Here is a 57,671-nt window from a genome sequence, read left to right as displayed (position 1 = left end):
GGAGGTGGATCCGGCGGGTGGCCGCCAAACTTTGCACTACAGCTTGGAGGTACTGGAACCGGTACAATAGGGGCCCCGCTATCCGGGGCGGCCGGAACAGGTAAGATTATCCTGAACGGCGGGGCACTGATGAATAATGGCTTCGGCACTATCTTCAACGATGTAATTGTTAAAGATTCGGTAAAAAGCTACATGTATATTGATGGGGGAGGCCTTGCACTTGCCGGCCGGCTGCTTGGCAAGGGAACCCTTGAACACGATGGCAATAACACCCAGGGTTTGCAGTTAAACGGAGATAACACCGGTTTTGAAGGAACTTTCATCTCGATAAACAGGAGCTCCAATTCGCGCATCCGTTTCAACACGGCTACATCCGGGAGTGCAAAGGCTAGCTGGGTGTTAAACAGTGGTTTTACCGATGCCCATGGATTTACCTTTACCGGTGTACTTCAATTTGGCGCATTATCAGGAAACGGACAGATGAGGAGGGACAATGGCAGCCCGGTTATCAGTATCGGTGCTTTAAATAAAAACACCACCTTCGGCGGCATCATATCCGGCGCAATTGCCATTATTAAAGAGGGAACGGGCACTTTGCGGTTTACCGGCACCAATAATTATACCGGTGGTACAACTGTAAATGCAGGCGCCTTCCTTATTGATAGCGTTGGGCAGGTAACCAGCCCGGTACTGGTAAATGCCGGTGCTGTTGGTGGTATAGGCACTTGCGCTGCACCGCTCACAGTTGGTTCGGGCAGCGGGGCAGGGGCGTTTTTGTCGCCGGGTAGCAACGCTATTGGCACAATGACGGTAACGGGATTATTAACCATGAATACTGATGCTACACTAAAAGCCGAGATTAAAGTAGCAAAAGATAGTGCCGACCTGGTGAAAGCCGGCTCCGTTACGCTGAACTCTCCTTTGTTATCTATTCAAAGCCTGTCGGCCGATTCGGTTCCCAGGGGGGCTATTTTTACTATTATAAACAATACCGGTACTTCGGCAGTGTCAGGAACCTTTAAAAATCTGCCCGAATTGTCGATGGTCAACATCAACGGTACCAATTTTCGCATCAGTTACAAGGGCGGTACCGGCAACGATGTGATTTTAAGGGATAACCGCACAACACCGCCGCTAATAACCAGCGCCGATTCGGCTAAAGCCATCGTCGGGTCTGCTTTCAGTTACCAGGTTACGGCAATAAACTCGCCCAAAAGCTTTAATGCAACCGGCTTGCCTCCCGGTTTGGCTATAAATACCAGCACGGGAATTATTTCAGGAACGCCGGTACAGGTTGGCACTTTCCAGGTATCGGTAAGTGCCGCTAATGATACTTTAGCCGCTACTGCCATCATCACTTTTATTATTAAAAGCAATGTTGTCGACGGGCTTAATGTGGCAAGCGGCGATAAAAAAAACATCCTTGAATGGGATGCCCTGAACGGTGCGGCTTATAATGTAAAACGTTCTGCCAGCCAGGCGGGACCATTCACGGTATTAGCTAATGTAACAACAAACAGGTTTGCCGATACTACCGTGGTTAACGGCACCACCTATTATTACGTGGTTTCGGCTGTTATCAATAATGCCGATAATCCCAACAGCGCCGTAGCCGTTGCTACCCCAAATGTTGGCCAGGTTCATTATTACAGATTTAATGAAGCCGGCGGAACCAAAATCCTCGATTCCTGGAGCGCCGTTCATGGCAGTATGGCATCCGCGGCTATAAGGCAGCCCGGGTATATCGATCAGTCGCTTTATTTAAATGGCACATCAACCGCCTACGCTACACTGCCCGCAGGGTTTGTGAGTACACTGAACGACTTTACTATAGCTGCATGGGTAAAAATGGATGCCATTTCAAACTGGATGCGGGTATTTGACTTTGGTTCAAGTACCACCAATTATATGTTTTTAACCGTGCAAACAGGCGTTACCGGTGGCAAATCAATTGTAGGGTACGGTATAAAAAACGGCGCGCCCGCCGAATTGTTCCTGAGGTATAACTATACTTTCCCGTTAAACACCTGGACTCACCTTGCCCTTACGCAATCCGGCAATACGCTTAACATGTTTATTAACGGCGCGCTTGTAGCAACAAGTACCACCATCACCATTAAACCCGCCAACCTGGGCAACACAACCCAAAACTACCTGGGTAAATCGCAGTTTAACGACCCCATGTTTAAAGGCGCCATTGACGATTTCAGGATTTATGGCCGGGCTTTAAGTACAGCCGAAATAGCCGGTTTAACCGGAAAAGATCAGTCCATTACCTTTGCCGCCATGCCTGCCAAATTTGTTGGCGATGCGGATTTTGACCCTGCCGCGTCGGCCTCTTCCGGCCTGCCGGTTTTGTATACCAGTTCTGATACTTCGGTGGTTTCGGTTGTTAACGGAAAGTTACATATCATCAAGGCCGATACTGTTAGCATAACAGCTTCCCAGGCTGGTTTTGATCTTTTCCGTCCGGCAGTACCGGTTTCCCAAACGTTAATCGTTAGTAAAAAAACGCAGCAGATTACTTTTAATCCAATCAGCGTTAAGCGCCTTGGCGACGCTGATTTTACCGTGACAGCATCCTCCACCTCTTCGCTTCCGGTTACGTTTATCAGCTCAAATCCTGGTGTGGCTGCCGTTAACAATGGGCTGGTACACCTTGTGGGGCCCGGTACTGTTACTATTACCGCCATACAGCAGGGTAATTTTCAATATGATTCGGCTGCGGTAAGTCAGCAGTTTAGGGTATTGCCGGTTCAGTTAAAAGTATTGTATAAAGACGGCGACAACGGACAACTAACAAATAACACCATCAAGCCCTATTTGATGATAGCCAGCACAGATAGTCTTGGTGTCGCTTACAGCGAGCTAACTGCCCGCTACTGGATAACGGCCGAAAACTACGCGGGAATAAATTTTTATGTGGATTACGCGCAAATGGGCGCCGGCAAAATTAAAGGCAGGTACGTTCCGCTTACCCAGCCAAGGAATAACGCTTTTGGGTATATTGAATATTCTTTTGATAACGGTACCGCAATGCTTGCGCCGCAAACCAATACGGGGGCTATCCAAACACGGGTGGGTAATTCAGATTGGTCGGTGTTTGATGAAAGCAACGATTATTCATATCAGCCGGGCACCGCTTATGCCGAGAATAGCAAGTTTACCCTGTACCGAAACAATGTTTTAGTTTGGGGCACCGAACCTTCGCTCATTCAGCCTTCAACAACGGTTACCGCTTTTACACAAAGCATAGCAGCCGGCAGCAACACCATAAGTACTTACCTGAGGATTGATAATACCGGCAACACCGCTTTAAGCTACAAGGATATAAAAATCCGCTATTTTTTTACAAAGGATTCTAATGCAGGCCTTAATTATTTTATTGATTACGCTAAACTGGGCACCACGAAAATTAGCGGACAGTTTTACGCCCTCAGCCCATCTTATAGCACTGCCGATTCGGAACTGGAGCTAAAGATAGACTCGACTGCCGGGCAGCTGTACCCGCTCACCAGTTCGGGAAATATCCAGTACCGGATAGCAAAGGCAGATTGGTCGGCGCTAAACCAGGCTAATGATTACTCGTACCAAACAGGCGCAATGAGCGCCAATAACCACGTTTGCGTTTACTATAAAGGCAGCCTGATATATGGAACCGAACCGGGTAGCTACCAGGCGGCATCATTTGCCAGTTTGGCCGGGAATAATGCTTTGGAATTTCAAAAGCCGGCTTTGGAGAATCCAGGTTTTGTAACCTATCCAAACCCGGTGGTAAACGGACATTTCACCGTACGTACAACGCCAATTATTCCGGATGGTAATGTGCAGCTTACCATCACCGATTTTTATGGTAAGGTGGTATACCGGAAATCTGCAACAAAATCAGGGAATACATTGCCGGTGCAGTTGGATACAAACATACCTTCGGGTAATTATATTTTGCAACTAAATAACCAGTACGCCGTAAAAATTATTATCAACTGATTTTGATAATGGCTTTTATCCGGAAACACGGCTGTTACATAAAAATAAGGTATTAACCCGGATGGGGTGCAGGTTTGCGCCCCATTTTTACTTTAAGACGGATAGCGAGCGGGTGAAATAAGTGTTAAAAAAACAATCATTTATTGGAGATAAAAAAATTAATAATTGCTAAATTAGTACACCAATTAATAAATCGCCTTAAACAGGTAAGTTCTGTCGCTAAAAATAGCACTATAGCCTGCAGCATTTTATGAAGAAATTGCTTTTTATAACCGCGTTTTTACTGTTAAAGTATAATGCAGATTCGTCCCCGTTCCCGATGTCGTACCTGGGGATTGAGCAGGGCCTGTCAAACAATACCGTAACCACTATCTTTAAAGATAAATTTGGATTTATGTGGTTTGGCACCCTCGACGGCCTTAACCGGTTTGACGGCTACACCTTTAAAAAATTCAGGAACAAAATAAATGACCCGGCAAGTTTGCCCGAAAATACCATCACAGCCCTGGAGCAGGACCAGCTGGACCAGATTTGGGTTGGCACCCGCCTGGGTGTTGGTATCCTGGATAGTAAAACGCTTCATTTTTCGCGGATAACCTACCAGTCCGGCCCGGCGGGCGCTTTGGCCCCGGTACCGGTTGATAAGGTGATTAACGTGTTGAAAAAGGATTCGTCGGGCAATATGATGATCGGGTCGACAGATGCCGGTTTAATGATCTACTATAAAAGTGCGTCTTTTGCTGTTGAGGTACCCTTGTTAAATGCCCAAAAAAAACAGCAATGGAAATATACCGTAACCGCGCTTGCAATTCTTAACAACCGCAGTGTTTGGCTGGTTGTTGATAATATTGGTTTATGCAGGTTTTTACCCGGCAAAAATATAGTGGTGCCGGTTAGCGGCCCGCTTCCGCTGGCTACCCGCATGAAGCAGGGGCCCGATGGTAACCTTTGGATAAGCACAAACGGGGGTATGTTTTCCTTTAATACTGCAACCAGCCAGCTTAAGCACCAGGTTTTTACTAATAAGGCGCTCGATAATATCAAAGTATTTGATTTTTACTTTGATAAAACTAAAACCCTATGGCTGGCAACCGATGGTTTGGGTGTAGGCACTGTAAATATTTTTGGTGGCGGCCAGTGCACCCTTATCCAGCAGCAGGATGCCGGTACACTTTCAAGTAACTCGGTTTATGCCATTTACGAGGATAGCCAAAGCCGTAAATGGATTGGTACATTAAGGGGAGGGATCAGCGTTATCGACCCAAATAAAAATCAGTTCAGGACTATCGTACATCAGCCTTATAATAAAATCAGCCTGGTATCCAATTTTACATTTTCGTTTGGTGAGGATGCCGGCCATAACATCTGGATTGGCACAGATGGTTCGGGCATTAGTGTATGGAACAGGGCCCAAAATACATTCACTACTTTCCAGCACGATGATAGTAATCAGCAATCGTTAAGCAGTAACCGGGTTTCATCAATTATTAAAGACAAGCAAAACCAGGTATGGGTAGCCACATTTGGGGGCGGGGTTGATATTTATGATCCGGGCACGCATTTGTTTAAAAACGTACCGTTTCAAAAAAATGCGAGCAGCAGGAAATCCGTTTGGAAAATTTACCAGGATGCCGGTGACAAAATTTGGGCCACGCTTTTAAGAGGCGAAAAGGCCGGGGTTGAGCGCGGAAGGCTTTTTTATTTTGATAAGGCAGCCGGAGAATTTGTTTCGGCCGGTTTTGATGTTAAAGATGATGTGCTGTCGATGACGGATGATGGCAGGGGTAATTTGTGGCTGGGTAGTTTTAAAAACCTGGTGCGGGTTAATAAACAAACTGGGCAGTCGGCGGTAATACAGTCGAATATTGCCGTACGCAGCTTGCTTGTTGCCCATGGCACCTTATTTATTGGTACCCACGGCAAAGGCCTGATGACTTATGAACTGGCTACCGGAAAAATTGCATTCTACAACGAAAATAATGGCCTGCCCAATAACACGATATTAAACATCGAAAACGACACAAAGGGAAATATATGGATGAGCACCTTCAACGGCCTATCCAAGTTAAAGTTCGCGACAAAAAAATTTGAAAACTATTACGCCTCAGATGGTCTGCAATCCAACCAGTTTTATTTTAACGCGGCCGGGAAATTATCATCCGGCGAGTTGCTTTTTGGCGGGATAAAGGGTTTTAACATCTTTCACCCGGATAGCATCAGGCGTTTTTACAGCTTTCCGGATTTGCTGATAACGCAGGTTAGTATTGAAAATGAGGATGTTAATGCCAATAATGCCTATATAAAAAACGCGGTTAATATTTACGATATCGATAAAATACGTTTGCCTTATGATAAGGCCGTACTATCTATGGAGTATGTTGCCCTGGAGTATTCGCTTCCCGAAAAAATACAGTATGCCTATTACCTGCAGGGCTGGGATAAAAGCTGGAACTACGTTAATAACGCGCGGGTTTTAAATTATTCAAGATTAAGCGAAGGCAATTACACGCTGCATATTAAAGCCACCAATGGCTATGGCGTATGGAATACAAAAGAAAAAATAGTATCTATTACCGTACTGCCGCCATGGTTCAGGAGCTGGTGGGCTTATTTGCTTTATATGGGTATTATATCCGCATCGGTTTACGGGTACATTTATTACCATAAAAAGGAAAACCAGCTGCACTATGAAGTTAAACTGGCCAACCTGAAGGTAGAACAGGAAAAGGAACTTAACGAAAAGAAGATAGCCTTTTTTACCAATATTTCGCATGAATTCCGCACCCCGCTTACACTCATTGCCAACCCGATAAAGGAACTACTGCAAAATAACGGCAAAAATATCGACCTGATAGACCTGAGTTCGGTATATCGGAATGCCCGGAGGCTGCTGGGCCTGGTAGACAGGTTGTTGCTTTTCCGGTCGACAGATAATGAACTAACCGAATTGAAAAAAGAATGGGTAAGCCTATCCGACATTGCCCGCGAAGTTTTTTCGTGCTTTAACAACCAGGCTAAAGCAAAGCAACTGGATTATCAGTTGCATATAGACCAGGAGATACTGGCCTGCATCGACAGGGAAAAAATGGAGATTGTGCTATTTAACTTACTTTCCAACGCCCTGAAATTCACGCCCGATCATGGCAAAGTGGCCATGTATATGCGGGAGGTAAACGATAAGGTTGAAATAGAGGTACATGATAGCGGACACGGAATTTCTGCAGAAACAGGCGACCGCCTTTTTGAAAAGTTTTACCGCGAGGAAGCAACCGACAGGGCTAACCAAAGTGGATTTGGCATCGGTTTATTCCTCGCCAAAAAATATGTTGATATCCATAACGGTCATTTATCTTACACCAGCGCGCCTGGAGAGGGTACGGTTTTCAAAATAGAGTTGCCTGGGGCTGATGCGATAACAAAACCCCTGGAGGTAACTAAACCGGTTTTTCATTCGTCGGCATTTGAGATCCTAAACGAAGCCATCATAGATCATGAACCCGGACTGTTGAAAGAACCGGAAAAACCTGATCATGTAAGCGAATTGATGGATAGCATTGTTAAAGACAAGCCATCGGTGCTGGTTATTGATGATGACGGCGATATCCGCCAGTATCTTCGCAAGCTGCTGAAAGATTCCTATAACGTTTATGAAGCAAAAGATACTGTTGAAGGACTTGAGATTGTAATGCAAACAGACCCCGACATTATTGTTTGCGATGTAGTGATCAAGGAATTCAGCGGGATTGAGTTTTGTTCGAAATTAAAAGATTCACCCTCGTTCAGCCATATCCCGGTGATCCTTTTAACCGGCAGTTCTTCGCCCGAAATAAAATTAAAGGGTGTTGAATGCGGCGCCGATGATTATATAACCAAGCCCTTTGAAAACGACCTGCTGGTAGCCCGTATCAAAAGTATTTTAAAAGGCCGGAATACACTTAAACAGTTTTTCCTGAACGAAGTGACGCTGAAGAGCAACAACCTGAGAATTCCGGAGGAGTACAGCCAGTTTTTGGCAAGATGTATTGCTTTGATTGAAAAACACCTGGATGATGAAAATTTTTCGGTATCTGTGTTCACCAGGGAAATGGGGATGAGCAGGTCTAATTTGTTCAGGAAGGTAAAAGCGATTTCGGGTTTAAATATTTCCGAATTTATAAGGCATATCAAGCTCAGGAAAGCGGCCGAGCTGATGATCCAAAGCGATTTGCAGATTAAAGAGGTGGCCTACAAAATCGGTTTCCAGGATGTAAGGTATTTCAGGGAACAATTTTGCAAGCTTTTTGAAATGAACCCGTCAGATTTTATCCGAAAATACCGGAAAACCTTTGTAAAAAGTTACAACCTGGGCGCCGGAATGGCACCCGAAAATACCCGGTAGGCGGGCAGGCGGTGCCAGTGCCCAAAGCGCCTGTATATGAATCTAACCCGGTTTAGGAACTGCTTCCTGGCCGGGTTTTTATTTAAAATGTTTTTTTACCGCGCCCGGTAAAACGGCGGCAATCCGACCAATTGCTTTAATTGGCGTTTTATAGCCTTTTTGGGGCTTAAATATGCAAATCTACCACCGTTGTTTGGCCGTTTAGCCGCCTCCAAAAGAGCGGTTTTCAATCGAGATTAGCACTCGAAATCCTGTCAGCACCCAATTTGGCCGGGTTAAAATCCAATTATTTAAACTTTTAAATCCAAAATTATGAGAGATTTTACTTTCCGTATCCGATGGCTGCTAACCATCATTTTTTTGTGTTTTTTTGCCGCGCTCGCCGGCGCCCAGGATAAGCCGGTTTCCGGTAAAGTTGTCGACGCCGGGAACGGAACCCCACTGGTTGGCGTATCGGTAATGGTTACAGGTACATCAAATGGTGTTGCTACAGACGCCGATGGCAAGTTTACCATTAACGTACCCCAGAAGGCAATTTTACGGTTCCAGAGCATGGGTTATGCCGCTGTTAATGTGGCGGCCGATTTTAGCGGCCCTATGGTGGTTAAAATGGCATCGGCCGGTAAAACCCTTGATGAAGTTGTTGTGGTAGGGTACGGCGTTCAGCGCAAATCAGATCTTACCGGCTCGGTAACCAGCATTAAGGCGGCCGATATTACCAAAATTGGCGGCAGCAACGCGGCCGAAGCTTTACAAGGCAAGGCGCCGGGTGTGCAAATACTAAACCAGGGCGGCCCCGGCACAGCCCCATCCGTATTTATCAGGGGCTTGGGTACCAACGGCGATGCAAGCCCGCTTTATGTTGTTGACGGTATGATGGTGGCCAACATTACTTTCCTGGCTCCGGGTGACATAGAATCGATGGAAATATTAAAGGATGCCTCGTCTACGGCCATCTATGGCTCGCGCGGTGCAAACGGTGTTATCCTGGTTACTACCAAAAAGGGCAAAGCCGGTAAGCCGGTCATCAACTTTACTACTTCTCACGGCTTCCAGTTTCTGACACGTAAATACGATGTTGCCAACGGCAAAGAGTACGCGCAGCTGGTAAACCTGTTTAAAACCAATGCTGGCGCATCCCCGGTTTATAATAACCTGGATACCATTGGCGAAGGTACCGATTGGATTAAAGAAGTAACCCAAAAAGGAATGGTGAGTGACTATGGCCTTTCGGTAGGCGGGGGCAACGAAAATGTAAATTATAATATCAGCGCCAGTTACCACAAAGAAGAGGGTGTTTTAAAATATACCGATTACAACCGCCTCACCCTGCGGGCTGATAACGGGTATAAGTTGAGCAACAAATTATCTATCGGGCACAACCTTTCATTGGCCAGCAGCAACTATAATGGCGATGGTGTTTCCAACACTGGCCGCGGTATAAACTCTATATCCCGCATTTCGCCATTATTACCGGTTTATAACCGCGATGGGTCTTTTTCAAAAGGCCAGGATATTGATATTGTAAACCCTTTTGCCGAGTTGTATTATCATAAAGATAATAAAGTACATCCCCTGCAATTTGTGGGCAACGGTTACCTGAACTACAATTTGCTTGATGGTTTGGTGTTCCGCAGCAGTTACGGGGTAGATTACACACAGAACAAAATAAACAAGTATACCCCATCTTACAATTTGGGAGCAAATCAAGCCAACCAAACCACTATCGAAAACGGGTATACAACCGTATCATCGTGGTTATGGGAAAACACGCTTACCTACAACAAACAAATAGGCAAACACCATATTAATTTATTGGGTGGCTACACTGCACAAAATACCAATTATGGCGGTGTTGACGTAACCGCCAGCGGGCCGCTAACCACAACCGACCCCAATTATCGCTACATCCAGGTGTATCCAACCACCAGCATCAATTCATTAGGTGCATTGCCTTCAAGCGAATCAATCCTGTCCTATCTTTTCAGGGCAAATTATAGCTACATGGACCGTTACCTGCTAACGGCTTCGTTCCGGAGTGATGGCTCGTCAAAATTTGCCGATGGCAACAGGTGGGGATATTTTCCTTCGGTGGCATTGGGCTGGCGGGTATCCCAGGAAAAATTCATGGAAAATGTAACGTGGATCAACAACCTTAAACTACGCGGCAGCTGGGGCCAAACAGGAAGCAACAAAATTGCCAATTATCAAACCTACAGCACACTTAACCAGGAAACAACCTATGATGGCGTTTTTAATGGTGTATTTTACCCAATGGCAACCATCATTGCGGCTGCCAACCGCGATATTACCTGGGAAGTTTCGCAACAATCCGACCTGGGTTTGGAGTTTACCACGTTTAACGACCGCCTGCGGATTGAAGCCGATTACTACAGGCGCGATACTAAAAACCTGCTCCTGGTGTTACCCATCCCCGGCGGATCTACAGGGACAAGCGCGGCTTACTCAAATGCCGGAACAGTACGCAACAGCGGCTTTGAGTTCCAGGCAAGCTGGAACGATAAGGTTGGCCAATTTAAATATGGTGTAACAGTTACCGGAAGCGCCAACAAAAATAAAATCCTCGATTTTAAAGGATTAACATCCTACGCTTCAGATTTTATGGTGCCATCTACCCACATATCTAAACAGGGTTTTCCGATTGGCGATTTTTACGGATATAAGTCGGCAGGGATAGTTCAAAGCCAGGCGCAAATTGACCAGTTAAATGCCGATGCAGCTACCAAAAGCGGTATCGCCGGCAAGCAATACTGGTCGGGCCTTAAACCGGGCGACCTGCTATTTAAAGATATTAATGGCGATGGTTTTATTGATGGCAACGACAAAACAGATATAGGTTCGCCTTATGCAAAATTTGTTGGCGGTATTTCAATAACCGCTGCCTACAAAGGGTTTGATATCGCCATAGATATGATGGGCAGTTTTGGCGGAAAAATTTATAACGATTCGCGTAACCAGTTTGTAAGCTCGGGCCTTTCCAACCTTAACGTGGAGTGGCTTGACTCCTGGACCCCAACACATACCAATACCAGCATTCCCCGTTATGCCGTAAATACTTCAACAACACAATCGTCTGATTTCAATATTTTTGATGGCACTTACATTAAAGCGCGGTACATGGAATTAGGGTATACGTTTGGCAAAGGGGTGGTAAGCAAGCTGGGAATTTCGAGCCTGCGGGTATACGTTAATGCCACCAATCCTTTTTATATCACAAAATACAAAGGGTTTTCGCCCGAGGTATCCAATGCTTACGGAGTATCAACCATTGGCGACGATTTCCGCACGTATCCTGTTTCGGGAACGGCAAGGCTGGGTATAAACTTAAATTTTTAAAAGCTTTCAGAATTTGAATTATGAAAAATATAGTAAAGATATTAATGCTGCTCAACCTGCTTGTTTTATGGTCGTGCAAAAAAAGCTTTCTTGATAAGCAGCCTTTAGGAGTGCTTTCCAGCGCTACGTTCTCTTCGGATACAACTACGCTTGGTTTGGCTGTAAACCGGCTGTATGGCTCAATTGCCTGGCGCGAATTCAGGATAGGCCAGCACCAGTATTCAACCAAAGAGATGTGCGGTGATGATTTTATAGTGGGCACCAACGCCGATTTTAGCGTATTCCAGAACTATAGTTTCTTAGCCGATAACTATATGATTGAAAGGTATTGGGGCAGGGCGTACGAAAATATTCACTATTGCAATGTGGTTATCGACCGTACACCTACATTTGCCGCCCGTTACTCGGCCGAGTTGTATGAGGCGCAGGCTAAATATTTCCGCGCATATTACAATTTTGATTTAACCAATGTTTTTGGCGATGCACCTTTACGTGATCATGATCCGGTAACCCCTGCGGAGTATAACATTCCAAAAAGCTCGCATGCCGATATCATTAAACTGGTGATATCCGATTTAAAATATGCCATAGCTCATTTGCCTACCCGCTCACAATGGGGAACTGCCAACCTGGGCCGTGTTACCAAAGGTACAGCGCAAGGTTTATTGGCCAAGGTGTACCTGTACGATCAGGACTACGCCAATGCCAAAACTTACGCTGATATGGTTATAAACGGCGGCGAGTACAGCCTGTATAACGATTACCGGAATTTATTCAGCCCCGACCACTTGTATTCATCTGAAAACATGATGCCGGGCGGACTGATTTATAACGCATCGTTACCGGCGGGCCGCCAGTATGCCCCTTACCTGCAATACCAGGGTTTGCCTTCGTTGGGTGCAAATGGTGCCATATATCCATCGCCAAACCTGGCCGGCAATTACGAAAGCGGTGATCCGCGTTTTGCTGCCACGTTTTTTACCCGGACAGATATTATCCCCGGCTACAATAACAACCAGCCCGTGGTTTTCCCGTCAAATACTGATTACGCTAATAAAAAAGTAATATGGCCTTTTGCCTATTGGAATGCCGGCAACTTTAATTTTCAAAGTGTTAACCCGATGTACCTGCGCTATGCCGATATTATTTTAATGGCTGCAGAGGCAAATAACGAATTGGGCAACACCGCCGATGCACTCAAATATTTAGAGATGATAAGGTACCGGGCCCGTGGCAATAAAACCTTTGCCGCATCGGTGCTTGCCGGCGAAAACGGTGGCGCCGGGGTACTGCCTCAAATTATAACAGCCGATAAAACAGCCCTGCGTTTAGCTATCTGGCATGAACGGCGTATTGAGCTGGCGCTTGAATTTAACAGGTGGTATGATTTGGTACGTTACAATAAAGTAGCTGCCGCAAACGGAAGCAGCGGCACAGGATACACCGAAAACCTGTTGAAGAACGTTTATGGAAGAACAAACTTTAACTATACTAAGTTTAGCCACTTCCCTATACCGCAAACTTTTATAACTTCATCAAACGGTGTGCTTAAGCAAAATAGCGCATGGTAAAAGTTAGGATGTAAAAACAGGTATTAATTTAATTTGAAAAGCGAGGCTACCTTTATTGGTAGCCTCGCTTTTTTATTATGGCGTGTAGTAACTACCCATGACAAGTTGAAAATCCCAGACTTACGAAGTTTTAAAAACTTCGTAAGTCTTTCGCCGGCTTGTCACTCTACCTTCAGAATTTCCCGAAATTTACCACTACCCATGACATGTTGAAAAACGGAAGTCATCCCGAACTTGTTTCGGGATCCCACAGGACAGGTGGCCCGCATGAGGTACACTTAGCATGTGGGGTGCCGAAACAAGTTCGGCATGACATTGGGGATTAACCGATGTCATTTCCTCCTTTAGAATTTCGCGAAATTTTACCACTCAGCATGACGTGTTTCGGCTCAAATGAACATCGGCTTTGAACGCCGGCTAAGACTCAGCCGGTCGAGGCTGCGCCCGACCACCCTCTCTCCGGCTGAAGCCGCAAAGAGGGTTGAAGCTCATTTTTTATTCTTTTGCCCCTCTATGCGACGCAGTCGGAGAGAGGGGCAACGTCCGTTAGCTAACGGATCGTCGGGGTGAGTCGTCTCTACCACGTTATAAACGCCATTTTACCGGGGCGATTACCTCTTGAAAATTGCACTAAAACAATTCCCAATATTAACTATGGCCGGTAATAATGCACTGGCCAGATCCGCTGCTGGGCAAGTAGAAATAATAATTTACCCCGGCAATGTTCATTGTATAAGTTTGATTGGGCAGCAAGGTATATGCGGGGCCAATCCACAAAATATATGAACTTACATGGGGGTTTACATATTGGGTATTGCCTTTAAATGTAAACGGCACATTCCCAAGGTAAGGGTTGTCAACCAGCGACCAGTTGAGTGATACCCATGGATTACTCATGTCATAACCAATGGTCCAGCTATAACCTGTCGGAAAAGTTGCGTAAGGTTTTTTAAAAGCGACTTTCGTTTTGTGCGGTTTATGTGCTTTAGGCACAACGGTGGTAGCATGCAATGATGTTGCAATTGATAAACAAAGTACTGCTGCGACGGCAGTAAGCGTGAAGAATTTTTTCATAGCGTTGTTTTTTTAAATTTCAACTAAATTAAATAAGGAAGTTGTTGTTGCATCCATTGCTCAAAAATGGCGCAAACGATTGTTTTATAGAAAGTTATTAACAATGTAGCTGCAGGGGCAGGCTACTCCCTGATAGGCCTGATTTTTCAACTATGGATCTGTCGGTCTGAGCCTGTCGAAGATGTGTGCGGAGAGGCCTTCCGCAATACTTCGGCTATCCATTACAACTAAAAAAAACGGAAGTCATCCTGTCCGTTAGCTAACGGATCAGGATCCCACAGTACGGTAGCCGCCATGCTGTACACCTTGCACGTGGGGTGCTGAAACAAGTTCAGCATGACTTTGGGGTTAAATCGTCATCATTTCCAGTTAAGAATTTCGCGCAATCCTTCCCTGTCCATGCAATGTGTTCCGGTTCAAAGGATTTTAAGTGTAGTTTTTTCTGCTGATGCCCGCGCAATTTCAACGCCCCGGCGCTCCAATGAAATTTATGGTGTAATTGAAAAAAACTGGTGATAAAATGAGTATCCAACCGGTATTTCAATGTCTTTACTATACTAATTAATAGCCCGGGCAATAAAAATAAACCAATGAATTAAATGGCCGAAAGCCAGCATTAAATCAAAAATTATGAACAATAAAATCAATACTTTATGAATGTTTTTTACGAAACAAGACACCGGATACTACGGCTGTTTGCTGTACTTGTGTTAATTGCCTGCTGGGCAACAGCATCGGCCCAGAACAAACCCGTTACCGGTAAAATTATTGACGCCAGTACCGGCGAACCGGTTATAGGCGCCACCGTACTGGCTGTAGGCACATCAAACGGGGTAGCGGCTGATTTGAACGGTACTTTTAAAATCATAGTGCCCGCTAATGCATCACTGCAGTTCAAGAGCATTGGCTATACATCAGTTACCGTGGCGGCCGATTTTGATAAGCCAATGGTGATCAAACTGGAGCCATCAAACAAAGGCCTGGAAGAGGTGGTTGTGGTAGCCTATGGTCAGCAAAAACGTGCTACCGTTTCCGGCGCTGTTGCCACCGTATCCGCGAAGGCTTTCCAGGACAGGGGGCCGATCAATAACCCGCTTGAATCATTACAGGGGCAGGTTCCCGGCGTTGTGGTTACCCGCACATCTGCCCAGCCCGGCCGCGAAAACTGGAACTTCCAGATCCGCGGGGCCACATCTGTCAACAATCAGGATCCGCTTATTGTGCTGGATGGTGTAGCGCTGGTTAACAATGCCGAACTGAACTCCATCAATCCGAATGATATTGACAATATATCTTTCCTGAAAGATGCAGCTGCATCTATTTACGGAGCACGCGCGGCCTTTGGTGTAGTGCTTATCACCACCAAAAAAGCCAAATCAGGTAAAATGGATGTACAATATCTTTCCACTATATCGCAAAAGCGGCTTGGCCTTCAGCCTATCCTGATCAATAACCGGCAATGGGGCCAAAGTTTAAAAGAGGCATTAACCAACGATAACTATGGCGTGGCCCCTACCAACTATCTTTGGTACCAACTGGCCGACCTGGCCACCCATCCACCTGATTCCCTTTATATCGATATCACCAAATTACCAGGTTATGCCGGTTCGGCCAATGGCGTTTTATATAACGGTACACCGCTGCCATCATTTGGCGATGTTAAGGACTTTACCTTTTTTGATACCAACATGCAAAAAATGTTATGGGGAAATGCCACATCAACCCAGCAGGACCTAAGCTTTTCGGGCTCGGGCGATCGTGGCGGCTACAGGGTATCGTTAGGCTACCTTAACGATGGAAGCCAGTTAAAATGGGGTCTTAACGGAAACCAGCGTTATAACCTCCGTTTAAATCATAGCTATAAGTTTAGCGATAGGGTAAACCTGGAAACCAATATATCCCTTGAAAGGAATAATATACAGCAGCCTACGCTATATAGCTACGGCGGTTATAGTGCGCTAAGCAATTACGGCCAGCCTGGCTTGCCCGCTTTTACTTCAAAAGGACAACCCTACGCCTGGGGAACCGTTTACAGTGCCCCGGCACTGCTTAAATATGGCGGTGATAATAAAGAATCGAACAGCAGGGCCCTGTTAAATTCAACGTTTACCTACAATTTTGCCAAACACCTTACATTTACAGCTGTAACCGGTTATCATGTGTGGTACCAGGACAGCAGGATACAGCAAAAGCAGGTTCAGTTTTATAACTATGCCGGTAACCTGTTAATACAAACAAACCCTATAGCAGGCGGAAGCGGCGGAAGCAATACCTTTTATAACCGTAGTAATATTACCGAACCGTTTTATAACCTGGCAGGTCGGGTATCGTACGATAACGTGTTTAACAAGGTTCATGCGGTTGGGCTAATGCTCGGAAGTTCGTATGAACGCGATGAGTACAATTATTTTACCACGCGTACCTATAACCTGGGCAGTGACGACATCCCGTCGTTAGGAACGGGCGTTACCAGTGGCACCGCGGGTTTTGTAACCAATGGCGAAATCCAGAACCATCTTGCACTGGGCTCTTACTACGGTCGGGCAACTTATACCTACAATAGCAAATATAACCTGGAGGTGCAGGGCCGGTACGATGGCTCATCAAAATTTATTGACTACAAAAGGTGGAAATTATTTGGGTCGGTACTAGCCTCATGGCTGATATCCGAAGAATCATTTGTCAAAAACCTTAACATATTCTCAAGCCTTAAACTGCGGGCAAGTTATGGAACCACTGGTGCCCAGAGCGTGATTGGGAATTATGATTACCTGCAATCGCTTAACGTGAATACCGGCGGCGCGTTACTTGGCTCAAATCTGGCGACCTCTGTAACTACTACCGGAGACCTGGTTTCCCTCAACAGGACCTGGGAAACGGTAATTAAAAAGAACCTGGCATTGGATTTTGGCATTTTAAACGACCACCTTTCGGGCTCTTTTGACATTTACAGAAATGAAAACAATAACATGCTGCTTAACCAGCTGTATCCGGGCGTACTTGGTGCTAACGCGCCAAAACAAAACATCGGAACGTTACATACCTGGGGTTATGAGGGCAGTCTTACCTGGCGGTCAAACATTGGCAAACTAACCTACTCGGTTAGCGGTACAATTACCGATAACCGAAATAAGGTTGTTCATTATGGCGGGGCAAATGTTATTGGGCCAGGGTATAATAATGTTGTGGAAGGGTATCCCCTGGGATCGTATTTCGGCCTAAAATATGGTGGCAAACTCCAAACCCAGGCAGAAGTTGATGCTTATAACGCCCAATACGCGCCTACCGGAAGCACTAATAACGTAGGTCTTCCCATACCGTCGGCACTTGCCAACCCTGCCGGCCAGGTGAGCGGCCTACGCCCCGGCGATAATAAGTTTGTGGATGTTAATGGCGATGGTAAATTGAGTATAGGCGGCACCGCAGCCGATAAGGGCGACCTTGTTTACCTTGGATCGGATAACCCGAGGTACAGTTTCGGGTTTAACCTTGGTTTGCAGTGGAACGGTTTTGATTTTTACTCCATTTTCCAGGGAGTTGGTAAGCGGGCCGTGCTCCGCACCGGGTCATCAGCTAACTTCAGCGTGCCTTTCCTGTCCATTTTCCAGGGCCAGACAACTTCATACCTGGGCAATGTATGGTCGCCAGAAAACCCGGATGCTTATTATCCAAACCTGCATTCGGCGCAAAACAATGGTATCAACAACTATAATTATCAGCCATCAACCTGGCGTGTGCAAAACGGCGCTTATGTACGGCTTAAAAACGTGGTGCTTGGCTATACCATACCTAAAAGCCTGCTTGCCCATACCCATGCCATAAAAGGCCTGCGGATTTACTTTTCGGGCAGCGACCTGTGGGAGAAAACCTATATACATGACGGCTGGGACCCTGAAGTTACCCGGACAGTATCCGGTAACGAAAGGTACCCCTTTTACCGTTACATCACCCTTGGCGCAAACGTGACTTTTTAATTTAAAAAAAGATATCAAATGAAGACGAAATATATCAAGTTCATGTCGGTTATAGGGTTCGCCTTTGGCTTTACTGTAATGTCATGTAATAAAACACTGAATTTAAAGCCGCTTGACCAATTATCAGATGCGGCCTACTTCAAAACTCCTACAGATTATAAAACTTTTGCCAACCAGTATTACGGCTATCTTAAAAACTTCAGTACCGTTAACGGCTTGTCTGACAACCCACATTCCGACGGGCGTTCAGACCTGTTTGGGGGCGGCGGCGCTTACGGCTCGGGTACCAACATAGTACCCGTTACCGAGCCGGGCTTTGGTAACGCCGGAAACTGGAATGTTGATTATGGCAGGATCAGGGCTGCCAATTACCTGCTGGATAAGGCCGCATCTTACCCAAGGCCGGCTGAAATAGCCCAATATGTGGCCGAAGCAAAATTCTTCCGCGCCTATACCTATTTTGATCTTTTGCAGCAATATGGTGGTGTTCCCTTAATTACCAAACCCCTTGATCTTACTTCTCCCGAGTTGTTTGGCACCAGGGCCACCCGCGGCGAAATAGCCGATTTTATTATAACCGACCTGCAGGAAGCCATACCGGCCCTGCCAGTTTCGCTGGCCGCCAGCTCGGCAGATTTTGGCCGTGTAACCCAGATGGCTGCGCAGGCGTTTTTAGGCCGTGTTGCGCTTTACGAAGGTACATGGCAAAAATTCAGGTCGGGCGATGCGGCGCGGTATAATGCCTTGCTCGATAAATCTATAGCGGCAAGCGCTGCCGTTATGGCCAGTAACCAGTATGCATTGTTTGGCACAGTGGCTTCAAACGCGCTGGGCGGCAACAGTACCTTACTGGGCGACTCCTGCCTGAAATATTTATTCATACTTGAAAACATCAAATCAAATCCGGCGGGTATCACCAAAACTGCCAATCATGAATACATCCTTTCTACCCGGTACGATGACGTATTGAAGCCGATTAATGCATTTGTGAGCCGGAGCACCATGGCAACCGGTGTGGGGCAAAAATTTGTAAATATGTTTTTATGCACTGATGGGCTGCCGGTTGAAAAATCGCCGCAGTTTGGCGGCTTTCAAACCTATTTGTCGGAATTCCAGAATCGGGATAACCGGTTAAAATACAGCATTAAAATTACCTACCAGTATTACTGGTACAGCATAAATGGCCGTGTTAACTGGACCGGAGACGCCGCAGACAGGGCAAATTCCCTGGGGCCGGCAAAACCTTACGGCTATGGTAACCAAAAATGGATATCCGAAAGGCAAATGGTTGATGGCAAGGAATCGGAAGACTACCCGGTAATCCGCTACGCCGAAGTGCTTCTTAATTATGCCGAAGCGGTATATGAAAGAAACGGAATAATTTCGGATGGTGACCTTAATAAATCTGTAAACCTTGTCCGCCTGCGCTGCAACGCTACCAATGGCATGCCGGGGCTTACCAACGCACTGGTGAGTACCAACAACCTGGATATGCGCACCGAGATAAGAAGAGAGCGTACGATAGAACTTTATGACGAAGATTTTAGATTTGACGACATCAAACGCTGGCACAGCGGTACAACAGACCTGGTAACTAATATAGGCGGTACCGCTTATGACAATGCTGCCGGTTTTGTAAGCCCATGGCCGGTATCATATAAATATACCGGTACCCAGGCCGAATTAGGCCCGGATGCTGTAAAGCCTGTGCCAACGAACGCCAAAGATGCCAATGGCAACCTGATCATCGATCAAACTGCCAGGTTATTTGCCGAAAAAAATTATTTATACCCCCTTCCATCCCAACAACTAACGTTAAACCCAAAACTAACCCAAAATCCGGGTTGGTAACTGAGTTGCGGGGGCCATGCCCCCGCAACCTTTTAATGACAACTAATGCAGATTTACGGTGATTATATAAAACCGGTTGATTAATTTTACATATAATGCCATTTATTCAACAGCATAACGTGATGAATAGATACAAAAGAATGATAAGGGTTAAACCAATTGCCGGATAAGCCTTTCCGGTCCCTAAACAGATTTTAAGATGGAGAAAAAGAAACCGGACGAATTTGAACCAGCTTTCCACATCAGGAAACCCGAGGTTAACCAGCTCCGGATTAAGCGGCACTGGGAATCAATTTTACCCTTGCTTAAACAAAAAAAGGATCCGCCTGCTCCTAAAGGAAAGCCTTGAGCTGCTCCTGATTTCATACACAATCTGCTGCCCGTATTCCCAGTCCCTCCATACCCGTTTCCCCAATAGTTTGATACTTCGCCAGCCATCATAACAAGCTTGCTGAGTGCCTTGTGCGCTAAGTTAGGGCTGAATTGCCCCTGTATATCCAAAAAACGCTACTAAACCGGTTTTTAAGGCCTTTTTGGCTGGTTTACGTCTGTTAGTTGGTTGTTTTATAGCCTTTCTGTCGCCCAAAATCCACCCATATTAGCTGCTGTAAACCAATTATCCGGCAACCGAAAATGGCCCGGGCCGATTTTTTTCAGCCTGAATTTTTTCAGCCGTTTTTCGGGAGTGGTGGTAACTAATATCAATTATAACCAAGCATTTTTTATGAACAAGAATGACCAGTTAGCTATACGTTGGGAAAAAACCCGGCAGGGCGATGTCAGTGAATTCGGGGCTATTCACCATGAGCTGTACCCGCTGCTTTATCATTACCTGCTGAAAATTACCCGCGACGAAATTGTATCAGAAGACCTCCTTCAGGAACTGTTTATAAAAATGTGGGAACGTAAGGAAAGGCTTGGCCCCATACATAATGTGAAGGTGTACTTTTTTAAGGCGGCACGGTCCCTTGCGCTCAATTATTTTAAGCGCCAAAAAAATCATTTACCAATAACCGACGACCAACGCGAAATTGACCTTGCTTTTTCGCAGGAAGAAATTTGGGTGAACAGCGAAAATGACCTGGAATTTAACAGGCTGCTCACCGTTGCCCTTAATGCATTGCCCAAAAGGCAAAAAGAAATGGTTTTTTTGAAATATTTTGACGGATGGACCTACGAACAGATAGCCGAAGTAACCGGTATAAATTACCAATCGGTAGTAAACCACATACATCGGGCTATGCAGCAATTGCGCAATAACCTGGTGTATGATAAACGGGTACAATCCTGCCGTGTGGCGGTTTAAACGCGGTCTTTAGATATAATATCTGCCAGTGTCTGAAGGAGAGGAGAACGCTTATTCTTTTGCTTTTTCATTTCCGCCGGAAATCATAGGTGTATTCAGAGCGTCCCCGCAGGGTCTCTTTGAAAAAGGACCCAGCGGTTACAAAGCCGGTCATAATCCCGAAGCCACGTTGATGCGAGATGATCGGGTACCTTCTGTCCCCGCGGGGTCTCTTTGAAAAAGGACCCAGCGGTTACAAAACCGGTCATAATCCCGAAGCCACGTTGATGCGAGATGATCGGGTACCTCAGGGTCCTCTACCGAGAGACCCTGAGGGGACGGTGTGATGCTATGCACCTTGACTTTTCAAATATCCCCGTCCCGTCCCGCGGGGTCTCTTTGAAAAAGGACCCAGCGGTTACAAAGCCGGTTCTGTCCCTGCGGGGTCTCTTTGAAAAAGGACCCAGCGGTTACAAAACCGGTCATAATCCCGAAGCCGCGTTGATGCGAGATGATCGGGTACCTCAGGGTCCTCTACCGAGAGACCCCGAGGGAACGGTGTGATGCTATGCACCTTGATCCTTCAAATATACCCGTTAGAGACACTAAGATAACTTCTTTATTTTCCCGTCCCCGCGGGGTCTCTTTGAAAAAGGACCCAGCGGTTACAAAGCCGGTCATAATTCCGAAGCCACGTTGATGCGAGATGATCGGGTACCTCATGGTCCTCTACCGAGAGACCCTGAGGGGACGATGTGATGCTATGCACCTTGATTCTTCAAATATCCCCGTTAGGGACACTAAGATAACTTCTTTATTTTCCCGTCCCCGCGGGGTCTCTTTGAAAAAGGACCCAGCGGTTACAAAGCCGGTCATAATCCCGAAGCCACGTTGATGCGAGATGATCGGGTACCTCAGGGTCCTCTACCGAGAGACCCTGAGGGAACGGAAACGGGTGCAGTCATGCCGTGTGGCGGTTTAAACGCGGTCTGTAGATACAATATCTGCCAGTGTCTGAAAGGAGAGGAGAGCGCTTATTCTTTTGCTTTTTCATTTCCGCCGGAAATCATTTATCCGCAGCACTACGTTTTTTTTCTCCCAAACTTAACTATTGATTAATCTGTAACCTCTTTTTGGTTAATCATCCCCCTTCCGCAGAAGTTTATATAACAGAGATTTGTACTCAGTTACTAACCATCTGCCATTATAAACCCAATGCTGCCCTGTTTGGGGAAGCCTTTAATTGTGATACAACCTCACGGTTACTGCTGTGCTATCGCGGCTGATGCTTACATGCAATTAATTAAACCAATAATACTTAATCATTTATTATGAAATCAAAATTGCTATTACTGTTTTGTTTTTTTTGCCTGCTTCCTTTCTGGAGCTGCAGGAAATCAGCAAGCCCGGCCGCAACTATTGCAGACAGTGTTAAAACGGGAAAATCGTCAAAATTAAAGGTTGCCGCCATCAGCCCTTTTGTTCATCCGGGCCTGCTGCACACCGAGGCCGATTTTATCCGCATGCAAACCATGGTATCGGCAGGTACCGAACCCTGGCTTTCGGGCTGGAACAAGCTTACCGCAAACTCCCACTCCTCATCAACTTATGTGATGAAAGGACCGGTAGATACCGTATACAGGGGTTCCGGCTCGCCCGAAAATTATTCTAAACTATACAACGATGTGGCGGCAGCGTATCAAAACGCCCTGCGTTGGAAAATTAATGGCGATGTGGCCTGCGGCAATAATGCCGTGGCTATTATGAACGCCTGGTCGGCCACGCTTAAAGCGGTATCGGGCAGTGCCGACAGGTGGCTGGCCGCCGGTATTTATGGTTATGAGTTTGCCAATGCCGCCGAAATTATGCGCTCATACAGCGGTTGGGCGCCGGCCGACTTTGCCAGGTTTCAAACCATGATGCTCACTGTATTTTATCCCATGAACCACGATTTCCTGGTAAGGCATAACGGTGCCTGTATTACCAATTACTGGGCAAACTGGGACCTTTGCAGCATGGCTTCCATCCTGTCTATCGGCATCCTGTGCGACGATGCCGCCAAGTACAACGAGGCCGTTACTTATTTTAAAACCGGCGCGGGCAACGGCGCTATCGATCATGCCGTACCTTTCTTATACACAGGCGGCCTTGGCCAGGGCCAGGAAAGCGGCCGCGACCAGGGCCACCAGTGCCTTGATATTGCCCTGCTTGGCCCGTTTTGCCAAATGGCCTTTAACCAGGGCGACGACCTGTTTGGTTACGAAAGCAACAAAGCACTGGCCGTAAGCGAGTATACAGCCAGCTATAACCTGGGCAATACTGTACCGTTTACAACTTACAACTGGGGCAGCGGCACTACCTGCGCGGCAAATTCGCAAACGGTAATTTCAGAGTCGGGTAGGGGCAATATCCGTCCGTCGTGGGAGTTGATCTATAACCATTTTGCTAACGTGACCGGGGTTACTGCCACCTATAGCGCCCAGTATGCCGGCAACATGAGGCCCGAAGGCGGTGGTGGTGACTATGGCAGCACAAGCGGTGGGTACGATCAGCTGGGCTTTGGCACCCTCACGTTTACAACACCTACACAGCCTATCGCCAATGGTACCTATCACCTCCTGAACCGGGCAAGCGGCAAATACCTGGATAACCTGGGCGCCACCACCAACGCCGCAAATGTAGGGCAATGGGCCAGCAGTACTTCCGGCAATCAAAAATGGGCGCTATCCTATAGCGGCGGGTATTACAAGTTAACCTGCATATCCAGTAGTAAATGTTTGGATAGCAATGCCAATACTGCCGATGGCTCCAATGTTACCCAATGGTCAAGCGGAACATCGCCAAACCAGCAGTGGGTAATTGTGCCGGTGGGCTCATATTACAAAGTAGTAAACCGTACCAACGGTAAATGCCTTGATACCGGCGGTGGTACCGCCAATGGCTCCATTATGCAATTTTGGGGCAGCAACAGCAGCCTTAATCAGCAATGGTCTATTGTGCCGTGAGTGGTTAGTAGTGAGTGGTGAGTAGTGAGTAGTAATGAGTGGTGAGTTGTGAGTGGGATTGTGGGGGTGAGCTGGAGAACTGACGGTCTAAGTATCAAGCCTTTTTTTGTCTTTGACTTCAGATTTCCGGCTCGAGCCCACTTCTGCCCTCGATACTCGGCCCCCCGAACCTCGAACCCCAACCCTCGAACCTCAGAATTATTGAGTATAAAAACCGTGGTTGGTTGTCATTGCATCAGGTAGTTTAACTTTTAAACTGATTAACCATTGTAACCTGCTGTTAAACCTGATGAAAAAATTAGTTATAAAAGATATTGCCGAACAATTACAGGTGTCGAAGTCCACTATTTCATTTGTTTTGAACGGTAAAGCCCGGCAGCATGGCATTAGTATTAAGCTGGAGAATAAAATATTAAAATATGTTGAAAAGGTAGGTTACCAGCCAAGCCGGATTGCCGTGGGGCTTAGTACCGGCAAAAGCAAAACAATCGGGATGCTTGTTGAGGATATTTCTGACCCGTTTTTCTCTTCAATCGCCCGCATTGTTGAGCGGTCGGCCCTCTCATCGGGTTACCGGGTTATTTATGGCAGTACCGAAAATGACACCGTACAGGCCATCGACCTGTTGCAGGCTTTCCGCAACCATAATGTAGATGGCTATATTATTGCGCCGCCGCCCGGGATAGAAAATCATATCCAGGAACTGATAACCGACGGCTTTCCCGTTGTTGTATTTGACCGCGACCTGCCCGGCCTTAACTGCGATAAGGTGCTGATTGATAACTTCAGCGGCGCTTTGCAGGCTGTAGAGCACCTGGTGGCCCGGCAGTTTAAAAATATTGCCATGGTTACCCTGTTATCAAGGCAAAACCAGATGGAAGAGCGTACCAACGGCTATTTAAAGGCGATAGATGATGCGGGACTGGCTAAAAAGATTAAACAAATTCCCTACGACCTGGAAAAGGCAAAATGTGTCGAGGTGATCAGGAAGTTTTTAGCAGGCCAAAAAACTATCGATGCCATATTTTTTTCGACCAACTATCTTGCCCTGAGCGGCATAGAAGCCATCAGGCAACTTGGGCTGCGGGTTGCCAAAGATATAGGCATTATTGTTTTTGATGATAACACCAATTTCGAATTATTCAGCCCCTCCATTTCCGCCGTTGCCCAGCCTGTAAAACAAATAGGCGAGCAGGTAACCCAAATAATGCTGAACCGCCTGCAATCAAACATCCCGGCCGGTTTTGAGCGTGTAGTTTTAAAAACCAGGCTAATAGCCAGGGAATCGACAGTAAACCAGGTACCAGCGCTCGTTAAATAGCACCGGCACAGGAAAATGCCCATCGTTACCAAATCCCTTACCCGCGTTAACAGACATTTTTTTTGACTTTTGAATTTTGACTTTTAACTTAAATCATGGCGTACGCCGCCGATAGAAGCGGCGCCAGGCTTTTTGTTCATACTGCACAGGCCTTATCCACATTGGCCGGTATCCACGTCAATCCTTTACGCGGGCTGCGGGTATACAAAAACTCCCCGATGCAATTAAACATCCGGGAGTTTTGTAGCCATGGCAAGCAGCGGCAAAAAAATAGTTATAAACTTTAGGCATAGCCGTTAGGAATTTGCTTTTTAACCTGATTTCTGTTAGCTTTAAACAGAGCTTAAACCTACTGCCTGAACTATCATAAAAAAAGTATCATGAAAAAAATTTTAATGAGCGCGGTTGCCTTAACGGTTTTCTCGCTGTCGATCATCTTATTTCAAATAAGTTGTAAAAAAGACGTCCTTGCCGATGTAACGCCAGGTCCATCGTCTATCAAGGGACTGTGGATTGGCACTTATACCACTGATACGCATCCCGACCTTGGCGAGCAGTATTTCAGTTTGATTATTAAGCCGGACGGCACCATGATTGCCGACACCAAGGGCGATGCGCAGCAGCATTTGGCCCCCGGTACCTGGACGTTAAAAGCCGACACCCTTACCTGTACCTTTACCTGTGTTTATGGAATTGCATCCAATATCGGGGTAACCGAAACTGCCGTTGCCGTTTGGGATAAAACTACCAAATTACACGGTATATGGAAAAATTCACCTACCCCTATCGGATCAGGAACTATTACTTTGACAAAAGTTAACTGAGGTTAGGTTTGAGATTCTTTGATCTTGTTTAAAAATGGTGTTAGTCCGCAACCAAGTTAATTCTTTGTCCGGTGGTTCTTCTTAAATACGTAAAACTACCTGCGTAAATACCGTATTTTAACGGGCATTATAAGCAAATGCGTTATCGATATTTATTAAAAATATCATCATAACCTTAAAGCGAATTAACATGCCCGCATTACCTCTTATCAAACTGAACAGCAAAGGCCAGGCTGTAGAAAACTGGCAGGACTTTTTAATCGGACAGGATTTATTAGATGAACCTTCTGACGGAGATTTCGGCCCTTTAACTTTAGCTGCCACCATCGAGTTTCAAAAAAACGCGGGCCTGCAGCCCGACGGCGTAGTTGGCAATAAAACCTATGGCGCCGCCATGCAAATTGGTTTTAACGGCGTACACGACGACCGCACAGGCAAAGAAGGCGCCGACTGGCCGCCAAAGCCCGATTTTAGTCCATTAGTAAGCAACGCCCAGCGCCAGGCTATTTTTGGCGAATTTAAATTTGTGGCCGATCCGCGGCCGGGCGATAAAGAACACATCAGGGTAACTGATAACTGGGCAAAGGATAATATTATTATGGTACCGGTACCGCAATTAAGAAACATTAGCGGCGATACACATATTCAGTTTCATAAACTGGGGGCCAGCCAGCTCATTAAACTCTGGGCCGATTGGGAGGCAGCAGGTTTGCTCCACCTGATCCTTATTTGGGACGGATCATACAATCCAAGGTTTGTGAGGGGCAGCACTAAAACTTTAAGTAACCATGCCTTTGGGTCGGCATTTGATATCAACGCAAAATGGAACGCCTTCGGTTCGCAACCTGCATTGGTAGGCCAAAAAGGATGTGTGCGGGAACTGGTGACCATAGCCAACGCCAACGGTTTTTATTGGGGAGGACATTTTACCAAACCGGACGGAATGCACTTTGAAGTGGCCCGTATCCTGTAGTGATTGTTTTTGAGTAGTAAGTATTTAGTATCAAGTATTTAGTATCAAGTATCAAGACAAAAAACTATGTCGGTTGTCCATCAGATAAATCTAAAAAAAAGGGAGAAGACTCGCGACTTAATATAGTTAAATCAACGTACTAAACTACCGTCATTGCGAGGCACGAAGCAATCCCCAACTATGTGGGACTTAACATGTAGGGGATTGCGTCGTGCCTTATGATGATACAGTTGTAAGGTATTGATTATCAGGTAGTTTTTTTAATGTATAGACGCATAATTGCGTCTCTCCCATGCAAATCACACTTGCAAATCACGAACGCAAATCGGCCTTGCAAATTTTGAATATCCCGCGGGAGACTACAACCCCATTTGCCGCCAGGTTATTACTGTTTTTCCAGCTCGGCTGGTGGGCACTCGCAATGACGGATATTCGATATTGGTAATCAAACACTTGTGCTAAGGGGGACGCCACCCCTAAACCCTCGCAAACCACTTTCCGTTAAATTTATAAACAACCCGCTTGCTGCCAACTTTCCCATCATCCGATACTACAGGCATCGAAATGGTGCCCGAGGCTTTTCTCGTCCCCGCGGGGTCTCTCGGTAGAGGACCCAGCGGTTGTACAAAGCCGGTCGTGATCCCAAAACCGCGTTGTTGCGAGATGATTGGATACCTCAGGGTCCTTTTTCAAAGAGACCCCGAGGGGACGGAAATCGGATTAAAAGTTGATGGGTTTCACGCAGTCAGTATCTATCCAAAAGTCGCGGTAATCGGTTATCTCCACAAAATCATGCGGTTTCTCAAAGTGGTAGAATGCAGCGCTACTGTGCGGGTAGTCGGTAAAGTCGGCACATAAATTCCACTTGCCGCTCACAGGGTTGTGGTGGATGTAATCTATTTTTTGATACAAAAAGGCCGTAGTGAAAATCGGCTTTGCATCAAACGAAGGCTCAAATGCTTTGTGCAATTGTCCTTTGGCTTTGTCGCGGTTGGTACAACCGGAGGAAAGTTGATTGAGGATAATGATGTTATTTGCTGATGTTAATCTTGCTACGAGTTCATAAGCCATAAAGCGTTTGCCGTTGCTCATAACCTTATTAAGGTCAATACCTGTATCCGGTGTTCGCACGATGATATGCACATGGTTGGGCATTATCACAAAGGCGTGGGTTTTTATATTGTATTTGTCGGCAATGAGTTTAAGCCATTTGTATACTATATCATAGGATTGTGTGATTTCAAACAGGGGATCCAGTTGAAGCAGGTAAATGAAATAAACCAGGTATCGTGTTCCTGTTCGTGTTTAGTTCTGACGGCCATACGTAAATATACAAACATTTGGGAACCTCAGGGTCCTTTTTCAAAGAGACCCCGAGGGGACGGTGTGAGTCTCCATCCCTCGTCCCCGCGGGGTCTCTCGGTAGAGGACCCCGCGGTCGTACAATACCGGTCGTAATCCCAAAGCCGCGTTGATGCGAGGTGATCGGGAACCTCAGGGTCCTTTTTCAAAGAGACCCCGAGGGGACGGTGTGAGTGAATTTCCGGTTGTAATCCCAAAGCCGCGTTGATGCGAGGTGATCGGGAACCTCAGGGTCCTTTTTCAAAGAGACCCCGAGGGGACGGAAGGGGGCCACATGCCTTAATCAAACAAAGGCTTGCGAATACTTTGGGTACAGGTTATTTGGCCGTTCCGGTCTGTGTCAAAAACCAGGTATTTGCCATTCATTATTTTAATCTCAAACTTTTTTTGCTTTCTATGATAACGCAAATGTATTTCGACTTTATCCGGGTTCAGGCTAATGGGACTTACTGTTTTAGACTGGGAAGTGGAAATAAAATACTTTTCTTTTTTCTGTATTACAGTTATCCAAACATTTGTTAAGCCATATGAATTATTGTTTTTTAAAATTGCTTTTTTTAAAATGAGCGAGTCATTTATAGTTAAATCTACTTTGTCATTTTTAAAATATTCCCCAAATTTAATATCCAAAAAGGTAATACTACTGTCGGGCCGCACGTCCTGAGCTTTGCAATTTTGTAATAAAAAAATGAATAAAATGAAGCTAATTACCCCGACTACCCTCATTAAGCTTACCTTTTTCATAAGAGGATACACCGGTTGTCGTGCTCCTGTTTGTGTTTAGTTCTGACGGCCATACGTAAATATACAAACATTTGGGAGCCCAAGGGTACCGTACCTGGAAACCCGAGCAGAAGGGAAACGGCAGTCTCGTGTTTTGTCCACCAATAGGAGGGTGGCATTCCGTCCCCGCGGCGGTAGAGGACCCAGCGGTTGTATAAGGCCGGTCGTAATCCCGAAACCGCGTTGATGCGAGATGATAGGGTACCTCTGGGTCCTTTTTCAAAGAGACCCTGAGGGGACGGAGACCAATTTTTAGCTTCTCCTGTAATTTGCCACAATGTTGTTTTGTAACCGTTTTCGCGTTAAGGACTGAAATAGATACCGGCCGGGGAGAGGGCCTGAGCGTCGGCCGCGCCTAAGGCCTTGTGCGCGTATGAATGTAAGGCCTGGCCCCAACTTCTACCGGTTGGGGAAACGCCCATAGCTTTTTTTGGTATGATTGTGCGCTGTAGAAAATGCTTTGAAAAAAATGTAAATTTTTTGAAATTTTTTGCAAAAAACTAAGCTAAAATTGATCTTTTTTGCTTGTTTTTTGCAGTATTTTGATGTTTTTTACCATCATTCCTGCATGGGGGAATAAAAAAAAAGGGTGTCCGGGAAAGAGATTTGTAGTTGATTTTATCCTCCCCGAACACCCAACCAGGCTCGCCCAAAAGCGAACACCTGTACAGTTCATTTATTATTTTACGCGCTCGATATATTCGCCGGTGCGGGTATCTACTTTTACTTTATCGCCCTGGTTGATGAACAATGGTACTTTTATTTCAACACCATTTTCAGTAGTTGCCGCTTTTAATGCACCCGATGATGTATCGCCTTTAACGGCCGGCTCAGAGTAGGTAATTTCCAGCTCAACAAAGTTGGGCGCCTGGGCCATAATAGGTTCTTCACTCTCGATGGAAACGATCACATTCATCCCTTCCTTTAAAAATCTTGCCGATGGGCCAAATAACGATTTTGGGATACTTAGCTGATCATAGGTGGTATTATCCATGATCACCATGTAATCGCCTTCCTCATAAAGGTATTGGTAATCATTGGTTTCCACACGGCAAATTTCAACCTGTTCGTCGGTTGCTAAACGGGCCTCCACAATTTTTCCGGTTTTTATGTTGCGAAATTTATCTAAGTAGAAAGCTCCGCCTTTACCGGGTGTACGATGCAGTACTTCGGTAACTGTTACCAATTCGCCGTTGTAGCGTAAAATGTTTCCTACTTTAATTTCAGATGCCTTTGCCATGAAAATATAATTATAAAATTTTGTGCGCAAAGATATACGCTTTTTTGAGTATTACGTACTTAAGCCCCCTCTAAATCTCCCCCGGTAGGGGAGACTTACCTGTGAGCTTGATTATTTAACCACAATGGTTTTGCTTTGGGTGGTATGCGCGCTAAAATAGCCCAAAACTGTTGGCGTGATGTTGCTTGGCGGGTCGGCCGGGGTAACACCGCCGCCGGGGCCGTTATCGCCTTGCTGCATCAGGGTAAACCAGTAGGTATAAACAGGTTTATCGATGCACTGCATTTCGACGGTTACGGTATCGCCGGCGTAGATGCCAAAATCAGGGTCGCTGTTGTTATCTGTCCGCAAATCGATACTCACGGTGCGTCCGTCGTTAAAATCATCATTGAAGGCGTAAATGGTTTTAACCTGAACGTTGTTTACAAACATTACAAAGCGGTACTGGTTTACTGTACCTGCCGGGTCCTGGTAATGAACGGTAATATTCTTTTTATGCTTGCTGCTGTTAAATTCATCGTTTTTTGATGTTAGTGAATCTAACGTAATTGGTGTAGGCATCGGCGAAGTGGCTTTATAGGTTTTTGAATTGCTTGTTACCGTCATCGTGTAGCTGTTGCCAGGTATGCCGGTAAGCGTACCGGTAGTATAAGTGCCTGGCGTACTTTCTGCAAACGGATAGCTTTTGCCGGTTTGGTCGGTTACAGTAACGGTGGCGCCGGTAACCGGGGGATAGGTGTTGATATTGGAAACAGGTACATTCTGACTAAGCTGTATGGTTTGCGGCCCGGTTGCGTTGGTAATGTTGCCTTCAATAACCAGTTTGCCGGTATTGTTGCCCAGGTTAAGATCGATAACTTTGGTACACGAGCAAATGAGCGGTAAAGCCAATAAAAGTATGATATAGGGTTTGAATGTTTTCATAAGGGTTAAAATTTAAAGTTCCAGGTGATTGACGGTATCTGGGTGGCAAAAATACTGGTCTCCGCAGCCTCTGTTGTATTTGGGCTGGTTTTGCTATCGCGGAAGGTGATACTGTACGGATCGCGGTGGGCATATACGTTGTAGATACTGAAGGTCCAGCTGGAGTGGTATCGTTTGTGTTGTTTGCCTTCTAACGTGGCGCCAATGTCAAGCCGGTTGTTTGCCGGTTTACGATAGCCGTTGCGTTCCGAGTACGAGAAAGTGGTAAGCCCGCCAACATTATATTTGCCTGTTGGGTAGGTAACGGCGCTACCGGTTTGGTAAATAAACGAGCTTGAAAAAGATAAACGTTTGGTAAGCTGGTAAATGCCAACCACCGATAGGTCATGCGTACGGTCTTGCCTTGATGGATAGTACCGGCCGTTGTTGATAGCTGCAAACTTATTCTCGGTACGCGATAGGGTATAACCTATCCAGCCGTTAAACCTGCCATATTTTTTCTTCAAAAACAACTCAACACCATAGGCCCGGCCCGAGCCGTAGGTGAGCAGCGATTCCACATCCTGGTTGGCTATCAGCTGTGCGCCGTCTTTATAGTCAATTTGGTTTTGCAGCCACTTGTAATACAATTCGGCCGAAAACTCAAACAGGTTATCTTTAAAATTGCGGAACCATCCGGCTGATACCTGGTCGGCAATTTCGGGTTTGATATTGTTGCTGCTCATCACATAAAGGTCGGTTGGCGAACTGGTGGTAGAGTTGGTGAGCAGGTGTATATTTTGCGTATTGCGGTTATACGACACCTTAACCGAACTGGCATCACTCAACTGGTAACCGGCAGATAACCGTGGCTCCAGGTTGAGGTAGCTTTTGACAGTTGAGCCTGATCCATATTTTGCAGAATCTATAGCTTTGCCGGCGGCATCGTAAGATTTAAAAGTACCAGGCCCAATGAGAGAAAAGGCGCTTAGCCGCAAGCCATACAATACGCTTAGTTTATCGCTAACTTTCCAGTCATCGCTAATGTAGGCCGAGTTTTCGTAACCAAACCTTTTTTCAATGCTTTTGGCATTAAAACTGGACGAAGCATCGGTAGTGATATCACCGGGCGCTATGCTGTGGTGCAATATGTTGATGCCGAATTTAAGCCGGTGCTCGTTATTAACCGCGTATTGCAGATCTTCTTTCAGGTTAAAGTCGGTGATTTGCGAGGTAGCCTTAAAGCTGTTATCGCTCAAAAAACTTTGGACTGCATAATTATAATTACTAAAAACTACCGAGGTGTTGGAAAATAGTTTGTTGCTAAAAATATGGTTAAACCTTACAGTACCTGTGGCGTTGCCCCAGTTGGTGCCAAAAAGGTTTTTAAGCCCCAGCACGTCTTTCCCAAAATAGCCCGACAGAAAAATAGTGTTGTGGTCATCAAAATGGTAATTCGCTTTGGCGTTAAGGTCATAAAAATAAAGCTTGCTGCCTTTGATGGTCGAATCTTTGGATGCCTTTAAAAAGAAATCGATGTAAGTACGCCGGGCGCTTATCATGAATGAGCCTTTGTCTTTAACCAACGGTCCTTCTACTTTAAGTCGCGATGCGATGAGGCCCAGGCCGCCCTGAACGGTGAAATCCTTGTTATTACCATCGTTCATCTTGATATCCAGCACCGACGACAGGCGGCCGCCATATTCGGCAGGCATTCCGCCTTTATACAGGCTTACGTCTTTTATGGCGTCGGAATTAAAGGTGGAAAAAAAGCCAAACAAGTGCGATGCGTTATACACCGTAGCCTCATCAAGCATAATCAGGTTTTGGTCGGACGCCCCGCCCCGCACATAAAAACCAGAGTTTCCTTCGCCTCCCGATTTTACACCCGGCATCAGGGTTATTGTTTTTAAAATGTCTTTTTCGCCCAATACTACCGGTACCTGGTTAATTTGAGCCATATTTAATCGCTCAACCCCCATTTGTGGCGAGGCTATCTGGTCGTTATTGGGCCGGTTGGCATTGATAACCACTTCCTGTAATTCACTTTTTTGCGACAGGGAAATGTTGATAGGCAGATCATGCTGAAGCGAAACCTGTTTTACAGCGGTTTCATAACCTATGTAACTAAACAGCAACGTATATGAGCCATCGGGCACAGCCAGGGAGTAGAAACCATAATTGTTGGTGGCGGTACCCACCGACGAGAGTTCTTTAATCCTGACAGACGCGCCAATAAGTGTTTCGCCGGTTGCAGCATCCTTGATGGTGCCGCTAATGACATGCCTTTTTTGAGCAAAGGCCGATAAGGTGCATAATGAAAATAGAAAAACAAGTAGTGATTTGATCATGTAAAATGTTTTAAACAGGATAATCTGATGCTGCTAATAGCTGGCCTTCCTTCGAATATTGGTCGACGGGAAGCGTGGGCCATCTACTTCTTTAGACGATCGATGAGTAAAAACATTTCAAGACGGCGCAAAAATATTTATGAAGTTGCGTATTAGCTCGGAGCCAGGTAAAAAGGTCGCCTTGCAAACTGCCCGCTGTCCACTGAAAGCCACCCCAACTGCGTCATATTTACACAATAATAGTAGAAGTATTTCCACAGGTTAATAAAAATAAAGTGCCGTTTTATTTATTTTAATCAATATGTAACCATTGGTACTGTTATTGAGTATAAATTAATATCCTTCTCAAAGGATTGTTTTTCATAGGTAGATGTAGGGCCGATCAAAAAACTGCGAGAGTTTTTCGGCCCTTTTTTATTTTATACACATTTGCCGGTTATCGAACGGACTCGATAATCTTAATCCCATCTTCCCCTGCAATTATGGCCTTGGTTGCCATTCCATAAAATAATGAGTGCTCAACAATACCCGGCATCATTTTTACCTTGGTGTTTAACTCACCCAGTGGTAAAAGATCCGAAAAAAAAATATCAACCAGCATATTACCGTTATCTGATATCAACGCACCATCTTTCTGGCTACTCATGCGCTGATTAATTTTGGCACCCGGAAAATCTGACGCCAGGCGTTTTAATACGATTTGCAGGGCGGCGGGTAAAACTTCAATAACCAGGGGGTACGTGGTATCCAGCTTATCCGTATATTTTCCAGCATCGCCAATTAGTATAAACTCATGGGCCATGGATGCAAGCATCTTTTCGGTAGTGTGGATGCCGCCGCCGCTTTTAAGGGCATTTAGCTGGGCATCAAACTGATCGCACCCATCAAAATAAATATCAAGGCGGTTTAACAGTGCTGGCGCCATTACCCTTAAACCGTTTTGGGCAAGCATAGCTACAGTTTTAAAAGATGATGATGTGAAGGTAACCGATGCCGCAAGTTCATCATCAGCGGCTGCCAGGGTAACCAGGTGGGCAATAGTACTGCCGGCCCCTAAACCTACGGTTTGATGTGGTTTAATAAATTTTACAGCTGCTTTTGCCGCCTCAAGTTTTAAATCGTTCATAGCGAAAAAAGAAGAGTCAAGAATTAAGATTGAAAACAATAATAGCATAATTTATACTTAATTTTAACAATTAAACTTCAAATAAAATCGCAAACTTTTGTCTTTATTTGATATTTTGCGCTTATCTTGACTCTTGTATCTTAATATATCCTTAAATTTAAATTAATATCATTGGCGTTACTTTACCCCTATAAAAAAGGCTTGTGAAACAATATTCGGATGCTCAACTTTTATTGGAACTGCAAAGCGGGAATGATAGTGCATTTCAGGAAATTTACGAGCGCTACGCCGATAAGCTGATAGCCTTTGCCCTTAAAAAAACGCAGCATGAAGATGAGGCGATGGATATGGTGCAGGAACTTTTCCTCTCGGTATGGAAAAACCGCTACACCTTACAGGTAAACGGCCCATTGGAGGCTTACCTGGTTGTATCGGTAAATTACATGGCCTACAAGTGGTTCAAAAAGCAAAGTAAACAGCCCCGGTCATTAAATGATTTTATGGAGTTGCCGGATATGGCCGAGGATAGTACTGCCCAAAAATTGTCATTTGCCGAACTAAGCTTTTTAATAAACCGCGAAATTGCCGATATGCCCGAAAAAATGCGACAGGTTTACCTGTGCAGCCGCGAACAGGATATGAACGGGCAGCAAATAGCTGCAGAATTAGGCATATCGCATCAAACCGTGCGTAACCAGATTAGCAGCGCACTGGGCCGGTTAAAAAAAGCAGTTCATCATTATTACAACGTTATCCCGCCCGATAACCTGAGCGAATTTTTGCTGCTGATAATTTTTTTACGTTTGTTATAGTACAAAGTCCGCCCTGCTGTCACTTGGTAAGTATAAAGGCTTATAAGTGAAAGAAAAGGAAATCAAAAAACTACTTGATAAATTTAACGAAGGCAAATGCACCGACGAAGAATTGAGGTATTTGCAAATGCTGATGCAGGAGTTAAGCCATCAGCAGGATGCACCGCAACCTGTGGGGCAATTAAAACAGGCTCTTTGGGAAAAAATACAAGCGCAAACCGTTAACCAGCCCCGCATAACCCGTTTAAATACCGCCTGGCTAAAAGTAGCCGCCGTTGTTTTAGTTACTCTTTTTGCGGGCATTTTGGGTTACCGTATGTTTACAGGCCCTAAACCTGCAGAGGTAATTGCCTACCAGGTGATCACCGCGCCTAAAGGACAAATGAAAAAAGTATTGTTGCCCGATAATACCCTTGTGCAACTAAACGCGGGCAGCGTCATCAGGTGCCCGGTTAAATTCAGCGCTACTGTAAGGGAGGTAACTTTGCTAAATGGCGAAGCCTTTTTTGATGTAAAGCACGATGCCACAAAGCCTTTCCTGGTTCACACAGCCGGTGTTACCATCCAGGTGTTGGGTACCTCGTTTAATGTTAAATTTTACCGCGAGCTGCCAACCATACAAGTATTTGTAAACAGCGGTAAGGTTGAAGTGCATGACAGGCAGCATACTTTAGGTATGTACACACCGCAGCAGCAGGTAACCTACAACAAACAAAGCCAAAATTTTTCAAAACAAACCATTATTGGCGACCATGCACTAAGCTGGATGCATGACGACCTGATTTTAGATAATGTTGAATTTAAAGAGGTGGCCGTTTACCTGCAAAACAGGTATAACGTCAATTTTAAATACGCGGGTAAAAGGCTGAGTCGGCAGCACTATTCGGTTAGGTTTTCAAATAAGTTAACCATTAACCAGGTGCTTGATATTTTGCAGTTTATAGATGGCCGTAAATACCGGCTTACGGGAGATGTAGTAAATATTAAATAAAATATATAAAAGAAAACCAATGCCTGCTACTAACAAGCACTGGCTTATTAAGTGTAACTGCCGAAACTAAACTGAGACGGGCGGTTACTAATCACTTTTAAAAACAAATGTATGGAAAAATCTTTATCCCAGATTTCAAGAAAGTTAATGACCGCAATTTTATTGCTCTTAACAATTTTCGCAACGTTGGTGCCGGGCCAATCCCTGGCCGAGCGTAAAGCATCATTGATTGACCAGCCGGTGACCGTAAAGTTTGCCGATGAAACAATGGATGCATCGCTCGAAAAATTAAAAAAGGCGATGAATAACGTGGCTTTTAACTACAAATTAGATGATGTGGCGGTAGTTAAAGTAAAAGCAAGCACTTTTATAGGCAAGCCATTAAAAGATGTATTGAATGCTTTAACCAGCAATACCCAGCTGGAGTACCGCGAGAAATACAACACCATTATTATTTCGCGTAAAAAGGTGGTAAAAGTACCGGCAAAAGTACTCATAACCGGTACCGTGAGCGATAAAGACGGCCCCCTTGCAGGTGTTGCTATCCGCAGTAAAACATCGCAAGCCGGCACCTCAACAGATGTTAATGGTACTTTTAAAATATCAGTTGAGCAGGGCGAGGTTTTGGTTTTTTCTTTTATCGGTTACAAAACACAGGAGGTAGTTGCTGATCATTCGCCGCTTGATGTGGTTTTAAGCGCTGATGTAACCGGCTTATCGGCGGTAGTGGTGGTAGGTTATGGTACGCAAAAAAAATCGGATGTTACAGGTGCTATTGGTTCATTAAAGGTGTCAAATGTTAAAGATCGTTCAGTAGGTTCGGTAACCGAGATGCTACAAGGGCAAATAGCCGGTGTTACCGTTTTAAATGAGGGCGGCGACCCAACATCGGGCCCAAGCATCAGGTTGCGTGGACGAAGTTCAGTAAATAGCGAAGGGCCTTTAACCGTAGTTGATGGTACCATTTATAACGGGGGGCCAATTGATCCCAATGATATCGAATCTATCGATGTTTTGAAAGATTCGTATGCTGCTATTTATGGTGCCCAGGCAGCGGGCGGTGTAATTTTAATAACTACCAAACGCGGCAAACAAGGTAAAACCAATTTAGATATATCGGTAAAAGGGGGGAATCAAAACGCGCTCAAGATATTGCAGGCCTTAAATGCTGCCGAATACGCAGATGCCATTAATACTGCCTATGATAATGCAGGCAAAACCCGCCTGCCGGCTTTTGATGCCACTGTAAACCCTGACTCGCGTATTACCCGCACCAACTGGACTGATGCATTGTTCAGGACCGGCCATGTGCAGGATTATAGCCTTAACATCAGTGGCGGTAATGATAAATCAACGTTTTATGTATCGGGCGGTTATCGTAAAAATGACGCTATCCTTTTAAATACCAATGCGCTGCGTTATAATTTCAGGGTAAACTCTGATCACCAGATAAAAGACTGGCTTAAAATGGGCGAAAGCATGTCGTTCTCCTACAATAACGGCCAGGGAGCTAATACTACAAGCGCTTATACAGGTGCTATATTATCGGCTATATTTTATCCGCCCAACGCCTCCATTTATAATGCCGATGGCAGCTTTGGCGGTGTGCCGGCCCAATACGCAGGTTCATATGGTGATGTTATAAATCCGGTTGCTTACTTAAAACGCCTGGATAACAGCGACGCGGTTACCAGCTTTACTATAAACCCGTATATAGAAGTAAGCATAATCAAAGGGTTAAAATTCCGCTCGAACCTGGCAGTTACCAAAAATCTGGAAACCATCAAAAACTTTAGCACCAGGATACTGGAGCCCGGAAAAAAGTTTTTTGATAACAACCTTTTCCAGGAACAAAATAATTCAAGAACGATACTTGCCGAACAAACCTTAAACTTTGACAGGACATTTGGACACGACCATCACATAGCTGCCTTGGCAGGCTATACCTACCAGGACGATACGCAGGATTTTTTTAGTGTAAATACTGATAATTATTTGAGCGAAGATCCGGCATATCGGTACATTATCAATGGTACGTTAAATCCAACAGGTGTTCCTTTGCAGGGCAATAAAAACGAAACGGCCCTCACCTCTTATTTAGGCAGGGTTGGGTACGATTATAAAGGAAAATACTTTGTGAACGGCATCATAAGACGCGATGCTACTTCGAAGTTGAGCAGTAAAAACCGCACAGAAACGTACCCAGGGGTATCTGCAGGATGGTTGATTAGTAAAGAATCATTCTTTCCTGCCGATGGTTTAGTGTCATTTGCAAAATTGCGGGCAAGTTATGGCCAGTCAGGTAATCTTGCTGGTTTGCCTTACTTTCCTACGTCGGTATCCTTAACCAAAACTGCGGGCTATTTGGGCAGCCCTGCCGCAGCAATAACAGGATCGGCAATTGATGGCCTGGCCAACCTTGACCTCAAATGGGAAAAAGCAAGCCAAACAGATATCGGTTTCGATTTAGGTTTGTTAAACGGCCAGCTAAATGTTACCGGCGATGTATTTGTGAAAAAAAACACTCAATTTTTATTTCGACCACCGGTAGCGGCCGTTTTTGGTGTATCTAACCCGCCATTTGTAAACGGCGGCGAAATTCAGAACAAAGGTATCGAGTTATCGGTTAAGTATCAGAACAGTATTGGCCAGCTGCATTATAACCTTGCTGCCAACGGATCATATATAAAGAACAAGATCCAGGATATTTTGCCCGGACAACAAACAATTTTGTCGACACCAACAGTGAGGGATAATCTTGTACCGGTTCAATTGCGGCAGGGATATTCGTTATACTCTTTCTTCGGTTACAAAACCGCGGGTTTATTCCAAACCCAGGATGAGGTAAACAACTATAAAGGTTCATCGGGTGCACTTATCCAGCCAAATGCCAAACCGGGCGATATTAAATTTCTTGATTTAAATGGTGATAGTAAGCTTAGCGATGCCGATAAAACTTATATCGGTACACCCTTTCCTAAATTTAATTACGGTTTTACCGCCAATTTTAGCTATGGCAACTTCGACCTGAGCGTGTTTTTACAGGGTATTGCCGGTAACAAAATTTTCAACGCCGTTAAATACACCGGTTTAAACGCATCAATTCAAAACTATAACCTGCTTACCGATGCTAAAAACGCCTGGAGCCCTACACATACCAACACCAGCATACCAAGGCTTTCGGCAAGTGACGCCAATGGCAACTTTGGTAACGTATCTGATTTTTATGTCGAAAATGGCTCGTACATGCGCATCAAAAATGTAACCCTTGGTTACACCCTGCCAAAAACATTGATGACCAAAATAGGCGTTCGCAGCGCAAGGGTATTTGCCAACGCGCAAAACCTGGCCACGTTTACCAAATACTCGGGTCTTGATCCGGAAGTTGGTATCAACCAAAATGGCGTTGATTTAGGTTTGTACCCACAATCAAGAATCATTTTAATAGGTATTAACGTAGGCTTATAACAACAAGGTATTTAGAGAATTAAGGAGATAATTAAGATGAAATTTAAAAATATAGTTAAAGGCTTGTTAGGTATAATGGTTATTATACTTGAGCAAAGCTGTAATAAAAGTACGTTAGATAATATTAAACCTACCGGCACGCCAACCAGCACCAATTTTTGGAAAAACGCGAGTGATGCCCAGGCGGCGGCTAATGGCTTGTACGAAAAACAGAGTAACAGCGAGGATATGTACGGGCGTGGCTACTTTTGGCTTATTAATGCCAGCGACGATATGGTTGTCGGCCGTACATCTGCTGATAGAGAAAACATCAAAAACTTTGTTTGTACGGGTAACGAGAGCAGTATCTACAATCCATGGTCGTTACATTTTGTGGTAATGAAAAGGGCCAATGATGTTATAGCCAATGTGCCTGCAATCAGCATGGATCAATCTGCCAAAAATTTCATATTGGGCCAGGCTTATTTTGTGCACGCGGTTATGCACCTGGAAATTGCCGATTTATATGGAACCGACAAACAGGGCGCGCCGCTTCAGAACCGGGCTAATCCAATTGCGTTCCCCGTACAGTTAGCATCGGTTAAAGATAATTACGCGTACATCGAGGCCGATTTAAAAAAGGCTGCATCGCTGTTACCTTATTTTGATAAGCTTGCCGCTACAGATAGGGGCAGGGCCCACAAAACGGCAGCCTGGGCATACCTTGCCAAAACATACCTGCATGCAAAAGATTATGCCAATGCCGAAAAATATGCCGATTCGGTTATTCTGAGTGGTAAGCACGCATTGTTAGCCAATTATGCCGATGTGTTTAAAATTGCAAATAACTACAGTTCAGAATATGTTTGGTCTGTTGCCAGCAGCTTAAACGGCCAAAGCATTTTGCCTGGCGCCATGCTCGAAAATAAAGGCTGGGGTTTATATAACGGTTTTGGGTACTTTCAGCCTACTAAAGAACTGGTTGATGAGTTTGAAACCGGTGATAAAAGGCTGGCGACAACCATCCTAAAAAATGGCGATACTTTTCAGTACTTCGGCCAAACTTATACTTACCCTATTGGTGGCAAAAGCAACAGCTTAACCGGTTACCAGTTTAATAAATACATGGAGCCGTTTAGCTACGCCGGTGGTATACATGTAAGCCCCAATGGCGACGAACCATCTACCGATTTAAACGTTCCGCTATTACGCTACGCCGAAATTTTGCTGATTAAAGCCGAGGCACAAATTATGCAGGGTAAAAACGGAGATGCCGCTTTAAACCTGGTACGCATAAGGGCTGGTTTAGCACCAAAATCGGGCGCTACCATGGCCGATTTAAAACACGAGCGCCGTGTAGAACTGGCAGGTGAGTGGAGCGACCGCAACTTTGACCTGGTACGCTGGGGCGATGCGCAGGCTACGTATGCCAAGCCATTGCATGGTGCTAATGGTTCGGTAGTGTGGAAAGCGCGTAACTTTGACCCTGCAAGGGATAATGTATGGCCTATCCCCCCTAAAGATATCCAGATAAGCCAGGGACAGCTGAAACAAAATGCAGGCTGGTAAATAAATTTATACCTTTAAAACCGGGCAACGCCCGGTTTTTTACATTGAACTAAAAAATGAAAAACAGTACTACAATTACCTTGCTTACAGCTTTGCTGTTGAATATCGGTACGGCGGCAAGTGCGCAAATTAAGGCGTACACCGTAGCCGACGCGCATTCTCACAATGATTACAAAAATAATATCCCGTTTTATCGTGCTTACGAAAAAGGTTTTGGATCGATAGAAGCCGATGTTTATGCCGTTAACGGACGGCTGATGGTAGCGCACGATAAAAAGGAGATCAGCGCCAAACGCTCTTTAAAGATTCTTTACGTCGATCCGCTAATTGAGAAATTTAACCGCGATCCGCAAAGACACCTAAGGCTGCTTATCGAAATAAAGGAAGATTATAAAGCCATATTGCCCTTGGTGATCAGTGAACTTAAACCGTTAGAAAAATATTTTGCTTACGACGGGCATCCCGGCAGGTTATCTATCGTGATGACGGGGGCGGTGCCTCCGCCAGCTATCATGCCAAACTACCCCGACTGGATTTCATTTGATGTTGACCATTTAGATGGATTTACTACCGCGCAATGGAAAAAAATTGGATTGGTGAGCTTCCCGTTAAGCAAATATGTGCATTGGAATGGTAAGGGCGTATTTAATGCCGACGAAATTAAAAGAATAAAAGGTGGCATTGACAGCGTTCATAATGCCGGTAAAAAAGTACGCTTCTATGAAACTCCCGATACCAAAAGCAGCTGGCTGGCCATGTTACGTTTAGGAGTTGATGTTATAGGCACCGATGACATAGAAGGGCTTGGCAATTTTCTGAACAGGAAAGAGAAGTCTGAATATACAGATCCCGAACCTTACGTTATTTATCACCCAACTTATAAATCAGATGGTGAGGTAAAAAAGGTTAAAAACATTATTTTATGTATAGGCGATGGCATGGGCCTGTCGCAATTATATGCTACCTATAGCGCCAACAGGGGGCAGCTTAACATATTTCAGATGCTTAACATGGGCTTTTCGGTTACCTATTCGGCTGATGCTTACATCACCGATTCGGCTGCCGGCGCAACAGCTTTTGCATCGGGCCAAAAAACGAACGATAGGGCAGTAGGCGTTGACCCGGACGGTAAACCGTTACGCTCACTAGCCGACTATAGCGCCGATGCCGGAAAGAAGACGGCTGATATTGCAGTTTGCGAACTAACGGACGCAACGCCTGCTGCCTTTTACGCACATGACCCTGAACGAAGCCACGCTGCGGCTATAGCAAACCAGATTGTATCATCACCGGTTGATATCTTTTTAGGCTCGGCCTATAAAGATTTTACACAGCCCGTAAATGGCCAAACTCCTATCGACAAAATGAAACAACGCGGGTATACCATCACCCGCAATTTTGACGATTTTTTAAATACGCCTGCAACAAAGATCCTGGCATTAATGGATGACAGTGTAACCAGGCCCAAAATGGATGGCCGGGGAAACTATCTGCCGCTGGCATTAAAAAAAGTAACCCAAACTTTTAAAAATGCGCCAAACGGATTTTTTATGATGATTGAAGGATCGCAGATTGACCACGGCGGGCATAGCAATAACCTTAAACAGGTAATTACCGAGAACAGCGATTTTGACCGGATGGTTGGCGACGCCCTGCGCTTTGCCGACGAAGATGGCGAAACACTGGTTATTGTTACTGCCGACCATGAAACAGGCGGTTTAACGCTACTGGATGGTAATATCAGCAAAGGTTACGTTTGGGGCGATTTTAGCACAAATGACCACACCGGAACACCTGTACCCATATTTGCCTACGGCCCGCACTCGCTTGATTTCAGAGGCGTTTTTAACAATACCGAAATTTTTAATAAGCTGAAGGCTTTGATAAAATAGAGAGCTCTATGACGCTTTGTATGGGTTTTTCGATTTCAATTAGATTTTATATAATTCTTCCTAAGGGCCATCGGCCCGATACATATTGTAACCACGGGTTTCAACCCGTGGATGATTGGCCAAAACACGACAAGAGTGCCATCGGCACGGCCCATATTTTGATCTAAATCCAGGTATTTTAATTTGTTCAACCGATATATACGTATTGCTCAGATGGATCGAACGGTTCTCAATCGTTTTCTTCGTTTTTTCCCAGGGTTAAAACCCGAGGCTACAAGATTGGCCGAGGCTACGCCTCTAAGGCGTGTTGAAAAAAAACTGATGTGTCAACAAAATATATCTTTAGAAACTGATCAGCAACAGCTTCTGTGCTACCCATACAAAGCATTGTAGAACCAACAAAGGATCGTTTACGGGCATTAAAAAAGCCGCCGCATATGTAATTATGCAGCGGCTTTTTTTATGGTAATTATTCAGCAAATGTTAAACAGTGGCTGTTTGCGTCTGGGTGTCACTTCCGTTAGTTGCCGCAACAACGTTAACCGGTGGTACTTCGCAATTGAAGCCAAACAAGCAGCGGCCTTTTATCATGGCGGCTACCTCGTTAGGTACATATTCTTCCCATCCGGCAGAGCCTTGTTTTATCAGTTGGAGTACTTTGTCGGTATCAACATGCAGGTTTCCTTCATTATAATGCCTGATGTCTTCAATTTTATTGTTGGCAATCAGGTAGCGGTACAAATCGATAAGATGTGGCGGCGGATAAAATTTAAGGCAGTTCCATATTACGCCGTCGCGCAGGGTGGGGTATATAAACAATTTTACCTTACGGCTAAACAGCGTAGCAAACGATTCAAGGATGCCGCCCGGAAGATCCTGATAGTGTTCTTCAGAGAAAATATACTCCAGGTTCGGGAAGCCCAGCACCATACCAATCTTTAACCTCGTGATTTTTGAAAGGTAAGCCACCAGCTTATAATACTCATGAAAATTACTGATCATAACCGTTTGCCCAAGCGAGCACAGTATATCTACCCGGTCCAGAAAATCCTTTTCATCAATGTCGGCATTCAGGTCGGCGTTTCGCTCTTTTAAAGCCTGCAAGGTAAGCTCGGTAACTACTACAACCTTTGATTTATCAACATCGGGTTCCTGCAAAAATTGTTTAACGCCATTATTAAGCATATCTAGATGCACGTTAATAATCGGGCGGAAACGGCCGCGGATAACCACAATGTGCTTTTTATACAGCGCTTCTGTAGGCTGCATGTTTTTGCCATCGGGCCCAAACACGGCAGCGTCAGAAAAACCATATTTTACCAGGTGCAGGCTCATCAGCCTGTTGTCAACCTTGGTAAAGTCGGGCCCTTCAAAGCGGATCATGTCAATCTGGATCCTGTCCCTCGACAGGTTATCCATCAGCGACAGCAAAAATACCGGTGGTATTTCGTTATAATAAAAGCAGGCATACATCAGGTTTACCCCCAAAATGCCTACAGCTTGTTGTTGCAGATTAGTATCGTTATCCAATAATTTTACGTGGATAACTACATCATTAAACCCGCCGTTTGGCTGCAGCTGAAAGCGTACCCCCATCCAGCCATGGCCATCGTTGGTTTTATTGTAATTTAAAGCTGATACCGTGTCAGAAAAAGCAAAAAACGTAGTGGAGTCTCCACGTTGTACGGCCAAACGTTCAATAAGTAGCCCGTATTCATGGTCAAGCATCGATATTAAGCGCGCTTCGCTCACATAACGCCTTGATTGTTGTACGCCGTAAATGGCATCGGAGAAAACCATATCATAGGCCGACATGGTTTTGGCTATAGTACCTGATGATGCGCCGGCCTTGAAAAAGTTGGCTGCAACATCCTGTCCTGCACCAATTTCGGCAAATGAGCCGTATATTTTAGGATCAAGGTTAATGGCAAGTGCCTTTTGCTTGGTCCCTATATCCTTGTTGTGAATGGCATTCATACCCTTAGTTAATTATAGTTTATTGTTGCCAATATGATGATCTGAAAAGACGCCTAAAAATACAGTTTTTTAAATAAGTTAAGACCATGTATTAGTAAAAAGGCAAGGAAACAGGTTTTATTTTTTGATTTAGATAGGAGAGGAGGCTTTTGGGTGAATAGATTGTTAACAAATGTGGAATTTGTTCATATGCAAGATCATGATATGATTACCCGATGCTTTTTTCGTATTTTATGTTACATAAACGCATCCATCAGTTTAACAATCAAGTATTGCGTATGAAGCATAGCAGGAAAATAGCGTTGGTAGCTAATCATGTAAATGTTGGAGAAGAAGATGCTCTTGACGTTTTATTTTGGTTGGATAAGTCCCCTGCCGAAAGGTTGTCCGAAGTAAGCCGCTTGAGGAAAAACTATTTTACATGGGCTGATGGTAGCTTCCCGGAAAAGATTGAAAAAGCTGTTCATTTCAGGAAGATATGATTTTTGAACAGGATTTATACCTTTGTATTGATACACTGTGTGTACCACTACGGGTTGAACACACCCTGGTACGCCCTGAGACACCCTGGTACGAGGTGATACGCCCTGACACACTCTGGTACGCCCTGGTACGGGGTGGTACACCTGGCAAAAACCTATAACCTGGCTCCAAATCCGGCAACTACTTTGCTATCGGGCCTGTTTTAAAGCTAATCGGGCAATATCCAAACAACATCCCCACGTTTACCGTAAAGAGTACCTGTAAATTGACGAAGGCGTTAACGGCCCGGGTAATTGTTTTGTTGCCTGATATGAATTTTTTACGAACAATTCGCCTGCTTTTTATAACTTACAACTTTGTAAATAAACCTCAATGCTTGATAGCGCAGTAACTTTTTGCGGCATACCTTATCCATACCTTAAGCTTATAAAAAAAGGCTTCTTTTGTGCTGTAATAGCTTTTTTTTTGCCCGTTGCAGGTTTGTATGCAGAAGGCAGCAAAGAGCTGAACGTCAATGGGGGATACCGGGCGTACCTGTTTTCGAGCGCTACAATTACCAATACATCGTTCCCGTTCCCAACTTTAGGTACCGTTAAGGTTTACGTAAAAGCAGGCGAAAGCATTTATGTGGGCTCAAGTGCCCAGGGCATTGCCGGTGGTACCATTAACCTGCGCGCGCCCGACGGTAACAGTTATACAAGCGGCACAGATGCAAATACAGGTAATATTCATAACCGCGCCCAGGAGGTTGCAGGGCCATTGCCCAATGCCGGTGGTTTTACGCCTTTTATTAAAACAGTAGGTGCAGGGCAGGATGGGGTTTGGGAAATTGATTTTGTGGCCGAAAATCCCGGAACAGTATTGGGTGGGAACCCGCCTACCATTCCTTCCAATGCCAACTGGACACAGCCCCAGGCCGAATATATTACCGCCTTTGACGTATCGGTACGCAATGCGGCAAACTCAGGTTTTATAAATGGCAGAGTGTATACCCAGGTGTTTTCTGGCATATTGGGTACGTTCAACGTGGGCTTTAACGCTATATTCCACATCCTGACAAAAGACGGATATCAATACATATTGAATAACAACGGCCAGGCCGGTAATGGCTTTACCTTTTTTGTGAATAACAAAGGTTTTAGGGGCGCGGACGGAAATGCATCATACAAAAGCATTAATGGCCTTAGCGCCAACGTTAATGTGCAGGACCCGCGCGTGGCCGATACTCAAACCGATATCACCCAAAAAATATTTTTTAATATTCCGGCTACCGATATGCCCGCCGTGGCCAATACGCCCGGATCGGCAACAACCTGGCTTTTAAATACTCCTGTAGTACCCGCAATAAGTAACGTTACTTTCACAGGCGCCGAAGGAACTGTAGGTAAAGCAGGTACCAACCCGTTGGGGGGTAATTTTAACTTTAACATAACGGGTAACGGTAATTATGTAATTGGTATTGATATAAACCACAACGGTTTGTACACTGATGCTATCGACCGTAAATTAACCGGGCAGGCAACCACCGGCAGTAACCAGGTATATTGGGATGGGTTTGATGGCCTGGGAGCCAAAGTAGCCGGCAACAGTACCTTGTTATTGCAGGTAGATATCACCATAGCCACCACCGCAGGCGAAGTGCATTTTCCTTTTTTTGATGTGGAGCGAAATGTTAACGGGCTTTTGCTAACCCGCACAAACGGCACTTTTGCCCCCGACGATTCTTTGTACTGGGACGATACCCCCATCGGCATTATCGGCACACCATCCAACCCGGTAAAAAACCTTACGGGGTTAAGCAGTGCTATAAACGGGCACAAATGGGGCACCTCTACCAGCATTGCTACCAATGATGCCGATTTTGGTAACAATAAATCCATTGATACCTGGAGTTATATAAAAAGTAAGCCGGTAACTACTTCGGTAAGCTTTGTAATGCAGGAAGCCGATCTTTCTGTCGAAAGTATAACGGCTGTGGCGGCCTGTTCCGGCCAGCCGGTTATTTACAAAGTGGTTGTAAAAAATAACGGCCCTAATGATGTTACAGGGGCCGGTTTCAGCTTTAGTTTTCCTAATGATATTAGCGGGGTGGTAGTAACAAGTGCTGCTATCACAGGCAGTTCGTCAACATCAGGCGGGGCTGTTGTGGCAAACGCCTACCACGCTAAGCTGGATATCGCAAATGGGGCTGTGCGTACCTTTACCATTACCGGGAATATTGCGCTGGCAACAAGCGGCAACCTTACGGTTAAGGCTGCTGTGCTGAGGCCGGCGGATGTAACAGACCCGGATGCCACCAATCCCGATGCTGCCGTACCCACAGATCCGGATAGTGAATGCGACGCTTCTCCGTCTGGCGCGGGTTGCAATAATATTAAAACCAGTACGGTAAACATTGTACCCGGCCCAAATGCCGGTGCTGATCAAACCTTATTTGAATTTGCTCCGGCCACTATGGCGGCAACGGGTAGCGGTGTATTTACACAAGTGGCCGGCGATCCGCTATCGGCAACTATTACCGCCCCGGCAAGCAATACAACTACAATAACCGGGTTGGATAAAGTTGGCTTATATCATTTTGTTTTTACCAACGCCAATGGCTGTGCCGATACGGTGGTGTTGAAAGTGATCTCTGCCGATTTGCAAATCCCGAACATAATAACACCCAACAATGATGGCAAAAATGACGTGTTTAAAATTGTTGGATTAGAAAGCTATCCCGGTTCGCAACTCAGGGTATTTAACCGTTGGGGCAACGAGGTTTACCGTTCTGATAATTACAAAAACGATTGGAATGGCAGCGGCCTGGCCGAGGCTACCTATTTTTATGTATTGAACCGGAAGGAGCACGCCGGCGAATTTACCCCGGTTAAGGGCTGGGTGTTTTTAAAATGGAGTAAATGATGCGGGGCTATAAATTATATATCCTGGTAGCAAGCCTGGTTTTACTCACCGTAAAATTGCAGGCCCAGCAAAGTATACAGTTTAGCCAATATATGTTCAATGGCCTGGCAGTGAACCCGGCCTATGCAGGTTATAAGCAGGATTGGACGCTTAACTTAAGCAGCCGCATCCAATGGGTTGGTATTAATGACGCGCCTAAAACAGGCACAGTATCTGTTGATGGCCTAACCAATAGCACCAACCAGAATATGGGCATAGGGTTGATAGCTACTTTTGATAAGCTTGGGCCCGAAAGCACATCATCGGTATATGTAAACTATGCATACAGGTTAAGGCTTGATGAGGATGATACCAAACGTTTGAGTTTTGGCCTTGGCTTTGGTGCCATACAATATCGCCTGGATGGCACTAAATTTAACGCTACTGATGGTGGGGATACCAATATACCCGCCGGAACGCAAAGCAGTATCACACCCGATTTTCGTTTCGGTGTTTATTATTACGCGCCGACGGTATATGTTGGTGCATCGGTGTTTAACTTGCTTTCGGGTTTGGGCAACACTGTTGATCATTTGCAGCAATATAAGCAGGCCCGCACAGTTTATTTAACCGGCGGTGCAATGGTACCGCTAAATGAAGGCATGGATATTAAACCATCGTTGCTGATAAAAGAGGACTTTAAAGGTCCCACCAACCTGGATGTAAGCAATTATATAGTATTTAATAAAACCATTTGGATAGGGGCATCATACCGCACCGGGATAAACCTTTGGAAAAAGAGTAACCTGCAAAGTGGCCTTGATAAAACAGATGCTGTGGCGACGATGGTACAGTTTTATGTAAGTGAAAACTTTAGGATTGGTTATTCATATGATTTTACAACAAGCAAGCTGGCAAGTTCGCAAAGTGGCTCGCATGAATTGTCGTTAAGCATTAGTTTTCCGGGCAAAAGCCCAAGAGTGGTTAGTCCGAGATATTTTTAGGCAGATGAAAAAGTTAATATTGATTGGTTTGTTGATTGCTTTGTTGGCAAAGGTTACTTTGGCGCAGGAACAGCTATCTGTAAAGCAACGTGCCGATAAGCTTTTCGATCAGTATGAATATTTCAAAAGCCTGAAATTTTACCTTAAACTGGTTGGCCATAAGCCGGATGTTAAACTTGTTGAGCGTATTGCTACCTGTTACCGTTATATTAATCAATACCAGGATGCCGAAGACTGGTATGCCAAAGCCCTGAGTGATCCTAAAGCCGCCAAACTCGATCATTATTTTTACGCCGAAGTATTGTTTCGCAACCAAAAGTTTGACCAGGCCAGGCAACAGTACCAGTTGTATTTTACAGATGATGCGGGCGCGTTAGCCTTAAAACTGGCCGATGTGGATTCGGCCATGGTATGGATGAAGCAGCCATCGCAGTATAAAGTTAACAATATTGGCGGCGTAAATACCCCGTCATCTGATTGGGGGGCCGCTTACAGTGGCCAAACAACCATTATATTCACATCCGACCGCGAAACCGGCGATGGCAAAAAAGATAACCGCACCGGTAACGGCTGGTTTAAACTGTACACCTACGATTTAAATACTAAAGAAACAAAACAGCTGTTTTTAGATCCCGGTACCAGCAACGAGTTTAAGGATGCTTACCATGTAGGCCCCATGGTGCTGAATAATAAAGGAGATACCGCCTATATTACTGTTACTACCGAAGTAGCTGCTAAAAACTTACCGATAGACCAACGTAGTGGCAAAAGTAACACCCGGCTGTATACACGCCGCCTGCAATTGGTAACAGCCGTAAAAAAGAATGGCGGGTGGTTTATTTCGGACAGTTTCCCGTACAATAATGTACAGCAGTATTCTGTAGGTAACGCGGCATTGTCAAAAGATGGCAGGCTGATTTATTTCAGTTCGGATATGCAGGGCGGGCAGGGTAAAACAGATATCTGGTATTGCGAAAAACAAAGTAACGGAAGCTGGGGAAAACCAGTAAATTGTGGTAAAGCCATCAACTCCAAACAAGAAGAAAGCTTCCCCTTTGTTGATGAAAACAGTGTTTTGTATTACGCATCCAAAGGGCTGCCCGGTATGGGAGGCTACGAAATTTATGCCGCCCATGGCCAAAAAAGCAACTGGGATAGCCCCAAAAACCTTAAATATCCTATCAACTCCACCAGCGACGATTTTAATTTGATAACCCGTGACGGACAAAGCGGCTACCTGTCGTCAAACCGCGATAACGGCCAGGGTAGCGATGATATTTATGCCTTTACCCGCACAAAAGATTCCATTTTTATAAAGCCAATAGCCGGTAACCCGCAACCAATTGTTGCAACCGGAAAACCAGGGTCGCCCAATCCTCTTTCAGGCGCGTCCGGTCCTGATTTCAACATCAGGCCTATTTATTATGATCTTGATAAATCATTCATACGGCCCGATGCAGCTGCGGAACTGGATAGGCTAGCTGGTATTTTAAAACAATATCCTGCACTAAAAATAGTATTGGCATCCTATTGCGATTCAAGAGCATCCTATTTGTATAATCTTGCACTATCTCAGCGGAGGGCCAAATCTGCCGTAACTTACCTGGTAAAAAAAGGCATTGCCCCAACCCGCATGACGGCCAAAGGCTATAGCGAAAGTAACCCCGTAAACCAATGCGCAGATAAGGTTAAATGTTCGGAAACCGATTACCAGCTAAACAGAAGAACGGAAATCAAAGTGATGCCGGGCGGTAATTGATTGTAATAATGTCAAAAATGTGTTAAATGGGCATTTAGCCTTACTTGAATAAATCTTCCAATACAATATCGTTTTGTATCAGCCCGGTTTTATAGCTATTATCTTGTGTGCCAAAGGTAGTTACCATTACAATAAATATTGTTTTTGAGGTTTTGGTCTTGTTTTTAAATACGTCCCGTTTTTGTGCAAGTTCTCTGGCGTAAGCTTTATCAATGATGAAAGTTGTGGTCGAAAACTTTAGTTCGCAGATGCTGATACAAAAATCCTGGCGATCAAACAATAGGTCGATTTGTGCGCCGGGCTGGCTTTTGCCGGGAACATACCTCCAGGCCGATGCTTCGGTGTAAACTCCTGCTATGCCCAACGCGGCTTTAATTTCGCGGGTGTGTTTCAGGCATACACTTTCAAAGGCAGTACCGCTCCAGCTTCTCCACGAAGGCGTGGTGGATAATTTTATCCATGTTCCGACGCCTCCAGCTCGGCTGTTTTCCATGAATTTAAGGTAAAATCTGGAGTACTCGTCAGATAGTTTATAAATACTGTCGCGGGTATTTTTTTCATATGGAAGGTAAGCCGTAATAAAACCAGATTCTGTTAACTCCTCCAGGAGCAGGGTAGTGGTGCCGCCTGTTGACAGATTGCAGGCTGCAATAAGTTCCTTGCGCGTTAGGCCGACTGGTTTAGCTGCAAGTGCCCTTACAATTGCTATATGTTTATCGGCTTCGGCAAATAGCGATCGATACAGGTTGTTGAATTCGTTTTGTAGCGCGCCATCTTTTGTAAAACAAATACGATCGATATTTTGGGCGGCGCTTTGTCCGGGTAAAATCTTTTTTAGATATTGAGGGATACCACCCATGGCCATGTACAGTTGTGTAACCTGGTAATTATCAAGGTTTATATTATTGTTTTTCAAGTAGTCGCTTGTTTCGGCCAGGGTAAACGGAAGCAGGCGGATTTTTTTTGTGATCCTGTTGTGCAGCCCCCCTTTGTTGTTCACCACTTTTTGTATCATCCATGATGCCGCCGAACCGCAGATGGTTACAATAAGATTATTTTGCTTTGCCCCCCACGAATTCCAAAAAAATTCAAATGCAGACAAGAATCCCGATTTGGCCGAGCTTAGCCAGGGGAATTCATCCAGGAAAATAACACATTTGTTTTTCTTTAACAGTGGTTCGGCATAATTTTTTAACATCAAAAAGGCTTCCGTCCAACTAACAGGAACGGCAGGTAAAACGGGCAGTTTTAGCAGCGGGGCCAACGTGTTTCTGAAATTTGTGAGTTGCTCTTTTAACGATGCGTTATGTACCCCCGAGAATTCGAAAATCAGTTGCCTTTGAAATGTTTTGCGGATAAGGTATGTTTTGCCTACACGCCTGCGACCGTACATGGCAATTAATTCAGCCTCGTCAGATTTTAAGGTCTGCTCCAACAACTGTTTTTCTGTTACCCTGCCGATAATTTCTTTCATATTATTTCGCCTCGTTTAACTAAAGGGTTGTTAATAAGTGATTTGTATGGTTGTGGCTGATTATAGTTAACGATAATCGGCCACAACCATACAAATATATATAGTTGTGGCTGATTATAAAAATATATAATCAGCCACAACTAATGCGATTTATGTACTTGTGGCTGATTATGGTAATTTATACTCAGCCATAAGTGTGTTTTAAAGTGAGTTATGGCTGAGTATGTTATTTTATATTGCATCTAATTGTCTGATATTTAGTGTTTTATGTTAGGTTATTTTATGGGCATATAATTCTTTATTAAGTAACGACGATTTGCACTGTAACAGCTAATTTTAATCCGCTGAAAAAAAATTATTAAAATGGTATTGGCTCTGCACATGGTTTGTCGTGTACCTATTACAAGTAAAGCGCCATCTGCTTTAATTCATATTGTTTTTCATTTTGATATTACCGCCCTTTCAAAATGATAGGTTTTTTAAATGCCCAATTGTATCTGCGCTATCAAATTAACCGGTTTAAAATGGTTTTAGCTGCTATTAAGCATTTTAACTGGTTTTTGGCATGCGTATGGTATACACGCTGTAATTGATAATACACTAAAAAATTAAGTCATGACATCATTTTATATCGTACTGGAAGTAATAGCCTTTATTGCAGTAATTGTAATACCAATGGCCGGCCCAAAAGCAAAGAAAAATTTACCTGTTGTAACTACCAGTAACCTGGCGGTTAACAACGCGGGTTACCTGGAACCATTCGCTGCAAACCAACAAGATCATCATCCGGTGCACTAATTGTTAAGCCACTTATGTTGAAAAAAAAGCCTTTCATTTTGACAGGCTTTTTTTTTGCAGGTATGCAGCTTTGCTTATTACCATAAAATGTTTATCTCTTTTCCGTTTATGAAATTTATAGGATAATATTGCCGGTAAATACTAAACAAGATTTGTATTGACCGCTTATGATGAATTGGGAAACTTTACTATCGGCCAAACGCTGGGGATACGAGGATAAATATATTGCAAGCCAGGTTGATGCCCGGTCGGAGTTTCAGCGCGATTATGATCGTATTATATTTTCGTCGCCATTCAGGAGGCTGCAAAATAAAACCCAGGTGTTTCCCTTGCCCGGGAGTATTTTTGTTCATAACCGCCTTACACATAGCCTGGAGGTAGCCAGTGTTGGCAAATCATTGGGCCGTATTTATTATAATAAGTTAAAAGAAGAAGATCCTGGTTTGGACAGCCGCCTACCGCTCATCAGCGAGATTGGTAACATTGTATCTGCCGCTTGCCTTGCCCATGACCTGGGTAACCCTGCATTTGGTCACTCGGGCGAAGCAGCCATATCTCATTACTTTATTGAGGGTGATGGCGCCAGGTATCAAAAAAGCGTTACCGGCGAGCAATGGGCAGATCTGATCAATTTTGAGGGTAACGCCAACGCCCTGCGCATTTTAACACACCCGTATGCAGGCAAAGGCCATGGCAGTTTCGCACTAACATATAGCACCATCGCCGCTATTGCCAAATATCCCTGTGCATCAGTTGCCGGTGGCAATAAGAAAAATATCTATACCAAAAAGTACGGTTTCTTTCAATCGGAACAGGCTGGTTTTGAAAAAATAGCTGCCGAGCTTCAGATGAGCCAGGTACAAAGCTCGCCGCTGATATATAAGCGTCATCCGCTGGTTTATTTGGTAGAGGCCGCTGATGACATTTGCTATAATATAATCGATTTGGAGGATGCCCACCGCCTTAAAATATTATCATACCAGGAAATAGAAGAATTGCTGCTGCCGTTATGTAACGACCCTAAAATGAAGGGCAGGCTGGATGATATTGACGATGACGATGCTAAGGTTGGTTACCTGCGTGCGCGATCCATCAATACCCTTATCCACCAATGCTCCAGCCTGTTTTATAACGAGCAGCAAACCATACTTAACGGCGACTTCAATAAATCGTTGATTGATTTGATAGACGAGCCATTCCGCTCTATCATGAAAAATATCGAAAGCCTGTCTGTACAAAAAATATACAATTATCCGTCGGTTGTGCAGATAGAAGTTGCCGGTTATAAGGTTATGGGCGGTATATTGGAAGAATTTATTCCGGCTTACCTGAAAAAAAGCTCAAAGTATCATGAAAAGCTGATAGCCCTTATCCCTAAACAGTTTTTAACCAAAAGCAACGATGACTATGCCAAAATACAATCGGTGCTGGACTTTGTTTCGGGGATGACAGACCTGTATGCTGTAGAATTATTCAGGAAGATCAAGGGTATTTCGTTCCCATCTTTGAGTTAGTCAATTTGAAAAAATATTTATCAATGTATTGAACAATGTTGTCATAATAATTGAAGCAAATAAATAATTTATAGCGGTTAATTATTGGAATTTCAGAACAACATCAGATTGATAATGCCTGAGCAAAGAAAATATCCAGGTAACAGTAAGCCTGTTGTTACTATGTTTTTATCAAATTACAATTGGTTAATCGATTTATTCTAATCATAAATCGATTAAATTTTTAGTGTTATAAATACAATTAATTATAATCCCCTATATTTGAAAATAAACAAATATAAGCGGGTGACGAAAAAATTATCTATAGTTGATATTGCCAATAAGTTTAACGTATCAAAAACTACCATATCGTTCATTTTAAACGGCCGCGCGCAGGAAAAACGCATCAGCGGCGAACTGATTAAAAATGTAATGAAATACGTGGCCGAGGTGGGTTACAAGCCAAACTCGCTGGCCAAAAGTTTGCGCACAGGTAAGTCAAATACCATCGGGCTTATGGTGGAAGATATCTCCAACCCCTTCTTTGCCAGTATAGCGCGTTTAATTGAAGACCGTGCCTATAAAAATGGATATAAAATTATTTACTGCAGTACCGATAACAATACGGAAAAAACGCAGGACCTCATAAGCATGTTTCGCGACAGGCATGTAGATGGCTATATCATGGCCCCGCCGGAAGGGATTGAGAAAGATATTGAATCGCTTATAAACGATGGAATGCCGGTGGTTTTATTTGACAGACATTTGCCAAAGATTGATACGGATATTGTGGAAATAGACAATCTTTTCGGCTCATATAATGCTACCCGGCACCTGGCAGATCAGGGGTTTAAGAATATTGCTTTTATTACTTTTTTATCGCCCCAAACACAGATGCTTGACCGGGTAAAAGGTTATCATGAAGCCATAAAAAACGGTAATCTTAATGGAATTGTTGAGGAGGTAGCGTTTAGCCAGGATGACGAACTGATTATGCAGCCGCTGCGCGATTTTTTAAAAGCACATCCCGGTGTAGATGCCATACTTTTTGGTAATAACCACATAGCCACCTGCGGATTAAAGGTGATGAAGGAGTTTGGTTTAAAATCGCCTGCTGATATTGCCATTGCGTCTTTTGATGATCATGACGTTTTTAAATTACACACTCCGCCAATAACGGCCATAGCCCAACCTGTGGAGGAGATTGCCGATAACGTGATCACCATTTTGTTAAAAAAATTGAACGGTGGGTTGTCAACCATCAAACCACAGTCCATCATTTTAAAAACTGATTTAAAGATCAGGGATTCGTCTATAAAAAACGCGGTCTGATTTCCGGCTTTCGGACGGGTTTCATCACGCAATCAGCTATACTGAGTAATGAAATTTCGCGAAACGCTGAATGGGGGATGACATTCAAAAATAAAAGACTGTCATGCTGAGGTACGAAGCATCTGTTCGCGAACTTTTCTATCGGTCATGCACAGCTGATAGATCCTTCGTACCTGCCATTGACACATTATGCAGCAGTTTGATTTTCAACCAGTTGCACATTGTGCTTTTTAGCTAATCTTTTCAATGATGCCATCTCTCTTTTCTTTAGTTGCTCTTCATAACGCTTAGTTCCCTCCTCCACGTACGCGGTTCCTTTGGTTAATGTATTGTAATAGGCTATAGCCAGCTTTCTGGCACCTGCTTTTATGTATGGCTATTCCCGAATCTTT

At 44.8% G+C, this 57,671-nt stretch carries 35 protein-coding genes (1 of these 35 running past the window's edge); 26 read left to right on the top strand and 9 right to left on the bottom strand.

Annotated features, from left to right (window positions below):
* The 4 genes from AC1DXF_RS24565 to AC1DXF_RS24550 all read left to right on the top strand — a co-directional run.
* On the top strand, positions 1-3,987 hold the 3' portion of the coding sequence (locus AC1DXF_RS24565) for a cellulose binding domain-containing protein (protein WP_477451347.1). The gene continues 2,946 nt to the left of window position 1, outside the view; 3,987 of the gene's 6,933 nt are visible here — the last part of the coding sequence; the start codon falls outside the window, past its left edge; it ends in the stop codon at positions 3,985-3,987.
* Positions 3,988-4,237: 250 nt separating this feature from the next.
* Positions 4,238-8,365, top strand: a complete 4,128-nt coding sequence (locus tag AC1DXF_RS24560) for a hybrid sensor histidine kinase/response regulator (RefSeq protein ID WP_477451346.1) — start codon at positions 4,238-4,240, stop codon at positions 8,363-8,365.
* Between the two features lie 312 nt (positions 8,366-8,677).
* Entirely contained in the window at positions 8,678-11,722 is a 3,045-nt protein-coding gene (locus AC1DXF_RS24555) for a SusC/RagA family TonB-linked outer membrane protein (protein WP_477451345.1), read from the top strand.
* A gap of 20 nt (positions 11,723-11,742) precedes the next feature.
* On the top strand, positions 11,743-13,293 hold the full coding sequence (locus AC1DXF_RS24550; protein ID WP_477451344.1) for a RagB/SusD family nutrient uptake outer membrane protein: 1,551 nt from the start codon (positions 11,743-11,745) through the stop codon (positions 13,291-13,293).
* A gap of 648 nt (positions 13,294-13,941) precedes the next feature.
* Here AC1DXF_RS24550 and AC1DXF_RS24545 read toward each other — a convergent pair.
* Entirely contained in the window at positions 13,942-14,367 is a 426-nt protein-coding gene (locus tag AC1DXF_RS24545; protein ID WP_477451343.1) for a hypothetical protein, read from the bottom strand.
* A gap of 653 nt (positions 14,368-15,020) precedes the next feature.
* Here AC1DXF_RS24545 and AC1DXF_RS24540 point away from each other — a divergent pair.
* The 9 genes from AC1DXF_RS24540 to AC1DXF_RS24500 all read left to right on the top strand — a co-directional run bounded on the left by AC1DXF_RS24540 (position 15,021) and on the right by AC1DXF_RS24500 (position 27,600).
* Positions 15,021-18,341, top strand: a complete 3,321-nt coding sequence (locus AC1DXF_RS24540; protein ID WP_477451342.1) for a SusC/RagA family TonB-linked outer membrane protein — start codon at positions 15,021-15,023, stop codon at positions 18,339-18,341.
* A gap of 18 nt (positions 18,342-18,359) precedes the next feature.
* Entirely contained in the window at positions 18,360-20,192 is a 1,833-nt protein-coding gene (locus AC1DXF_RS24535) for a RagB/SusD family nutrient uptake outer membrane protein (protein ID WP_477451341.1), read from the top strand.
* A 199-nt stretch (positions 20,193-20,391) separates the two neighbouring features.
* Complete coding sequence (locus AC1DXF_RS24530) at positions 20,392-20,541, top strand: hypothetical protein (protein WP_477451340.1); 150 nt, start codon at positions 20,392-20,394, stop codon at positions 20,539-20,541.
* A gap of 375 nt (positions 20,542-20,916) precedes the next feature.
* Positions 20,917-21,498: an RNA polymerase sigma factor gene (locus AC1DXF_RS24525; protein WP_477451339.1), complete on the top strand. Its 582-nt coding sequence runs from the start codon at positions 20,917-20,919 to the stop codon at positions 21,496-21,498.
* A 1,310-nt stretch (positions 21,499-22,808) separates the two neighbouring features.
* Positions 22,809-24,482 carry an RICIN domain-containing protein gene (locus tag AC1DXF_RS24520; RefSeq protein WP_477451338.1) on the top strand — a complete coding sequence of 558 codons (1,674 nt, stop codon included), beginning with the start codon at positions 22,809-22,811 and terminating at the stop codon, positions 24,480-24,482.
* A 289-nt stretch (positions 24,483-24,771) separates the two neighbouring features.
* Positions 24,772-25,803 (top strand): LacI family DNA-binding transcriptional regulator, encoded by a 1,032-nt coding sequence (locus AC1DXF_RS24515; RefSeq protein ID WP_477451337.1) that lies wholly within the window; start codon positions 24,772-24,774, stop codon positions 25,801-25,803.
* Between the two features lie 95 nt (positions 25,804-25,898).
* Positions 25,899-26,090, top strand: coding sequence for a hypothetical protein (locus AC1DXF_RS24510; protein WP_477451336.1), 192 nt, complete (start codon positions 25,899-25,901; stop codon positions 26,088-26,090).
* A gap of 93 nt (positions 26,091-26,183) precedes the next feature.
* Positions 26,184-26,627, top strand: a complete 444-nt coding sequence (locus AC1DXF_RS24505) for a hypothetical protein (RefSeq protein WP_477451335.1) — start codon at positions 26,184-26,186, stop codon at positions 26,625-26,627.
* A gap of 190 nt (positions 26,628-26,817) precedes the next feature.
* Entirely contained in the window at positions 26,818-27,600 is a 783-nt protein-coding gene (locus AC1DXF_RS24500) for a M15 family metallopeptidase (protein ID WP_477451334.1), read from the top strand.
* Between the two features lie 720 nt (positions 27,601-28,320).
* On the opposite strand, the gene AC1DXF_RS24495 is transcribed toward AC1DXF_RS24500, so the two are convergent.
* The 6 genes from AC1DXF_RS24495 to rpiA all read right to left on the bottom strand — a co-directional run bounded on the left by AC1DXF_RS24495 (position 28,321) and on the right by rpiA (position 35,365).
* Complete coding sequence (locus AC1DXF_RS24495; protein WP_477451369.1) at positions 28,321-28,821, bottom strand: transposase; 501 nt, start codon at positions 28,819-28,821, stop codon at positions 28,321-28,323.
* A gap of 420 nt (positions 28,822-29,241) precedes the next feature.
* Positions 29,242-29,592: a hypothetical protein gene (locus AC1DXF_RS24490; protein WP_477451333.1), complete on the bottom strand. Its 351-nt coding sequence runs from the start codon at positions 29,590-29,592 to the stop codon at positions 29,242-29,244.
* 832 nt (positions 29,593-30,424) lie between these two features.
* Positions 30,425-30,985 (bottom strand): elongation factor P, encoded by a 561-nt coding sequence (gene efp, locus AC1DXF_RS24485; protein WP_090648241.1) that lies wholly within the window; start codon positions 30,983-30,985, stop codon positions 30,425-30,427.
* A 111-nt stretch (positions 30,986-31,096) separates the two neighbouring features.
* Positions 31,097-31,909: a DUF4249 domain-containing protein gene (locus tag AC1DXF_RS24480; protein WP_477451332.1), complete on the bottom strand. Its 813-nt coding sequence runs from the start codon at positions 31,907-31,909 to the stop codon at positions 31,097-31,099.
* 5 nt (positions 31,910-31,914) lie between these two features.
* Positions 31,915-34,239: a TonB-dependent receptor gene (locus tag AC1DXF_RS24475; RefSeq protein ID WP_477451331.1), complete on the bottom strand. Its 2,325-nt coding sequence runs from the start codon at positions 34,237-34,239 to the stop codon at positions 31,915-31,917.
* A gap of 436 nt (positions 34,240-34,675) precedes the next feature.
* On the bottom strand, positions 34,676-35,365 hold the full coding sequence (gene rpiA / locus AC1DXF_RS24470; RefSeq protein ID WP_477451330.1) for a ribose 5-phosphate isomerase A: 690 nt from the start codon (positions 35,363-35,365) through the stop codon (positions 34,676-34,678).
* 203 nt (positions 35,366-35,568) lie between these two features.
* On the opposite strand from rpiA, the gene AC1DXF_RS24465 reads away from it, so the two are divergent.
* The 5 genes from AC1DXF_RS24465 (at position 35,569) to AC1DXF_RS24445 (ending at position 44,076) form a co-directional block, all read left to right on the top strand.
* The gene (locus AC1DXF_RS24465) at positions 35,569-36,177 is read left to right on the top strand and encodes an RNA polymerase sigma factor (protein WP_477451329.1); all 609 of its coding nucleotides are present in this window, start codon (positions 35,569-35,571) and stop codon (positions 36,175-36,177) included.
* Positions 36,178-36,223: 46 nt separating this feature from the next.
* Positions 36,224-37,168: a FecR family protein gene (locus AC1DXF_RS24460; RefSeq protein WP_477451328.1), complete on the top strand. Its 945-nt coding sequence runs from the start codon at positions 36,224-36,226 to the stop codon at positions 37,166-37,168.
* 111 nt (positions 37,169-37,279) lie between these two features.
* On the top strand, positions 37,280-40,636 hold the full coding sequence (locus AC1DXF_RS24455; protein WP_477451327.1) for a SusC/RagA family TonB-linked outer membrane protein: 3,357 nt from the start codon (positions 37,280-37,282) through the stop codon (positions 40,634-40,636).
* A 36-nt stretch (positions 40,637-40,672) separates the two neighbouring features.
* The gene (locus tag AC1DXF_RS24450) at positions 40,673-42,184 is read left to right on the top strand and encodes a RagB/SusD family nutrient uptake outer membrane protein (protein ID WP_477451326.1); all 1,512 of its coding nucleotides are present in this window, start codon (positions 40,673-40,675) and stop codon (positions 42,182-42,184) included.
* Positions 42,185-42,240: 56 nt separating this feature from the next.
* A complete protein-coding gene (locus AC1DXF_RS24445; RefSeq protein WP_477451325.1) occupies positions 42,241-44,076 on the top strand; it encodes an alkaline phosphatase in 1,836 nt (611 codons plus the stop codon).
* Positions 44,077-44,559: 483 nt separating this feature from the next.
* On the opposite strand, the gene AC1DXF_RS24440 is transcribed toward AC1DXF_RS24445, so the two are convergent.
* On the bottom strand, positions 44,560-46,053 hold the full coding sequence (locus AC1DXF_RS24440) for a TonB-dependent receptor (RefSeq protein ID WP_477451324.1): 1,494 nt from the start codon (positions 46,051-46,053) through the stop codon (positions 44,560-44,562).
* Between the two features lie 278 nt (positions 46,054-46,331).
* Here AC1DXF_RS24440 and AC1DXF_RS24435 point away from each other — a divergent pair, with 278 nt between their 5' ends.
* From AC1DXF_RS24435 to AC1DXF_RS24415, 5 genes are all read left to right on the top strand, one after another.
* Positions 46,332-46,535, top strand: coding sequence for a hypothetical protein (locus AC1DXF_RS24435; protein ID WP_477451323.1), 204 nt, complete (start codon positions 46,332-46,334; stop codon positions 46,533-46,535).
* Positions 46,532-46,696, top strand: a complete 165-nt coding sequence (locus tag AC1DXF_RS24430; RefSeq protein WP_477451322.1) for a hypothetical protein — start codon at positions 46,532-46,534, stop codon at positions 46,694-46,696. Before AC1DXF_RS24435 ends, AC1DXF_RS24430 begins: the two co-directional genes overlap by 4 nt.
* 212 nt (positions 46,697-46,908) lie before the next feature.
* The gene (locus AC1DXF_RS24425; RefSeq protein ID WP_477451321.1) at positions 46,909-49,440 is read left to right on the top strand and encodes a T9SS type B sorting domain-containing protein; all 2,532 of its coding nucleotides are present in this window, start codon (positions 46,909-46,911) and stop codon (positions 49,438-49,440) included.
* The gene (locus tag AC1DXF_RS24420; RefSeq protein WP_477451320.1) at positions 49,437-50,423 is read left to right on the top strand and encodes a PorP/SprF family type IX secretion system membrane protein; all 987 of its coding nucleotides are present in this window, start codon (positions 49,437-49,439) and stop codon (positions 50,421-50,423) included. The genes AC1DXF_RS24425 and AC1DXF_RS24420 overlap by 4 nt, the downstream gene beginning before the upstream one ends.
* A 4-nt stretch (positions 50,424-50,427) precedes the next feature.
* A complete protein-coding gene (locus tag AC1DXF_RS24415) occupies positions 50,428-52,182 on the top strand; it encodes an OmpA family protein (RefSeq protein WP_477451319.1) in 1,755 nt (584 codons plus the stop codon).
* A 40-nt stretch (positions 52,183-52,222) separates the two neighbouring features.
* Here the strand turns inward: AC1DXF_RS24415 and AC1DXF_RS24410 are convergent, their stop codons facing one another.
* Positions 52,223-53,656 (bottom strand): AAA family ATPase, encoded by a 1,434-nt coding sequence (locus tag AC1DXF_RS24410; protein WP_477451318.1) that lies wholly within the window; start codon positions 53,654-53,656, stop codon positions 52,223-52,225.
* 615 nt (positions 53,657-54,271) lie between these two features.
* Here AC1DXF_RS24410 and AC1DXF_RS24405 point away from each other — a divergent pair.
* The 3 genes from AC1DXF_RS24405 (at position 54,272) to AC1DXF_RS24395 (ending at position 57,279) form a co-directional block, all read left to right on the top strand.
* Complete coding sequence (locus AC1DXF_RS24405) at positions 54,272-54,454, top strand: hypothetical protein (protein WP_477451317.1); 183 nt, start codon at positions 54,272-54,274, stop codon at positions 54,452-54,454.
* A gap of 170 nt (positions 54,455-54,624) precedes the next feature.
* Positions 54,625-55,968, top strand: coding sequence for a deoxyguanosinetriphosphate triphosphohydrolase (locus tag AC1DXF_RS24400; protein WP_477451368.1), 1,344 nt, complete (start codon positions 54,625-54,627; stop codon positions 55,966-55,968).
* Between the two features lie 285 nt (positions 55,969-56,253).
* Complete coding sequence (locus AC1DXF_RS24395) at positions 56,254-57,279, top strand: LacI family DNA-binding transcriptional regulator (protein ID WP_477451316.1); 1,026 nt, start codon at positions 56,254-56,256, stop codon at positions 57,277-57,279.
* The last annotated feature ends 392 nt before the right edge of the window (positions 57,280-57,671 follow it).

The organism is Mucilaginibacter sp. P2_A5, from assembly GCF_056404995.1.
Note: the sequence above shows the minus strand (reverse complement) of the source record. Positions and strands in the feature narration are given on the sequence as shown.

What these genes read in the sequence shown, in the direction of transcription:
- AC1DXF_RS24560 (WP_477451346.1), top strand. Translation starts at nt 4,238, where the DNA reads ATGAAGAAATTGCTTTTTATAACCGCGTTTTTACTGTTAAAGTATAAT.
- AC1DXF_RS24555 (WP_477451345.1), top strand. Translation starts at nt 8,678, where the DNA reads ATGAGAGATTTTACTTTCCGTATCCGATGGCTGCTAACCATCATTTTT.
- AC1DXF_RS24550 (WP_477451344.1), top strand. Translation starts at nt 11,743, where the DNA reads ATGAAAAATATAGTAAAGATATTAATGCTGCTCAACCTGCTTGTTTTA.
- AC1DXF_RS24545 (WP_477451343.1), bottom strand. Translation starts at nt 14,367, where the DNA reads ATGAAAAAATTCTTCACGCTTACTGCCGTCGCAGCAGTACTTTGTTTA.
- AC1DXF_RS24540 (WP_477451342.1), top strand. Translation starts at nt 15,021, where the DNA reads ATGAATGTTTTTTACGAAACAAGACACCGGATACTACGGCTGTTTGCT.
- AC1DXF_RS24535 (WP_477451341.1), top strand. Translation starts at nt 18,360, where the DNA reads ATGAAGACGAAATATATCAAGTTCATGTCGGTTATAGGGTTCGCCTTT.
- AC1DXF_RS24530 (WP_477451340.1), top strand. Translation starts at nt 20,392, where the DNA reads ATGGAGAAAAAGAAACCGGACGAATTTGAACCAGCTTTCCACATCAGG.
- AC1DXF_RS24525 (WP_477451339.1), top strand. Translation starts at nt 20,917, where the DNA reads ATGAACAAGAATGACCAGTTAGCTATACGTTGGGAAAAAACCCGGCAG.
- AC1DXF_RS24520 (WP_477451338.1), top strand. Translation starts at nt 22,809, where the DNA reads ATGAAATCAAAATTGCTATTACTGTTTTGTTTTTTTTGCCTGCTTCCT.
- AC1DXF_RS24515 (WP_477451337.1), top strand. Translation starts at nt 24,772, where the DNA reads ATGAAAAAATTAGTTATAAAAGATATTGCCGAACAATTACAGGTGTCG.
- AC1DXF_RS24510 (WP_477451336.1), top strand. Translation starts at nt 25,899, where the DNA reads ATGGCGTACGCCGCCGATAGAAGCGGCGCCAGGCTTTTTGTTCATACT.
- AC1DXF_RS24505 (WP_477451335.1), top strand. Translation starts at nt 26,184, where the DNA reads ATGAAAAAAATTTTAATGAGCGCGGTTGCCTTAACGGTTTTCTCGCTG.
- AC1DXF_RS24500 (WP_477451334.1), top strand. Translation starts at nt 26,818, where the DNA reads ATGCCCGCATTACCTCTTATCAAACTGAACAGCAAAGGCCAGGCTGTA.
- efp (WP_090648241.1), bottom strand. Translation starts at nt 30,985, where the DNA reads ATGGCAAAGGCATCTGAAATTAAAGTAGGAAACATTTTACGCTACAAC.
- AC1DXF_RS24480 (WP_477451332.1), bottom strand. Translation starts at nt 31,909, where the DNA reads ATGAAAACATTCAAACCCTATATCATACTTTTATTGGCTTTACCGCTC.
- AC1DXF_RS24475 (WP_477451331.1), bottom strand. Translation starts at nt 34,239, where the DNA reads ATGATCAAATCACTACTTGTTTTTCTATTTTCATTATGCACCTTATCG.
- rpiA (WP_477451330.1), bottom strand. Translation starts at nt 35,365, where the DNA reads ATGAACGATTTAAAACTTGAGGCGGCAAAAGCAGCTGTAAAATTTATT.
- AC1DXF_RS24455 (WP_477451327.1), top strand. Translation starts at nt 37,280, where the DNA reads ATGGAAAAATCTTTATCCCAGATTTCAAGAAAGTTAATGACCGCAATT.
- AC1DXF_RS24450 (WP_477451326.1), top strand. Translation starts at nt 40,673, where the DNA reads ATGAAATTTAAAAATATAGTTAAAGGCTTGTTAGGTATAATGGTTATT.
- AC1DXF_RS24445 (WP_477451325.1), top strand. Translation starts at nt 42,241, where the DNA reads ATGAAAAACAGTACTACAATTACCTTGCTTACAGCTTTGCTGTTGAAT.
- AC1DXF_RS24440 (WP_477451324.1), bottom strand. Translation starts at nt 46,053, where the DNA reads ATGAATGCCATTCACAACAAGGATATAGGGACCAAGCAAAAGGCACTT.
- AC1DXF_RS24435 (WP_477451323.1), top strand. Translation starts at nt 46,332, where the DNA reads ATGAAGCATAGCAGGAAAATAGCGTTGGTAGCTAATCATGTAAATGTT.
- AC1DXF_RS24430 (WP_477451322.1), top strand. Translation starts at nt 46,532, where the DNA reads ATGATTTTTGAACAGGATTTATACCTTTGTATTGATACACTGTGTGTA.
- AC1DXF_RS24425 (WP_477451321.1), top strand. Translation starts at nt 46,909, where the DNA reads ATGCTTGATAGCGCAGTAACTTTTTGCGGCATACCTTATCCATACCTT.
- AC1DXF_RS24420 (WP_477451320.1), top strand. Translation starts at nt 49,437, where the DNA reads ATGATGCGGGGCTATAAATTATATATCCTGGTAGCAAGCCTGGTTTTA.
- AC1DXF_RS24415 (WP_477451319.1), top strand. Translation starts at nt 50,428, where the DNA reads ATGAAAAAGTTAATATTGATTGGTTTGTTGATTGCTTTGTTGGCAAAG.
- AC1DXF_RS24410 (WP_477451318.1), bottom strand. Translation starts at nt 53,656, where the DNA reads ATGAAAGAAATTATCGGCAGGGTAACAGAAAAACAGTTGTTGGAGCAG.
- AC1DXF_RS24405 (WP_477451317.1), top strand. Translation starts at nt 54,272, where the DNA reads ATGACATCATTTTATATCGTACTGGAAGTAATAGCCTTTATTGCAGTA.
- AC1DXF_RS24400 (WP_477451368.1), top strand. Translation starts at nt 54,625, where the DNA reads ATGAATTGGGAAACTTTACTATCGGCCAAACGCTGGGGATACGAGGAT.